This window comes from Streptomyces sp. NPDC017979 (assembly GCF_044328175.1).
Taxonomy (GTDB): domain Bacteria; phylum Actinomycetota; class Actinomycetes; order Streptomycetales; family Streptomycetaceae; genus Streptomyces.
Window position 1 is genome coordinate 113738 of sequence record NZ_JBIRGU010000018.1, and the last position, 44572, is coordinate 158309.

Here is a 44572-nt window from a genome sequence, read left to right on the forward strand (position 1 = left end):
TCGCCGACGAGGGCGCGCACCAGGACTCGCGGCTCAAGGCGCTGTGGGTGCTCGGATACGTGGCGACGCTCCAGGGGGACGCCGCGGCGGGCGCCGGCGCGCTCCACGAGTGCCGCGAGGAGGCCGCCCGCGCCGGCAGCGCGCGGGCCACGGCGTACGCCGTCCACCGCACCGGCTGTCTGGCGCTGCTCTCCGGGGAGCTCAGCCGCGCCGAGGACCTGTTGCGGGGCGCGCTCGCCTCCTACCGGGAGCTGGGCGAGCTCAACAGCCAGGTGCTGATGGGGCAGGTGGAGCTGGCGATGTCGCTGGCCTTCCAGGAGCGGCTCGCGGAGGCGGTGGCCCTGTGCGAGGAGGTCCGGGAGGTCTGCGAGGAGCGCGGGGAGCTGTGGGCCCGGGCGTACGCGCTGTACGTCCTGGCGTACGCGGCCTGGTCGCGCGGCGAGACCGCCGCCGCCCGGGGGCTGCTGGTGACGGCGCTGGGGACGAGCCACCGCTTCCACGACCTGGTGGGGCTGGTGCTGGCGCTGGAGCTGCTGGCGCTCGTCACGGTCGACGAGGGCGACGCGGCGGAGGCCGCCGTGCTCCAGGGCGCGGCGGCGCCGGTGTGGGACGCGGTGGGCCTGCCGCTCTTCGGCTCGCGCCACTTCGGCGCACCGCGGGCGCTGGCGTACGACCGGGCCCTGGCCGCGCTGGGGGCCGACGGCTATCGACGCCGTGCGCGCGAGGGCCGGGCACTGCCGCTGGAAGCAGCGGTGCGACGGGCCCTGGGAACGCGGGAGCCCGCCGACTCCCCCGCCGATGACGGCGGAGGGGAGGCGGCGGGCTGAGGCGCGCGTTCGCACCGGGTGCCCGGCCGGAGCCGGGCGCGGTGGATCAGCGGGCGTAGTACTCGACGACCAGCTGCTCGTCGCAGATCACGGGGATCTCCTTGCGCTGCGGGTCGCGGTCCAGGCGGAACGCCAGGGCCTTCAGGTTGACCTGCAGGTAGCGCGGGGTCTCGCCGTCGGCCGCGAAGCCACCCTCACGGGCGACCTGGAACAGCGACTTCTCGCGGGAGCGCTGGCGGACCATCACGACGTCGTCGGGACGGACGCGGAAGGACGGCTTGTCGACCTTGCCGCCGTTGACCTCGATGTGGCCGTGGACGACCATCTGACGGGCCTGGTAGATGGTGCGGGCGATGCCCGAACGCAGCACCAGGGCGTCGAGGCGGCGCTCCAGCTCGACGACGAGCGCCTCGCCGGTCTTGCCCTCGGCCTTGCGGGCGCGGTCGTAGGCGCGGGCCATCTGGCGCTCGCTGATGTCGTACTGGGCGCGCAGGCGCTGCTTCTCCAGCAGACGGACCTTGTAGTCCGAGTTCTGCTTGCGACCACGGCCGTGCTCGCCCGGCGGGTACGGGCGGGCCTCGAAGTACTTGACGGCCTTCGGCGTCAGGGCGATGCCGAGGGCACGGGACTTCTTGACCTTGGGACGCGACTGGTTAGGCACGTTCTCCAGACCTCCGAAATAGGTTAGGTTAGGCTCACCTTACTCAAGGAGATCGCATGTCTCGCCCTGGGAACACCAAGCGCATCACGGACAGCACAAAAGAAGCCGACGCTGCTCAGAGGAGCGTCGAGGCGACGGAGGTCCGATCAGCTCATGGTCAGCCGCGTCCCAGCGGGCTTGATATCACTCGGATGCCGTCAGCAGCCGAGCGCACACGAACTCTCGTACAGAGTACATGCTCAGCCGTGCTGCTCGTCCCGGGCCTCGACGGCATCCCCCAGGAGCTCCTGGCCCCGCAGGCGCGCGTGGTGGGCTGCGACGGCGAGGTGTTCCTCCTCTTCCCCGCCGACTCCCCCGTGGTGCGCGCCGCCACGCACGCCCAGGACGACGAGCTGTCCGCGGTGCTGGAGGTCACGGACGTGGCTCCGGTCGCCGTGCCGCACCGCATCCGGGGCCGCGCCTGGGCGTCCGGCTGGCTCACCCTGGCCCCCGGGCTCGCCGAGCCGGGCGGGATGATGCTCCGGCTCGAAGTGGGCGAGCTGTCGGTGGACGACCTGTGGGGTGCGTCCGCCGTGGACCCGGAGGAGTTCGCCCGGGCACTGCCCGACCCGCTCGTGGCCCACGAGACCGAGTTGCTCCAGCACCTGCACTCGGCACACGGCCCGCAGGTGCAGGAGCTGTGCGCGCTGCTCGGCGAGCGCGCACAGGGCCCGTCGGGGGCGTCGGCCGAACAGCAGGTGCGGGGGCTGCGTGCCGTACCGCTGGCGCTCGACCGGTTCGGGCTGCGGGTGCGCTTCACCGGGGAGCGGTGCTTCGACGCCCGCTTCGACTTCCCCGAGCCGGTGCGCGACGTGATCGAGCTGCGCCGTGCGATGCACCTGCTCTTCGAGGCCGCCGCACACTGAAGTCGGCCGGCACGCCCGTGCCGCTCCGGCCGGATCAACTGCCGCGCAGCCGCTCCCGCACCTTCTCCACCACGTCCGCGTACCGCGCTTCGGCGCCGTAGCGCGTGGGTTCGTAGTACGTCTTGCCGTGCACGGCGTCGGGGGCGTACTGCTGGGCGGCGATGGCGCCGGGCACGTCGTGCGGATAGACGTAACCCTGGGCGTGGCCGAGGGCCTTCGCACCCTTGTAGTGCCCGTCGCGCAAGTGCTGGGGCACCGGGCCGGCGAGGCCGGCGCGCACGTCGGCGAGGGCCGCCCCGATGGCCGTGGTCGCCGCGTTCGACTTCGGGGCGAGGGCGAGCGCGATGGTGGCGTGGCTCAGGGTCAGCGCCGCCTCCGGGAAGCCGATCATGGCCACGGCCTGGGCGGCGGCGACCGCCGTCGGCAGCGCGGTGGGGTCCGCGAGCCCGATGTCCTCGCTGGCGGAGATCATCAGTCGGCGCGCGATGAACCGGGGGTCCTCCCCCGCCTCGATCATGCGGGCCAGGTAGTGCAGGGCGGCGTCCACGTCCGAGCCGCGGATCGACTTGATCAACGCGCTGGCCACGTCGTAGTGCTGGTCCCCGTCGCGGTCGTACTTCACCGCGGCGCGGTCGACGGTCTCCTCCACGGTCTGCAGGGAGATCTCCCGCTCGCCCTTGTCGATCGCGGCGCCGGCCGCGGCCTCCAGGGCGGTCAGCGCCCGGCGGGCGTCCCCCCCGGCGATCCGCAGCAGGTGCGCCTCGGCGTCCGCGCCGAGTTCGACCGCGCCGGCCAGGCCCCGCTCGGCGGTGAGCGCGCGCTGGAGCAGGCCCTTGAGGTCCTCGTCGGTCAGCGGCTCCAGCGTCAGCAGCAGGGAGCGGGAGAGGAGCGGGGAGATCACGGAGAAGTAGGGGTTCTCGGTGGTCGCGGCGATCAGGGTGACCCAGCGGTTCTCCACGGCGGGGAGCAGGGAGTCCTGCTGGGCCTTGGAGAAGCGGTGGATCTCGTCGAGGAAGAGGACCGTCTCCTTGCCGAAGCCGCCGGCGGCCCGGCGCGCGCCGTCGATGACCGCCCGCACCTCCTTGACGCCCGCGGTGATCGCCGACAGCTCGGTGAACCGCTTGTCGGTGGCCCGGGAGACCACGTACGCCAGGGTCGTCTTGCCGATGCCGGGCGGGCCCCAGAGGATCACGGACGACGCTCCGGCCGGGCCGTTCCCGCTGCCGACCAGCCGGCGCAGCGGGGAGCCGGGCTTGAGCAGGTGCTGCTGGCCGACGACCTCGTCGAGGTCGCGCGGGCGCATCCGGACGGCCAGGGGGCTGCTGGACGGGTCCTTCTCCTGGCGTTCTTCGGCGGCGGCGGTAAAGAGGTCGGGCTCCACGCTGAGAAGCCTATGCCAGCCCACTGACACGGCTGCCGGCGCGACCGCCGCCGGCCCCCGCCCCTGGCCCGGTCAGCTGGTCCAGAAGTCCCACCAGCGGGTCAGGATCAGCATGCCGATGATCCCGATCCACAGCACCGGCGGCATCCAGTGGAATTCCATGAGGCCGCGGCGCAGGCCCTCGGGGACCTTGATGATCCGGTGCCGGACGTTGTGCACCGTGACGTAGCAGAACATCACGATCGTGGCGGCCCAGGCCAGCGAGCACCACAGGCACAGGGAGCTGATGTTGTACAGCGACTGGTACATCAGCCACATGCAGAAGCCGACGCCGAAGAGGCAGCCGGCGTTCAGGCCCAGCCAGTACCAGCGGCGGTAGCGGGCGCCGGCGAGCAGTCCGACGCCGATCGCGATCACCATCGAGTACGCGACGAGGCCCAGCATCGGGTTCGGGAAGCCGAACACCGACGCCTGCTCGCTCTTCATGATGTTGCCGCAGGAGACCACCGGGTTCAGGCTGCACCCCGGGGTGAACGACGGGTCTTCGAGCAGCTTGAACTTGTCGAGGGTGATGACCCAGGCGGCGAGCAGGCCCGCCGCCCCCGTGATCACCAGCAGCCAGGCGAAGGGACGGCTGCCGCCGATCGCGGTCGGGGTGCCGTCCGTCTGCTCGTCCGGGGTCACGTCGCCCACCGTCGCTGTCGCCATATCGCTCTCGCCGTTCGTTCCGTCGCCGTGGCCTGCTCGGGCACGGTCATTGTGCCGCACGTACCTGGGTGTCCATCGTTCGACGGACAGAGCGGTGGACACCCGGTCGTACCGGCCCTCACCCTCCGTGAGCAGGCTGGGGGCCATGGAAGAACTCGCGGTGAGCGTGGCCGGGCTTCGCAAGCGGTACGGCGGTGTGACGGCGGTTGACGGGCTGGACCTGGGCATCCGCCGCGGTGAGGTGTTCGGGCTGCTGGGGCCGAACGGCGCCGGCAAGACGACGACGGTGGAGGTCCTCCAGGGGCACAGGAGCCGGGACGGCGGCGAGGTGACCGTGCTCGGCTGCGATCCCGCGGCCGGAAATCGTCGCTGGCGGTCTCGAATTGGTGTCGTCTGGCAGGATGAATCGGCGCCCGCCGAGTTGACGGTGCGGGAGACGGTGTCGCACTTCGCGCACTACTACCCCGCCCCGCGCGACCCCGCCGAGGTGATCGAGCTGGTGGGGCTGCGGTCGAAGGCGAGCAGCCGCGTCGGAGCGCTCTCGGGCGGACAGCGGCGCCGGCTGGACGTCGCGCTCGGGGTGGTCGGCCGCCCCGAACTGCTGCTCCTCGACGAGCCCACGACCGGCTTCGACCCGGCGGCCCGGCGACAGTTCTGGTCCCTGATCCGGCTGTTGGCCGACGAGGGCACCACCATCGTGCTCACCACCCACTACCTCGACGAGGCGGAGGCGCTGGCCGACCGGATCGCCGTGGTGTCCCGGGGCAGGGTCGTCGCCGAGGGCAGCGCCGCCTTCCTGCGCGAGCAGTACGGGGCGCGGGCGACGGTCGCCTGGACCGACCCCGACGGCACCCCGCGCCAGGAGCACACCGCCACCCCCGCCCGTACCGTCGTCGCCCTCGCGCAGCGCCTCGGCGGCGAGTTGCCCGGGCTCACGGTCACCCGGCCCACCCTGGAGGACGCGTACCTCCGGCTCGCCGAGCAGGACGGCGCCGACCGGTCCACGGGCGCGCCGCAGGGCGGTGCGTCATGAAGCGCCCGCCGTACGCCGTGCCCGCGCCGGCCGCGGCCCGGGGCGACGCTCCCCCGCTGCCCGGCGCCTGGCGGCTGGGACTGCTGCGCGGCGCCCTGGAGGTGCGGACCTTCTTCCGCCAGCGCGAACAGGCCGTCTTCACCTTCGCGTTCCCCATCGTGCTGCTGGTGCTCTTCGCCTCCGTCTTCGGCGACGACGAGAAGCCCGGCGGCGTCACCGCGGCCCAGCTCTACGTCCCGGCGATGATCGCCGCCGGCATCATGTCGACCAGCTTCCAGTCGCTCGGCGTCTCGATCGCCGTCGAGCGGGAGTCCAAGCAACTGCGCCGGCTCCGGGGCACGCCGATGCCGCCGGCCGCGTACTTCCTCGGCAAGATCTGGCTGGTCCTGGTCACCGGAGTGCTGGAGACCGCGGCCCTGCTGGCCGTCGGCAGGCACCTCTACGACGTCGACCTCCCGTCGGGGGCGGGCGACTGGTTCGCCTTCGGCTGGATCTTCGTCCTCGGGCTGACCTCGTGCACCCTGCTGGGGATCGCGATCAGCAGCGTCCCGAAGTCGGCGCAGAGCGCGTCCTCCGTCGTCACGCTGCCGTTCCAGGTCCTCCAGTTCATCTCCGGTGTGTATATCGTGATCACCAGCCTCTCCGACTGGATGCTGAACGTCGCATCGCTCTTCCCGCTGAAGTGGATGGTCCAGGGGCTGCGGGGGGTGTTCCTGCCGGAGTCCGCCCGGGTGCTGGAGCCCGCCGGCTCCACCGAGTTCGGGATGGTCGCCCTGGTCCTGGGCGCGTGGTGCATCGGAGGACTGGTGCTGTGCCTGCTGACGTTCCGCTGGAAGAGCAACGACGGTCGATGACGGCCGGAGCCCGTGACGGCGCCTCCCACGTGTGGGAGCGGACCAGCCGGGCGTGGGACGCCTACTTCGCCGTGGTGTGGGTGACCGCCCTCGTCGTCACCCTCACCACGGCCGACCACGACGACGCCCAGCGGCTGGTCGCGGCGGGGCTGCTGGCGCTGCTGATGCCGTGGTACCTGGTCTTCGGGCGGCCCCAGTTGGCACGGCGGGAGGCCGACGAGCGGCAGACCCGGATCTACGTCGTCGGGGCGGTCGTGCTCTACGTACCGCCCGCGGCGATGGTGGCCGACATCAAGCTCGCCGTGTTCGCCCTGCTGCCGCAGTGCTTCATGCTGCTGCGGATGCGGGCCGCGCTGCTGGTCGCGACGCTGGTGACCGTGGTGCCGGTGGTGACCTGGGTGGTGTGGCGCGGTCCGCCCGTTCGCACCGTGGTCTTCGTCTTCCTGTCGGCGGCCACCGCGCTCGCCTTCTCCGCCGTCTTCGGCCGCTGGATCATGCGGGTCATCGACCAGAGCCGGGAGCGGGCGGAGCTGATCGCCGAGTTGGAGGCCCGGCGCGAGGAACTCGCCCGGCTGTCCGCCGCCCACGGGGCGCTCGCCGAACGGGAGCGGATGTCCCGGGAGATCCACGACACCCTCGCCCAGGGCTTCACCAGTCTGCTGATGCTGGTCCAGGCGGTGGAGGGCGAGTTGGACCGGGACCCGGACGGGGCCCGGCGCCATCTGGGGATGATGGCGCAGACCGCGCGGCAGAACCTGGCCGAGGCCCGGGCGCTGGTCGCCGGCGGTGCACCGGCCGAACTCGACGGCAGCTCGCTGCCCGACGCGCTGCGCCGGCTCGCCGAGCGGCACGCCCCGCCGGCCCGGGTGACGGTGACCGGCGGCGGACGCCCCCTGGCGCCGGCCCTGGAGTTGGTGGCGCTGCGCGCCTGCCAGGAGGCCCTGGCCAACGCCGCCAAGCACGCCGGCGCAGGTGCCGGGGTGAGCGTCGACCTCGACCGTACGGACGACGAGCTGCGGCTCCGCGTCCACGACACCGGGCGCGGCTTCGACACCGCCGCGCCGCCGGCGGGCTTCGGGCTCCGGGGCCTGCGCGCCCGGGCGGCCGAGGTCGGCGGCCGGGCCGAGGTGCACAGCGCCCCGGGCCGGGGCACCACCGTCTCCGTCACCCTGCCGATCCCCCCGCCCCGCCCCGAGGAGGGCCTTCGATGATCCGGATCCTGCTGGCCGACGACCACCCCGTGGTCCGCGAGGGGCTGCGCGGCATGCTCGGCGCCGAGCCCGACCTCGAAGTGGTCGGCGAGGCGTCCAGCGGACCGCAGGCCGAAGCGCTGAGCGCACGGTTGCGCCCCGACATCGTGCTGATGGACCTGCGGATGCCGGGCGGCTCGGGCGTCGATTCGATCACCCGGATGCGGTCGGCCGGGCTGCCCTGCCGGGTCATCGTGCTCACCACGTACGAGACGGACTCCGACATCCTGCGCGCGGTCGCCGCGGGCGCCGCCGGCTATCTGCTGAAGGACCTGGCCAGGGAAGAACTCGCCGGGGCGATCCGGGCCGCCGCGCGCGGCGAGACCGTCCTCGCGCCCTCGGTGGCCACCCGGCTCGTCGACCGGCTGCGGGACCGGCCCGAGCGTCCGCACCTGTCGGAGCGGGAGACCTCGGTGCTGCGGCTGGTGGCGGAGGGGTGCACGAACGCGGAGATCGGCCGCCGGCTGTTCATCGGCGAGTCCACGGTGAAGACCCATCTGCTGCGGGTGTTCGGCAAGTTGGAGGTGGCCGACCGGACGGCGGCGGTGACCCGGGCGATGCGCTGGGACCTGCTGTGACGCGGGGCCCGCGGAGCGAGGCGTCACCTCGTTCCGCGGGCCCCGCGCCCTCACGCCAGCTTGCGCCGGACCGCCTCGGTCACGTCCGACAGCGGCACCGGGTTCTGCTCCCCGGACTCCATGTCCTTCAACTGCACGTGCCCCTCGGCCAGGTCGCGCTCGCCGGCGACGATCGCGTACCGCGCACCGCTGCGGTTGGCCGCCTTCATGGCACCCTTCAGGCCCCGGCCGCCGTACGCGAAGTCCGCGGCGACGCCCGCCTTGCGCAGCCGGGTGACCACGCCGAAGAGCACCCGGCGGGCCTCCTCGCCCAGCGGGACGGCGTACACGCTGGTGGCCGGCGGCACGTCCAGCGCCACGCCCTCCGCCTGGAGCGCCAGCACCGTGCGGTCGACCCCCAGCGCCCAGCCCACGGACGGCAGCGCGGGGCCGCCGATCATCTCCGACAGGCCGTCGTAGCGCCCGCCGCCGCCGACCGCGGACTGCGAGCCCAGGCCGTCGTGGACGAACTCGAAGGTGGTGCGGGTGTAGTAGTCCAGACCGCGCACGAGGCGGTCGTCGTCCTCGAAGGAGACGCCCTCTTCCAAGAGCAGCTCCCGGACCCCCTTGTGGTACGCCCGGCAGTTCTCGCACAGGTGGTCGCGGAGCACCGGCGCGTCGACGAGCTGCTTGCGCACCTCGGGCCGCTTGTCGTCGAGGACCCGCAGCGGATTGATGTCGATCCTGCGCCGGGTCTCCTCGTCGAGGTCGAGTCCGCGCAGGAAGGCCACCAGCGCCTCGCGGTAGCGCGGCCGGCACTCCTGGTCGCCGAGCGAGTTCAACAGGATCCGGAAGTCGCGCAGCCCCAGCGAGCGGTACGCCTGGTCCGCCAGGATGATCAGCTCGGCGTCCAGCACCGGGTCCTCGGCGCCGATGGCCTCCGCGCCGACCTGCGAGAAGTGCCGGTAGCGGCCCGCCTGGGGACGCTCGTAGCGGTAGTACGAACCGGAGTACCAGAGCTTCACCGGCAGCGAGCCCTGCTTGTGCAGATTGGCTTCCAGCGCGGCGCGCAGCACGGACGCGGTGCCCTCGGGGCGCAGCGCGAGCTGGCTGCCGCCCTTGGTGGTGAGGGTGTACATCTCCTTGGTGACGATGTCGGTGGACTCCCCGACACCGCGGGCGAAGAGCTCGACGTCTTCGAAGCCGGGCGTCTCCACGTAGCCGTAGCCGGAGTTGCGCAGCGGCGCGGCGAGCGCCTCCCGGACCGCGAGGAAGGTCGCGGAATCGGGCGGCAGCAGGTCGTACGTGCCCTTGGGGGCCTGGAAAGTGCTCACGGAGGTCTCTTCTTCACATTCCTCGTCGGGGAGCGTCCGTGCTCCCGAGGCCGGTCGCCACTGCCCGCAGATAGGGGTTGGCGGCGCGCTCGCGGCCGATGGTCGTCTGGGGACCGTGTCCCGACAGGACCACGGTCGAGTCGTCGAGCGGCAGGCACACGCGTGCCAGCGATTCGAGCAGCTCGCCCTGGTCGCCCCCGGGCAGGTCGGTGCGTCCGACGGAGCCGGCGAAGATCAGGTCGCCCGAGAAGAGGACCGGTGGTACGTCACCGGCCTCGGGCGTCCCGAACGTCACCGACCCCTTGGTATGGCCGGGGGCGTGGGAGACGGTCAGCTCCAGACCGGCGAGGTCGAGCTTGGCGCCGTCGGTCAGCTCGTGCACGTCGGACGGTTCGCCGACGGTGAGCTCGCCCATCAGCTGGGCCCCGAAGGAGCGGCCGAGCGCCTTCTCCGGGTCGCTCATCATGTACCGGTCGGACGGGTGGATCCAGGCGGGCACGTCGTGGGCGCCGCACACCGGGACGACCGAGGCCACGTGGTCGATGTGGCCGTGCGTGAGGACGACGGCGACCGGCTTCAGCCGGTGCTTGGCCACGGTCTCCGCGACGCCTTCGGCGGCCTGGTGACCTGGGTCGACGATCACGCACTCCTCGCCAGCGGCGGGGGCGACCAGATAGCAGTTGGTCCCCCAGGCCCCTGCGGGGAACCCGGCAATCAGCACGTTCGTCCTCATCGGGTCGGGGATGGGCCGTTGCGCAGACAAGCAACAGGTCAGAGCCTACCGGCCCTGCTGCTCGCACAGCGAACCCGTATACGGTACGGGCACGCGCGACGTTCTGATGCGTACGCACGCCCTTGGGGCTCAAGGACACTCAAGGACACTGAAGAGCACTGAAGAGGAGCGGAACTCGGTGGTCAACAGCGATCAGCGGCGCCGGCAGCTGGCCCGCGAGAAGTTCGAGCGTCAGCAGCAGCGCCGCGCGGCGGCCCGCAGACGCAAGCAGCGCAACTCGGTCATCGCGGCTGCGGTGGTCGTGGTGCTGATCAGCGGTGCGGTGGCCGCCGCGTCCATCGTCGGCAGCGACGACAACGGCGACAAGTCCGACCAGCAGACGGCGGCGGACCAGGCCACCCAGACGCCGCCGAGCCCGAAGCCGGAGGAGCCGAAGGTCCCCGAGCCGAAGATGGCGATCGACGCCAAGGCCCCGTACACGATGACGCTGGAGACCAACCACGGTCCGGTCGCGGTCGCGATGGAGGCCGCGAAGACGCCGCGGACGGTGAACTCCTTCAAGTCGCTCGCCGACAAGGGCTACTTCAACGGCACCAAGTGCCACCGGCTGACCACGCAGGGCATCTTCGTGCTCCAGTGCGGCGACCCGACGGGCGACGGCACGGGCGGCCCCGGCTACAACATCCCCGACGAGAACCTGACCGCGCTCGGCAAGGCGGGCGCGGACGGCAAGGTGACCTTCCCGGCGGGCACCGTGGCGATGGCCAACACCGGGGCGCCGAACTCCGGCGGCAGCCAGTTCTTCCTGGTCTACAAGGAGACCAAGCTGCCGCCGTCGTACACGCCGTTCGGAAAGATGGACGAAGCCGGGCTGAAGGCCGTGCAGAAGGTGGCCGAGGCCGGAGTCGAGGGCGGCGCCGGCGACGGAGCGCCGAAGTCGGCGGTCACCGTCGAGAAGGCGGCCGTGAGCAAGGGGTGACGGTCCGGGCGACCCCGGTTCGCCCCGGGTGGCCGCCCCGGCGCGGGAGGGTTGGAATTCGCGCGCGCTGAGTGCGGACAGCCGGGCGACCGGTCGCCTAGATTGGCGTTGTGCAGGGCGGGCGCAGCTCGCCCCAGGAAACTGTGGACGATGCCCGGGGGACCTCCTCCGTCGGCATCAGGTGGAGGAGGCGCTGTGAGCAGCGACCCGTGGGGCCGTGTCGATGAGACGGGCACCGTGTACGTGCGTACTGCCGACGGGGAGAAGGTCGTCGGTTCGTGGCAGGCCGGGACCCCCGAGGAGGCCCTGGCCTATTTCGAGCGCAAGTACGAGGGCTTGGTGGTCGAGATCGGCCTCCTCGAAAAGAGGGTGAAGACCACCGACCTGTCGGCCAAGGACGCGCAGACGGCAATTGACCACCTGCGCCAGCAGGTGGTGGAGCACCACGCCGTGGGTGACCTCGACGCCCTGGCGAAGCGCCTGGACGCCCTGGTCGAGACGGTCGACAAGCGTCGCGAGGAGCGCAAGGTCCAGCGGGCGAAGCAGCACGACGAGGCGCGCCGCGCCAAGGAGGAGCTGGTCGCCGAGGCGGAGGAGCTGGCGCAGAGCGAGCAGTGGCGGACGGCCGGCGAGCGGCTGCGGTCCCTGGTCGACACCTGGAAGGGGCTGCCCCGGCTCGACCGGAAGTCCGACGACGAGCTGTGGCACCGCTTCTCGCACGCCCGCTCGGCCTTCTCCAAGCGCCGCAAGGCGCACTTCGCGTCGCTGGACGCGCAGCGCGAGGACGCCCGCAAGACGAAGGAGCGGCTGGTCTCCGAGGCCGAGGCGCTCTCCGGGTCCACGGACTGGGGCGCCACCGCCGCCCGCTACCGCGAGCTGATGGCGGACTGGAAGGCGGCCGGTCGGGCCCAGCGGGAGGCCGAGGAGGACCTGTGGAACCGCTTCCGCGGTGCCCAGGACGTCTTCTTCGCCGCGCGCAGCGAGGTCTTCGCCGAGCGGGACGCCGAGCAGGCGGAGAACCTGAAGCTCAAGGAGGAGCTGGCGGCCGAGGCGGAGAAGCTGGTGCCGGTGACGGACCTGAAGGCCGCCCGGTCCGCGTTCCGCGCGATCAACGAGCGCTGGGAGGCCGTCGGCCACGTCCCGCGGGACGCCCGGGCCCGGGTCGAGGGCCGGATGCACGCGGTGGAGCGCGCCCTCCAGGAGTCCGAGGACAACGAGTGGCGCCGGACGAACCCGGAGGCCCGGGCGCGGGCCGCGGGTCTGACGGGCCAGCTCCAGGCTGCGGTCGACAAGCTGCGCAGCCAGATCGACGCGGCGCGCGCCGCCGGCAACAACGCCAAGGCCGACAAGCTCGCCAAGGAGCTGGAGGGCCGCCAGGCCCTGCTGGACCAGGCGCTGAAGGGCCTGGAGGAGTTCGGCGGCTGACGCCGACCCGACCCGTACGACGACGTGGGCCCCGCCTCTGCGAGAGGCGGGGCCCACGTCGTTCCGGTCGTCCCGGGGCTCAGGGGCGGCGGGCCGAGGTGACCCGGTAGACGTCGTACACGCCCTCCACGCCCCGCACCGCCTTCAGCACGTGACCGAGGTGCTTGGGGTCGCCCATCTCGAAGGTGAACCGCGAGGTGGCCACCCGGTCGCGGGAGGTCTGCACGGCGGCCGACAGGATGTTCACGTGCTGGTCGGACAGGACCCGGGTGACGTCCGACAGCAGCCGGGACCGGTCCAGCGCCTCGACCTGGATGGCGACCAGGAAGACCGACGACTGGGTGGGGGCCCACTCGACGTCGAGGATCCGCTCGGGCTGCTGCGACAGGGAGTCGACGTTGACGCAGTCGGCGCGGTGCACGGACACGCCGCTGCCGCGGGTGACGAAGCCGATGATCGGGTCGCCGGGCACCGGGGTGCAGCAGCGCGCCAGCTTCACCCAGACGTCGTCGACGCCCTTGACCACGACCCCGGGGTCGGCGTTCGAGCGGCGCTTGCCGCTGCGGCCCCGGGCCGGCGGCGAGGACTCGGCGATGTCCTCAGTGGCGGCCTCCTCGCCGCCGAGCGCCTGCACCAGCTTCTGTACGACGCCCTGAGCGGCGACGTGGCCCTCGCCGATCGCCGCGTACAGCGACGAGATGTCCGGGTAGCGCATCTCGTGGGCGAGGGTGACGAGGGAGTCGCCGGTGAGGATCCGCTGGATCGGCAGGTTCTGCTTGCGCATGGCCCGGACGATGGCGTCCTTGCCCTGCTCGATCGCCTCGTCGCGCCGCTCCTTGGAGAACCAGGCGCGGATCTTGTTGCGGGCCCGGGGCGACTTGACGAAGCCCAGCCAGTCGCGGGACGGCCCGGCGCCCTCCGCCTTGGAGGTGAAGACCTCCACCAGGTCGCCGTTGTCCAGGGTCGACTCCAGCGGGACGAGCCGGCCGTTGACCCGCGCCCCTATCGTGCGGTGGCCCACTTCCGTGTGGACGGCGTAGGCGAAGTCGACCGGGGTGGCGCCGGCGGGCAGCGCTATCACGTCGCCCTTGGGCGTGAAGACGAAGACCTCGTTGCGGGAGAGGTCGAAGCGCAGCGACTCCAGGAACTCCGAGGGGTCCTCGGTCTCCTTCTGCCAGTCCAGGAGCTGGCGCAGCCACGCCATGTCGTTGAGGTGGTCGTCCTTGCCGGACTTCTTCGGCACGTCGGTGCGCACCTTGGAGGCGCCGGCGACCGCCTCCTGCTTGTACTTCCAGTGCGCGGCGATGCCGTACTCGGCGCGGCGGTGCATGTCGAAGGTGCGGATCTGGAGCTCGACCGGCTTGCCGTTGGGTCCGATGACCGTCGTGTGCAGCGACTGGTACATGTTGAACTTCGGCATCGCGATGTAGTCCTTGAACCGGCCGGGGACCGGGTTCCACCGCGCGTGGACGGTGCCGAGCGCCGCGTAGCAGTCCCGGACGGTGTCGACCAGGACCCGGATGCCGACCAGGTCGTAGATCTCCGCGAAGTCCCGACCGCGGACGATCATCTTCTGGTACACGCTGTAGTAGTGCTTGGGCCGGCCGGTGACGGTGGCCTTGATCCGGGCGGCACGCAGGTCGGACTGGACCTCGTCGGTCACTATGGCCAGGTACTCGTCGCGCTTGGGCGCCCGCTCCGCCACCAGCCGCACGATCTCGTCGTACATCTTGGGGTAGAGGATCGCGAAGGCGAGGTCCTCCAGCTCCCACTTGATGGTGTTCATGCCCAGCCGGTGCGCCAGCGGGGCGTAGATCTCCAGCGTCTCGCGGGCCTTCTTCTCCTGCTTCTCCCGCTTGAGGTAGCGCATGGTGCGCATGTTGTGCAGCCGGTCCGCGAGCTTGATCACCAGGACCCGGGGGTCCTTCGCCATGGCGACGACCATCTTGCGCACAGTCTCCGCCTGCGCCGCCTCGCCGAACTTGACCTTGTCCAGCTTGGTGACGCCGTCGACGAGCAGGGCGACCTGGTCGCCGAAGTCGCGGCGGAGGGTGTCGAGGCCGTACTCGGTGTCCTCGACGGTGTCGTGCAGCAGCCCGGCCATCAGGGTGGCGGGGTCCATGCCCAACTCGGCGAGGATGGTGGTGACCGCGAGGGGGTGGGTGATGTACGGGTCGCCGCTCTTGCGCTTCTGCCCGCGGTGCCAGCGCTCCGCGACCTGGTACGCCTTCTCGATCTGGCGGAGCGTGGCGGTCTCGATCTTGGGGTCGTTGCCGCGGACGATCCGCAGCAGCGGCTCCAGGACGGGGTTGTACGGGGACGAGCGCTGCACGCCGAGCCGGGCGAGGCGGGCGCGGACCCGGTTGGACGAGCCCCCGCTGCGCTGTCCGCCGCCGGTGGACCAGGAGGTGCCGGCGGGGGTGGTGCTGCGCCTGACCGCGGACGGGGTGGGCGCGGAGCGCAGGGCGGACGAGGAGGTCGCGCCCGAGCCCTTCGCACGCTCGGGCGCCGCCTGGCCCGTGCGTTCGACCGGCTTCTTCTCGGGCGTGGCTGGGGCCGCTGCGGCCCTTTCGGCCTTGGGGCCGTGCGGTGCGGTGGCGGGACGGGCCTCGTCTGGCAAGAGCGCTCCTCGTGCGGTTCCGGGTCCCCCCGGGACAGGTCCGGAGAGCCCATCGTATCGACCCGGCCGTTCCTGCGCCCCCGTGGCTGGAACAGACCCCTGGGGCTCCGGAATTCCCGGAGCCCCAGGGGTCTGTTGTTTCCGCCGTGTACGGGGCGTCTCAGAGCGCGAGCAGCGACTCCAGGGGAGCGCCCCCGAGGACCGGCTCCAGCCGGCCGCGACCGCCGAGGAAGCCCAGCTCCATCAGCACGGCGACGCCGGCGACGTCCGCGCCGCCGCGGCGGATCAGCTCCGCTGCGGCGCCCGCGGTGCCTCCGGTGGCCAGCACGTCGTCGATGACCATGACCCGGTCGCCGGGGCGCAGGTCTTCGGCGTGCACCTCGATCTCGGCGCTGCCGTACTCCAGGTCGTACGACTGGGCGAGGGTGGCTCCGGGGAGCTTGCCCGCCTTGCGGACCGGGACGAAGCCGAGGCCGGCGCGGACCGCGACGGGGGCCGCCAGTATGAATCCGCGGGCCTCCAGACCGACGACCTTGGTCGCGCCGTGGCGTACGCACAGCTCGGTGAGGGCGTCGGTCAGGGCGGTGAACGCCTCGGGGTCGGCGAGCAGCGGGGTGATGTCCTTGAACACCACGCCCGGCTGCGGATAGTCGGGGACGTCGCGGATCCGGCTGAGCAGCAGCTCCCGCACGCCCGCGGTCATCGGCGCCGCCCGGAGGACTTGCCCCGACCGCGGCCGCGCTGGCCTACGACGCCGGAGCCGCCCGCGGCGGCCGCCGCGGCGTCACCGGGGAGCGCGTCCTGCGGCTCGTCACCGGCGGTGGCACCGCCCTCGGGCTCCTCCTGCTCACTGCGGGCCCGCTTGGCGAGCACCCGCTTGCGCAGCGCCTTCATCTGCGGGTCGCGCTCCTTGAAGTCCGCGACCAGCGGGGTCGCGATGAAGATCGAGGAGTACGCACCGGCGGCGAGGCCGACGAAGAGCGAGAGCGAGATGTCGTTCAGCATGCCGGCGCCCAGGAACCCGCCGCCGATGAAGAGCAGACCGGCGACGGGGAGCAGCGCGACGACGGTGGTGTTGATGGAGCGCACCAGGGTGCCGTTGAGGCTGCGGTTGGCCAGCTCGCTGTAGGTGAAGCGGGTCTGCTTGGTGATGTCCTTGGCGCCCTCTTTGAGTCCGTCGAAGACGACGACGGTGTCGTAGAGGGAGTAGCCGAGGATGGTGAGCAGACCGATCACCGTGCCCGGGGTGACCTCGAAGCCGACCAGGGCGTAGACGCCGACGGTGATCGTGAGGTCGTGGATCAGGGCGATGAGGGCGGCCAGCGCCATGCGCCATTCGAAGGCGATGGCGAGGTAGATCACCACGAGGACCATGAAGATCGCCAGGCCCTGCCACGCCTTGTTGGCGATCTGCTCGCCCCAGCTGGGGCCGACCAGCTCGGCGTCGATCTTGTCGGCGGCGATGTCCAGGTCCTTGGCCAGCTCGTTCTGGACCTTGGTGGCCGTGGCGGTGTCCAGCTCGCTGACCTGGATGCGCAGGGTGCCGTTGCCCAGCTTCTGGACGATGGCCTGGTGGCCGGACGCCTCTTCCGCGTACTCCTGGGCCTGGCTGACGGAGGCGCTGGTCTTCGGGGTGGTGAAGACGGCGCCGCCCTTGAACTCGATGCCCATGTTCAGGCCGCGCACCGCCAGGCCGACGATGGCCGTGATGGTGATCAGGATCGAGACCGCGTACCAGAACTTGCGCTTGGCGACGAAGTCGTAGCCGATCTCGCCGCGGTAGAGCCGGGCGCCGATGGTGCCGAGACGCGACATGCTCACGCCTCCTTCGGGTCGATGGGGGCGGGAGTGCGACGGGAGCGGCGCAGCGGGGGCGTGACGCCCAGCCGCTTGGGGTCGAGCCCGGACCAGGGGTGGCCGTTGCCGAAGAACTTCGAGCGGGCGGCCAGCGTCATCAGCGGCTTGGTGAAGAAGAACACCACGACGACGTCGAGCAGGGTGGTCAGGCCGAGCGTGAACGCGAAGCCCTGGACCTTGCCGACGGTGACGAGGAAGAGCACGGCGGCGGCGAGGAAGGAGACGAAGTCGGAGACGAGGATCGTGCGCCGGGCACGGGGCCAGGCGCGCTCGACGGCCGGGCGCAGGGTGCGGCCTTCGCGGATCTCGTCCCTGACCCGTTCGAAGTAGACGATGAACGAGTCCGCTGTGATGCCGATGGCGACGATGGCGCCGCAGACCGCGGGGAGGTTCAGCGCGAAGCCGATGGCCGGGCCGAGCAGCGACATCAGCGTGTAGGTGAGGACCGCGGACGCCATCAGGCTGAGGATCGCGATCAGCGCCAGGCCGCGGTAGTAGACCACCAGGTAGATGATGACCAGGGCGAGGCCGATGGCACCGGCGATGAGGCCGGCCCGCAGCTGCTCGCCGCCGAGCGCGGCGCTGACGGTGGTGACGCTCTGCTCTTCGAAGCTCAGCGGCAGCGCACCGTAGGAGAGGATGTTGCCCAGGTCCTGGGCGGAATCCTGGTCGAAGCTGCCGGAGATCTCGGCGTTGGAGCTGAGGGCCTGCTTGACCTCGGGGGCCGAGACGACCTCGCCGTCGAGCGCGATGGCGAACTGGTTCATCGGCGGCTGCTGGGTGGCCAGCTTGCCGGTGATCTTCTCGAACTTCTTCGAGCCGGACTTGGTGAAGTCCATGGTGACGATCCACATGCCGCGCTGCTGGTCCAGCTGGCCCTTGGCGTCGTCCACGTCCTTGCCGTCGACCTCGGCGGGGCCGAGGATGTACTTCTCCCACTGGTCGGCGCCGTTCTTGCCGCAGGCGATGACGGTGTCCTCGGGGCGGTCGGCGTCACCGGCGGCGCTGCGGGCCTTGGGGTCCTCGCAGTTCAGCGCGGCGAAGCGCTTTTCGAGGTCGGCGTTGGCGGGAGGCGTGCCGGGGTCGGTCTTGGGGGGCTGCGAGGCCCCGTCCGACGGCTTGTCCGAGTCCGCGGCGGCGGAGGCGGAGGCCGACGGCGAGGGCGCCTTCAGGCCCTCGGTGACGGCGCGGCCCTGGGTGGTGGCACCGGTGCTGGGCTTGGTGCTCGCCGATCCGGAGGGCGCGGTGGAGGGGTTCCCCTTGGCTTTGTCGCCCTCCTTGCCGTCGGCGGAGGCCGACGGACTGGGCTGCGGGGCGGCTGGGCCCCCGGGGGCGACGGCTAGGACTGGTCGGAAGTACAGCTGCGCGGTGGTGCCGACCTGCTTGCGCGCCTGCTCCGAGTCGGTCCCCTTGGGGATGTTGACGATGATGTTCTCGCGGCCCTGGGTCTGGACCTCGGCCTCCGAGACGCCGAGACCATTGACACGGCGTTCGATGATGCCGACCGCCGTGTTCATGTTGGTCTCGTTGATCGCGCTTTCCTTGCCGGGCTCGGCCTTGGCCTTCAGCGTGATCGTCGTACCGCCCGCGAGGTCGATGCCCAGGCGCGGGGTGGTCTCCCCGGACCAGAACATCCCGCCCGTGAGCGCGGCCATCGCAATCAGGATGAGGACCAGGGTGCGCCCCGGCCTCCCCTGGCCCCCCGCGGGCCTTCGGCCCCTCTTAGGTGCTGCCACCTTCTCGTTTCTCCCTGTCCAACCGCCCCGCGCCGGGTGTGCGCAGGGGCGGCCACGAAGTGTTGTGGGGCCCAGCCCCCGCAGAAGTCAACACGACCAGGGGACCGCGGGGCACCCTCTGTGCCCCGGCGGTCCCCTTGATGGCTACTTCTCGCCGTCGGTCTTGCTGTCCTTGGACACGGTCTCGTCCTCGGCGGCGTCCGCGGCCGTCTCCGCGTCGGCGTCCTTCTTGCCGAGGTCGACGCGGCCCTCGTCGGACCCCTCGGTCAGCGAGGAGGCGTCGTCCGGCACGGCCGGGATCTCCTCACCGGGGACGTCGCCGTGGACGATGCGGTTGTACTCCTCGTCGTCGAGGACCGCGCCGATGGCGTTCTTCGCGTAGACGGCGTGGACGCCAGGGGCGACCTCAAGGAGCACGGTGTCGTCGCTGATCTCCTTGACGGTGGCGTACATGCCTCCGATCGTGCGCACTCCGGTGCCCGGCTGCATGGAGTCGCGCATGTTGGCGGCCTGCTGCTGCTTCTTCTTGGCGGAGCGCGTCATCAGGAACATGGCCCCGATGAGCACGATGAAGGGGAGGAAGGTCAGGAGACTCACGGGAAGAAACTTCCTTCACGACCGCGTCGCTGAGGCGGCCTATCTACGGGGGTGGGCACGCCGACCTGGAAGGGCGGCATCGGCGGAGTCTAAGCGAGTCCGCATCACTGGAACAACGCCCAGCATCCCACTGGAGTTCCGTAGTCGGACAGTACCGCGCCGTCACGCCCCGAACAGCCCTTGTTGTCCCCCGGTGCCGGGCGCCTGCGCCGGCGGCGTGAGCCCGAGGTGCGCCCAGGCGGCGGGGGTGGCGACCCGGCCGCGCGGCGTGCGCGCCAGCAGACCCTCCCGTACGAGGAAGGGCTCCGCCACTTCTTCGACGGTCTCGCGCTCCTCCCCCACCGCCACGGCCAGGGTCGACAGGCCGACCGGGCCGCCGCCGAACAGCTTCAGCAGGGCCTGGAGCACGGCGCGGTCGAGCCGGTCGAGGCCGCGGCCGTCGACCTCGTACACCCCGAGGGCGACGGCCGCCACCTCCTGGGTGATCACGCCGTCCGCCTTGACCTGGGCGTAGTCCCTGACCCGGCGCAGCAGACGGTTGGCGATGCGGGGCGTGCCTCGGGAGCGGCCGGCGATCTCGGCGGCGCCGTCCGCCTCGATCTCCACGTCGAGCAGTTGCGCGGAGCGGTGGATCACCCGCTCCAGCTCGGCGGGGTCGTAGAACTCCATGTGCGCGGTGAAGCCGAAGCGGTCGCGCAGCGGCGGGGGCAGCAGTCCGGCCCGGGTGGTCGCGCCGACCAGGGTGAAGGGGGGCAGCTCCAGGGGGATGGCGGTGGCTCCGGGGCCCTTGCCGACGATCACGTCGACGCGGAAGTCCTCCATGGCCATGTACAGCATCTCCTCGGCGGGCCGGGACATGCGGTGGATCTCGTCGAGGAAGAGGACCTCGCCCTCCTGGAGGGAGGAGAGGATCGCCGCGAGGTCCCCGGCGTGCTGGATGGCCGGGCCGGAGGTGATCCGGATCGGGGCCTGCATCTCGGCGGCGATGATCATCGAGAGGGTGGTCTTGCCGAGGCCGGGGGCGCCGGAGAGCAGGACGTGGTCGGCGGTCGCGCCGCGGGCCCGGGCCGCGGTGAGGACGAGGTCGAGCTGTTCGCGGACGCGCTCCTGGCCGACGAACTCGTGCAGCGACTTGGGGCGCAGGGCGGCCTCGACGGCCTGGTCCTCGTCGCCCGCCGAAGCGCCGACGAGCCGGTCCTCGGCGCCGTCGGACGCGCCGAGGTCGGGGCCGTACGAGCCGGCGGGGCCGGCGGAACCGTCAGGGCCGTCTTCGTGAGGGGCGTCGTCCCAGTTCACTGCGCGTGTGCCTCGTGTGGTCGGGCGGCCGGGGCCGCGGTTGCTTCGGCGGAGGGGGTACGGGCGGGCGGGGTGCGACCGGGCCGCCGGGCCGGGTCGCGGCGCCGGGTCATCTCGTCCGGTTCAGCGTCTGGAGCGCGGTCTTCAGGAGCTGGCCGACCTGGGGCTCGCCGCCCGCGGCTGCCGCCTGCGGAGCGACCGCGGCCACCGCTTCGTCGGCCTCGCGGGTGGCGTATCCGAGGCCGATGAGGGCGGCGTGCAGTTGGTCGCGCCAGGACGCGCTGATCGCGGTGCCGACGCCCTGGCGTCCGGCGAGCGCGCCCACCGGCTCGCCGAGCCGGTCCTTCAGCTCCAGCAACAGCTTCTGCGCGCCCTTCTTGCCGATGCCGGGGACGGCGGTGAGCGCCTTCTCGTCGCCGGTGGAGACGGCGATGCGCAGGGCGTCCGGGGAGTGGACGGCGAGCATGGCCTGGGCCAGGCGGGGGCCGACGCCGCTGGCGGTCTGGAGCAGTTCGAAGACCTGCCGCTCGTCCTCGTCGGCGAAGCCGTAGAGCGTGAGGGAGTCCTCCCGCACGACGAGGGAGGTGGCGAGCTTGGCCGCTTCGCCGATGCGCAGTTTGGAGAGGGTGTCGGGGGTGCACTGCAGGGCCATGCCGACCCCGCCGACCTCGATCACCGCGGTCGTCGGGGCGAGGGCTGCGACCTGGCCGCTCACAAAGGCGATCATGACGTACGGCCTTTCGGGGGGTGCGCGGAGGGGCGGCGGTGGAGGGCTACGGCGCGCTGGAGCCGGTTCTGTGCCGGGGCGCGCCAGATGTGACAGATCGCGAGGGCGAGGGCGTCCGCCGCGTCCGCCGGCTTGGGCGGTGCGTCGAGCCGTAGGAGACGGGTCACCATCGCGCCGACCTGCGCCTTGTCGGCCCGGCCGCTGCCGGTGACGGCGCCCTTGACCTCGCTCGGGGTGTGCAGGACGACGGGGATGCCGCGGCGGGAGGCGCAGAGCATGGCGACGGCGCTGGCCTGCGCGGTGCCCATCACCGTCCGTACGTTGTGCTGGCTGAAGACGCGCTCGACGGCGACCCGGTCGGGGTTGTGGGCGTCGAGCCACTTCTCGATGCCCGCCTCGATGGCGACGAGCCGATGGCCCAACTCCGCGTCGGGCGGGGTGCGCACCACGCCGACGTCGACCATCGTCAGCGGGCGGCCCGCCTCCCCCTCGACCACCCCGACGCCACAGCGGGTCAGCCCCGGGTCGACCCCCAGCACGCGCACGCGCCACCCCTCCTTCGTTCATCTGTTTGTGCAGGCTATCGGCTGGTACTGACATCGCACGCGCAGCACGCGAACAAGGGCGGGCCGGAGGGGGTTTCTCCCTCCGGCCCGCCCTCGTCAGGTCGGCCGCCGGCCGTCAGACGTCGACCTTCTCCATGATCTCGTCGGAGACGTCGAAGTTGGCGAAGACGTTCTGCACGTCGTCGCTGTCCTCCAGCGCGTCGATCAGCTTGAAGATCTTGCGCGCGCCCTCTTCGTCCAGCTCGACCTGCATGGTCGGGACGAAGTTCGCCTCGGCGGAGTCGTAGTCGATGCCCTGCTCCTGGAGCGCGGTGCGGACCGCGACGAGGTCGGTGGCCTCGCTCAGCACCTCGAAGGACTCGCCGAGGTCGTTGACCTCTTCGGCGCCCGCGTCCAGGACGGCGCCGAGGACGTCGTCCTCCGACAGGTCGCCCTTGGGGACGATCACCACGCCCTTGCGGTTGAAGAGGTACGAGACCGAGCCCGGGTCGGCCATGGAGCCGCCGTTGCGGGTCATGGCGACGCGGACGTCGGACGCGGCACGGTTGCGGTTGTCGGTGAGGCACTCGATGAGCACCGCGACGCCGTTCGGACCGTAGCCCTCGTACATGATCGTCTCGTAGTCGGCGCCGCCGGCCTCCAGGCCGGCGCCGCGCTTGAGGGCCGAGTCGATGTTCTTGTTCGGCACCGACTGCTTCTTGGCCTTCTGGATGGCGTCGAAGAGGGTCGGGTTGCCGTCGATGTCGGCGCCGCCCATCCGGGCCGCGACCTCGATGTTCTTGATCAGCTTCGCGAAGAGCTTGCCGCGCTTGGCATCGATCACGGCCTTCTTGTGCTTCGTCGTAGCCCATTTAGAGTGGCCGGACATCTGCCTGTCTCCTTCGCGTAACCGATTGCTGCTGCACTGCCGTCGTGAGTCGCACTGCTGCGGTGCTCGGCAGCGATCCTACCGGGATCGGGTCACCCGACCGCGCGCACCATGTCCACGAACAGGCCGTGCACCCGGTGGTCCCCGGTCAGTTCGGGGTGGAACGAGGTGGCGAGGGCGTTTCCCTGGCGCACGGCGACGATGTGGCCGTCGTGCTCGGCGAGCACCTCCACGTCCGCGCCGACCGACTCCACCCACGGCGCCCGGATGAAGACCCCTTCCACGGGCCCGTCGACCCCCGTGACGTCGACGGACGCCTCGAAGGACTCGTTCTGCCGGCCGAAGGCGTTGCGGCGGACGATCATGTCGATGCCGCCGAAGGTCTCCTGCTCGGAGCGCGGGTCGAGGATCTTGTCGGCGAGCATGATCAGTCCGGCGCAGGTGCCGTAGACCGGCGTGCCGACGCGGATCCGCTCGCGCAGCGGCTCCAGCACGCCGAAGACGTTCGCCAGCTTGGACATCGTGGTGGACTCGCCGCCGGGGATCACCAGGGCGTCGACCTCGGCGATCTCCTCGGGCCGGCGCACCGGCCTGGCCACGGCGTCCACCGCGGCCAGGGCGATCAGGTGCTCCCTGACGTCGCCTTGGAGGGCGAGCACGCCGATCAGGGGGGTGCTCACTACCAACCCCGGTTCGCGTAGCGCTCGGACTCGGGCAGGGTGTCGCAGTTGATGCCGACCATGGCCTCGCCCAGGTTGCGGGAGGCATCCGCGATGATCTTGGGGTCGTCGTAGAAGGTGGTGGCCTTCACGATGGCGGCGGCGCGCTTGGCGGGGTCGCCCGACTTGAAGATGCCGGAGCCGACGAAGACGCCCTCGGCGCCGAGTTGACGCATCAGCGCGGCGTCGGCGGGGGTGGCCACGCCGCCGGCGGAGAACAGCACGACCGGCAGCTTGCCCAGCTCGGCGACCTCCTTCACCAGCTCGTACGGGGCGCGCAGCTCCTTCGCGGCGGCGAACAGCTCGTTGTGGTCGTAGCCGCGCAGCCGGGCGATCTCGTTCTTGATCTGACGCAGGTGGCGCACCGCCTCGACGACGTTGCCGGTGCCGGCCTCGCCCTTGGAGCGGATCATGGCCGCGCCCTCGGCGATCCGGCGCAGGGCCTCGCCCAGGTTGGTGGCGCCGCAGACGAAGGGGGTGGTGAAGGCCCACTTGTCGGAGTGGTTGACCTCGTCGGCCGGGGTGAGCACCTCCGACTCGTCGATGTAGTCCACGCCGAGGGACTGGAGCACCTGGGCCTCGACGAAGTGGCCGATGCGGGACTTGGCCATCACGGGGATGGAGACCGCCTCGATGATCTCCTCGATCATGTTGGGGTCGGACATCCGGGCCACGCCGCCGTCCTTGCGGATGTCGGCGGGGACCCGCTCCAGGGCCATGACGGCCACGGCGCCCGCGTCCTCGGCGATCTTCGCCTGCTCGGCGTTGACCACGTCCATGATGACGCCGCCCTTGAGCTGCTCGGCCATGCCGCGCTTGACGCGCGCGGTGCCGGTAGCGGGGGCGTCCGACTGCGGGGTGGTGGAGAGCGTGCTGGACACGGGGGCAACCTCACTCGATGACGGCGGTACGGCCGGGGCACGGGGGGCCTCCGACCGGTGGACGTGTCATCGATGGAACAACCACGGATCAGTCCACTACAAGGGCCAATGGTCAGGCGGTGGATCGTTTTCGCTGGTCAGGACGTCAGGAGGCGCCCGGCCGGTCCGCGAGGGCGGCGGGGGGCTCGTCGTCCATCTCGAACGCAAGGGGGAAGGGCGCGTGTCCGGCGAGCCGGAACCAGCGGACCTTGCGGTGGCGGCGCAGGGCGCGGGCCGCGCGCACGGCGTCGTTGTGGAACCGCCGCGCCATGGGGACCCGGCGCACCGCCTGCGCCAACTCCGCGGATGCCTCCTCGCCGCCGGGCACCTCGCGCACCGCCTCCATCTGCGCCGGCTCGGCGAACACCGCCCGCAGCGCGGCGCTCAACTCGCTCTCGGCGACCTCGCGCTGCTCCTCGTCGGCCTGGCGGGCGGCGTGCGCGGCCTCGTACAACACGATCGATGCGGCGGGGTCGAGCACGCCGGACGTCGCGAACTCCTGGGTGACGGAGGCGCGTCGCAGCAGTTGCGCGTCGAGGGCGGCGCGGGCGGCGTCGATCCGGGTGTGCAGCCGGTCGAGCCGCCCGGCGGTCCAACTGAGGTACAGCCCGACGGCGAGCAGCCCGACGAGAACCCAAATGAGCGTTGCGATCACGATCGCCAAGGCTACGCGTCCCCTGCGGTCTGCTTGCGCTTGCGGGTTCCTTGCGGGTCCGGCTCCCGCCGCACGTGGAGCACAGGTCTTGGGGGGGGGCGGCTCCCGCCGGGGTCACGGGTCGCTTGGGGCGCTGGGGTCCCCCTTCACGCGCGCGCCCCGGGGCACGGGGTTCTCAAGCGCTTTCCTCGGCTACAGCCTGGGTGGGGGTTGGTCGCGCAGTTCCTCCCCCTGTGCCCTGCGGGCACGGGGGCACCCCCACCTACGCCCGAAGGGCGTGGGGGGACCCCCAGCGCCCCTAAAAACCCTCGCCCAGCAGGCACGGCAGGGGACCTCCACCGCCCCGGAAGGACCGTGGTCCATCGCCCTGGAGAGGGTCAGTGCTTCGCGAGGCCCAGGCGGCCGCGGAGGCCGCCCCGGTCGTCCGCGGCCACGGACGCCGCGCCCGCCGTCACCGTCTCGTACACCGCCAGCACGTCCGCCCCGACCGTCGACCAGTCGAAGCGCCGTACGTGGGCCGACCCCCGCTCCCGCAGGCGCTCGCGCCGCTCCGGGTCGTCCAGGAGGCGGACCGCGGCCGCGGCGAGCGCGTCGGGGTCCTCGTTGGCGAACAGGTCGCCCGCCGCCCCCTGGTCGAGGACCTGGGCGAACGCGTCGAGGTCGCTGGCGAGGACGGGTGCGCCCGCGGACATCGCCTCGACCAGGATGATGCCGAAGCTCTCGCCCCCCGTGTTGGGCGCGACGTACACGTCGACGCTGCGCAGCAGCCGCGCCTTGTCCTCGTCGCTGACCATGCCGAGGAACTCGACCCGCGAGCGCGCCTCGGGCGGCAGCAGGGCCAGCGCCTCGTCCTCGTCGCCGCGCCCGGCGACGAGGAGCCGGGCGTCCGGGCGGGCCGCCAGGATCGTCGGCAGGGCCTTCATCAGCACGGGCAGCCCCTTGCGGGGCTCGTCGATGCGGCCGATGAAGCCGATCGTGCCCCCCTGCCATTCCGCCTTCGGCTCGGCCCGCTCGAAGAAGGAGACGTCCACGCCGTTCGGGATGACGACCGCGTCGCCGCCGAGGTGTTCGACCAGGGTGCGCCGCGCGTACTCGCTGACCGCGATGCGCGCGCTGATCTTCTCCAGCGCCGGCTGGAGGATCGGATACGCGGCGATCATGGCGCGCGAGCGCGGGTTCGAGGTGTGGAAGGTGGCGACGATCGGCCCCTGCGCGGCCCAGCAGGCGAGCAGCCCCAGCGAGGGCGAGGTGGGCTCGTGGATGTGGATCACGTCGAAGGTGCCGTCGTGGAGCCAGCGCCGCACCCGGGCCGCGGACAGGAAGCCGAAGTTCAGCCGGGCGACCGAGCCGTTGTACGGGACGGGCACGGCGCGGCCCGCGGAGACGACGTACGGCGGCAGGGGCGTGTCGTCGTCGGCGGGGGCGAGCACGGACACCTCGTGACCGCGCCGGATCAGGTGCTCGGCGAGGTCCCGGATGTGGAACTGGACGCCCCCGGGGACGTCCCAGGAGTACGGACAGACGATGCCGATCTTCACGCGCCCGCCTCGTTCCCGGCCCCGTTCCCCGCCCGGTCGCCGGCGCGCGGCTCCAGGTCGGCGAGCCACAGTCGCTGGAGCATGTGCCAGTCCTCCGGGTGGTCGGCGATCCCCGTGGCGTACGCGTCCGCCAGGGCCTGCGTCATCGAGGACGTCTTGTCGGCCCGGCTGCCCGATTCGGGCACCTCGACGGGCGGATGGACCCGGCCGTGCATCACCGGCGCCTCCTCGTACCAGAGGGTCACCGGCAGCAGCAGCGCACCGGTCTGCTGGGCCAGCAGCGCGGGCCCGGCCGGCATGCGCGTCGTCTCGCCGAAGTACTTCACCTCGACGCCGGACGAGGACAGGTCGCGGTCGGCGACCAGGCACACCAGGCCGCCGTCGCGCAGCCGGCGCGCCAGGGTGCCGAAGGCGGAACCCCCGGCGTGCGGCAGCACCTCCATGCCGAGGCTCTCCCGGTACGCCACGAAGCGGTCGTACAGCGACTCGGGCTTCAGCCGCTCGGCGACGGTGGTGAAGGGGGTCTGCAGGACCCGGGTCACCCAGACGCCGGCGAGGTCCCAGTTGGCCAGGTGCGGCAGCGCGAGGATCACCCCGCGGTCGGCCGCGATGCCGTCGGTGAGGTGGTGCACGTCGTGGATGTGGACGTTCGCGCGGACCTGCTCGGTGGACCAGGTCGGCAGCCGGAAGGACTCCATCCAGTAGCGCATGTACGAGCGCATCCCGGCCTTCGACAGCTCCGCCAGGCGCTGCGGCGAGGCGTCCGGCACCACCCGGGCCAAGTTGGCCTCCAGCCGCAGCACTCCCTTGCCGCGGCGCTTCCAGGCGGTGTCCGCGATGGTGCGGCCCAGGCGGGCCGCCGCCGGCTCCGGCAGCTTCTTGACCGCGCCCCAGCCCAGTCCGTACATCCCGTCGACCAGCCGCTCGCGGGCGGTGGCGGGGGGCCGGCCGGTCACGACGCCTCGGCCCCGCTGCGCTCCTCGCGGCTGGCGGCGTCCGCCTCGGCGGCCTCCCGGCGCACCGTGACGACCCGCTGCCCCAGCGTGATGGCGCTGCCGACGGCGACGATCCACAGCGCGATCGGCAACAGCACGTCGATGCCGGGGACGCCGAAGGCGTGCAGCCCGGCCAGACCGGCCGCGACCAGCGAGATCACCAGTCGCTCGGCCCGCTCCACCAGGCCGTTCACCGCGACCGGGAGGCCGATGGCCTCGCCGCGGGCCTTGGTGTACGACACCACCTGGCCGCTGGCGAGGCAGAAGATCGCGACCGCGCAGAGGATGTTGTCGTCGCCCTTGCCGGCGTACCAGAGCGCGAAGCCGCCGAAGATCGCGCCGTCGGCGACCCGGTCGAGCGTGGAGTCCAAGAAGGCACCCCAGCGGCTGGAGATCCCGGCCTGGCGGGCCATGTTGCCGTCGACCAGGTCCGAGAAGACGAAGAGCGTGATGACGATCGTGCCCCAGAAGAACTCTCCCCGGGGGAAGAAGACCAAAGCACCCGCCATCACTCCCGCCGTGCCGATCAGAGTGACCGCGTCTGGGCTCACCCCGCGGCGGAGCAGAAACGCGGCGAACGGTGTGAGGACACGCGTGAAGAATGCACGCGCGTACTTGTTCAGCATGGCCTTCCCGGGGTTCTCTACCGCCGTGCGGCCCCATTGGCCACCGGCTGGCCCATCGTAGCCAGGACCGGGGCCCCGTACCGCCGGGCACCCGCGACCGGGCCCCTCCCGCCCCGGCCCCGAGGCCGGCCGACCGGCGCGCGGGGGCGCGGCGGGGAGCGTGCAGGCGCACGGGGAACGCGCGGCGGCGCCCGGGCAGCGGGGCGCGGTGTCCGACGTATGGACGCACCCTGACGGGAGTGGAAAGCTCGAAGGACGACCGCGGGCTCCCGCGGAGCGGCCCCCGTACGCTCCGGTCCCCGGCGTCCCCGCCCGCGGCCCTCATGTCCCCGTAGCGCCATCGAAGCCATCGATCCGATCGATCGGGAGGCAAGAACCATGGGCGACAAGGCGAACGCACACCCCGGAGCCGCCGGCAGGGCTACAACGGCCGACCGGCCCTCATCCATTCGGAACGTGGTGCTGGTCGGCCACAGCGGATCGGGAAAGACCACCCTGGTGGAGGCGCTGGCCCTGACCGCGGGAGCGGTGAACCGCGCGGGCCGCGTCGAGGACGGCGGCACGATCTCCGACTACGACGAGATCGAACACCGTCAACAGCGCTCCGTACAACTCTCGCTCGTCCCCGTCGAATGGGACGGCTACAAGATCAACCTGCTGGACACCCCCGGCTACGCCGATTTCGTCGGGGAGCTCAGGGCCGGTCTGCGCGCCGCGGACGCGGCCCTCTTCGTCGTCTCGGCGGCCCAGGAACCCGGCGCCGTCGCCGGGGCCACCCGGGCGGTGTGGGAGGAGTGCGCCGCGGTCGGCATGCCCCGCGCGATCGTGGTGACGCACCTGGAGACCGCCCGCACCGGGTACGAGGAGCTGACCGGGGTGCTCGCCGAGGTCTTCGGCGGGGACGACCCGGACGCCGTGCTCCCGCTGTACCTGCCGCAGTACGGCGCGCCGGGGCCCGACGGCCACTCCCCCACCACCGGGCTGGTGGGCCTGCTGACCCGGAAGGTGTACGACTACGCATCGGGCCGGCGCGACGAGCTGCCGCCCGATCCCGACCAGGAGCCGCTGATCGAGGAGGCCCGCAACCGGCTCATCGAGGGCATCATCGCGGAGAGCGAGGACGAGTCCCTGATGGACCGCTACCTCGGTGGCGAGGACATCGACGTCAAGACGCTCGTCGACGACCTGGAGACGGCCGTCGCGAGCGGCACCTTCCACCCGGTGCTCGCCGCGGCGCCGGCCGTCGACGGCGGGCGGGAGGGCCTCGGCACGGTGGAGCTGCTGGAGCTGATCACCCGCGGCTTCCCGACGCCGTTGGAGGCCCGGTGCCCCCAGCTGACCACCCCGCAGGGCGCGGCCCGCCCCGCGGTGGGGTGCGACCCGGACGGGCCCCTGGTCGCCGAGGTCGTCAAGACGTCGTCCGACCCGTACGTGGGCCGCATCTCCCTGGTCCGGGTCTTCTCCGGCACCCTGCGCCCCGACGAGACGGTCCACGTCTCGGGCCACGGGCTCGACGGCCACGCCGACCGCGACGGCGCGGAGGCGGCCCTGCACGAGGCCGACGAGCGGGTCGGCGCGCTCTCGGCGCCCTTCGGCAAGCAGCAGCGCACCCTGGGGCGGGTGATCGCCGGCGATCTGGCGTGCGTCGCGAAGCTGTCCCGCGCGGAGACCGGCGACACGCTCTCCGCCAAGGAATCGCCCCTGCTGATGGAGGCGTGGTCGATGCCCGACCCGCTGCTGCCGCTGGCCATCCAGGCGCACAGCAAGGCCGACGAGGACAAGCTTTCGCAGGGCCTGACCCGGTTGGTCGCGGAGGACCCGACGATGCACCTGGAACAGAACCAGGCCACCCACCAACTGGTGCTGTGGTGTCTGGGCGAGGCCCACGCGGACGTGGCCCTGGAGCGGCTGCGCACCCGCTACGGAGTCCAGGTCGACGTCGTCCCGCACAAGGTTTCCCTGCGGGAGACCTTCGGGGGCAGGTCGGCGGGGCGCGGGCGGCACGTGAAGCAGTCCGGCGGCCACGGCCAGTACGCGATCTGCGAGATCGACGTGGAGCCGCTGCCCGCGGGCTCGGGCATCGAGTTCGTCGACAAGGTCGTCGGCGGCGCGGTGCCGCGCCAGTTCATCCCCTCGGTCGAGAAGGGCGTGCGCGCCCAGGCGGCGCGCGGGGTGGCCGCCGGCCATCCCCTGGTGGACGTGCGGATCACCCTGCACGACGGCAAGGCGCACTCGGTGGACTCGTCGGACGCCGCGTTCCAGACCGCGGGCGCGCTCGCCCTGCGGGAGGCCGCGAGCGGCACCACGATCCATCTGCTGGAGCCGGTGGCCGAAGTTCGGGTACTGGTTTCGGACGAATACGTCGGGCCGGTGATGAGCGATCTGTCGGGGCGGCGCGGCCGGGTCGTGGGGACCGAACAGGCGGCCGGGTCCCGCACCCTGGTCCGGGCCGAGGTGCCGGAGATCGAGATCGGCCGGTACGCCGTCGACCTGCGCTCCATTTCCCACGGCACGGGCCGGTTCAGCCGCTCGTACGCCCGTCACGAGCCGATGCCCCAGCAGGTCGCCGACCGGCTCGGGGCCCTGCTCGAAGGCGGCGCGTAGGCGCTGTGCGCCCCCGCGGTCCGGGCCGTCCGCCCCGTTCGAGCGGGCGGCCACCGCAGCCGATTCCGCGCTCCCGTGACGAAGCGCCTACGCCCCGGATACGCTGAGGTGCGCAGCTCAACAGGTGTGCGGGGCACGGCAGTCGGGAAGAGGCCGCAGAGCGGAAGCGGCGTGCGGCGATGGGGGCCTTAAGTGGCGGACGGATTCGATTTCTCTCCCGGGGCGCAGATCCCGATCCAGGGAGCGGCGGGACAGACGGCGGCGACGCATGCGCTCGCCTCGGCGGCGTACCGCGACAGCCCGGTCGCGACGATCTTGGACGCCAACAACGACTGGCACAAGTCGGACGTGAAGAAGGGGAAGTTCTCCCTCTTCGAGCCGAACTTGGGCGAGGCGTTCTGTCGGGCGGTGCAGGTGCGGACGCTCGGCGGGGCCCGCGGGGCGCTGATCCAGTCCTTCGGCATGGAGCCCCAGACGGTGGTGGAGCACTGTCTGGCGGCCAGCGGGCTCCGCAAGGCGCGGGACACCAAACTGACCGCCGTCATGGGCGTCTTCGGGCTGCTGTTCCTGCCGGGGCTGCTGTTGTGGATGGGCGTCTTCCAACTCCGGCGCACCCTCGCCGGCGCGCAGGACAAGCGCGCGGGGGCGCTGGGCACCGCCCTGATGGTGGGCATCGCGGCGCTCGCCGTGATCTTCATGATCAAGGCGCCGCTCACCGGCTTCCTCGGCTACTACGTCCGCGGGATGATCGTCGCGCCGGTGATCGGCTGGTACCTGGCCAAGCGGATCTGTGAGAAGTCCGCCGTCGACATGCGCGCACGCTGGGACGGGATGCTGTCGGGCGGCGGGGTGGCGGCCAAGGTCCCCGAGGCCGTCCCCGGCCATCCGAACGAGACCGCGCGCGAGGAGCTGCGCCAGGGCCTGGAGAAGCTGACCGCCGAGCAGAACGCGAACTCGGTCTTCTACGCCGGCCCCAAGGGGATACTGGGCATGGGCACCCGGTGGGGCAGTTGGCAGATGGCCGAGGAGTTGGTGCCGAAGGAAGCCGGCAAGGAGATCAACCAGTTCCGGAGCTGGGACGTGATACGCGCGATCCACGACCGGCTCAAGCTGCTGGAGCGCGGCCCGTTGAACTCCGGCGGCTTCCCCACCCCGTCGGTGAAGCACTGGATCGTCACCCCGGTGGCCGAGGGCGCGGGCGGCGTGAGCCGCCCGGAGGGCGCCGACGTGGAGGCGTTCCAGGTCAAGCCGCACGAAATACAGCGCATCTGCAACCACCAGCAGTTCAGCGGCGGCAACCGACACTACCTGGGCGTGCAGTTCGTGCTCTGGGACGGCCAGTTGGTGATCACGATGATGATCACGGTGACGGTGCTCCACGAGACCCTGCGGGTCGAGGTCACCGGCCATGCGCTCGGCCCGGTGCACGGTCTGTTCACCACGAAGTCCTCCCCCAAGACCAAGACCGTCAGCAAGACGATCCGCTTCTGGGAGACCCGGGACATCGTGCTGCCGCTGGTGGAGACCAAGGAAGTGGTGCGGCTCGCGGTGCGCGCGCCCTTCACCTGGTACCCGCCGCTGCTCGACTTCCTCGGCGGGAAGCTGGTGCTGCCGGAGCCCTTCGGGCTGCGTCACGCCTGGGCCGAGCAGCCCTGGCGGCACCGCTTCATGGCCGACGACGCGATGCGCGCCGCCGCGCCCGTGCTGCGCGTGGCGCACGCGGCGGCGCTGAAGGTGCTGGAGGAGAACGGCGTCGACACCGACCGCTTCAGCAGCCGCTCGATGGCCGTCAGCGGCGCGGTCCAGGACGCGGCCCCGCGCAAGGCCGACCTGTACGACGCGTAGCCGCACCACTCGGAAGCGAAGGGCTGCCGCTCCGCCGCGAGCGGAGGGGCAGCCCTTCTTGCCGTACGAAGGAGTGCGGGACGTGCGGGAGGCGCAGGATCGTTACGCGTCGGGCCAGGCGTCGGCGAGCATCGCCCGGGTGTCCGCCAGCAGTTGCGGCAGCACCTTGGTGTGGCCGACGACCGGCATGAAGTTGGTGTCCCCGCCCCAGCGCGGCACCACGTGCTGGTGCAGATGGGCGGCGATCCCGGCGCCCGCGACCGAGCCCTGGTTCATTCCGATGTTGAAGCCGTGCGCCCCGGAGGCGGCCCGCAGCGCGGTCATCGCGCGCTGGGTGAAGAGCGCGAGTTCCGCGGTCTCCGCCGCGTCGAGTTCGGTGTAGTCCGCGACGTGCCGGAACGGCACGACCATCAGGTGTCCGCCGTTGTACGGGTAGAGGTTCAGCACCGCGTAGACGCTCGCACCCCGGGCGATCACCAACCCGTCCTCGTCCGACTTCGACGGGATGGCGCAGAAGGGGCAGCCGTCGCCCGCTTCGGGTCCGGTGGGCTTGTTCTCGCCCTGGATGTACGCCATCCGGTGCGGCGTCCACAAGCGCTGGAACGCATCCGGCGTTCCCACCCCGATCTGCTGCTCCGGCTCACTCGTCATGCTGTGCAGCATATGGCGTCACCCCTGCGCAGCGTGTCGCCGGGGGCGGGCCGGAACGGGCCCCGCGATGCTGGAGCGATGAACGCCCCGAGCCCCGAGAGCACCCGCGCCGAGAGCCGGATGTGGCGCTGGCGCCAGCGCACCGAGATTCCCCTCTTCGTCGCCTCGGGGGTCTTCCTGGGCTGCTACGCGGTACGGATCCTCGACGACGACCTGCCGCAGGGGTGGAATGACGTGCTGCTGCTGGTCACCTATGCGACCTGGGCGCTCTTCGTGGTGGACTACGCGGTCCGGTGGCGGATCAGCGGCGAAGGGCTGTCCTTCGTGCGCGGCCATCTGATGGACGCGGTGGTGGTGCTGCTGCCGCTGTTGCGCCCGCTGCGCTTCGTCAAGCTCTACGAGTCCGTCCAGCACCGCCGTCAGCACGCCCGGCTGTCCCTCTACGCCCGGGTGATCTCCTACGCGGGGATGTCGGCGGTGCTGCTCGGCTTCGCCGGTGCGCTCACCGTGTACGCGGAGGAGCGCGGGGCGCCGGGGGCGACGATCAAGACCTTCGGGGACTCGGTCTGGTGGACCTGCTCCACCCTGACCACCGTGGGGTACGGGGACGTGACCCCGGTGACCTTCAAGGGCCGGGCGGTCGCGGTCTTCATGATGGCCGGCGGCCTGGCGCTGCTCGGCGCCGTGACGGGCTCGTTCTCGTCCTGGCTGATCCAGACCTTCACGCTGGACGAGGACAAGCGGCCCCCGGGGAGCACCCCCGGGGGCCGTTCGTGAACCGTCTGCGGCGGACGGCCGCGCGGTCTCAGACCTGGACGCGGTCGGCGACGACCTTGGCCAGCTTGTCGAGGGCCTGGTCGCGCGGGACGCCGTTCTCCTGGGAGCCGTCGCGGTAGCGGAAGGAGACCGTACCCGCGTTCATGTCGTCGTCACCGACGATGATCATGAAGGGGACCTTCAGCTTCTGGTGGTTCCTGATCTTCTTCTGCATCCGGTCGGACGAGGCGTCCACCTCGACGCGCAACCCCCGCTTCTTGGCGTCGGCGGCGAAGGCGTGCAGATAGTCGACGTGGGCGTCGCCGATCGGGATGCCGACGGCCTGCACCGGGGCCAGCCACGGCGGCATGGCGCCCGCGTAGTGCTCCAGGAGGACGGCGAAGAAGCGCTCGATGGAGCCGAACAGGGCGCGGTGGATCATCACCGGCCGCTGGCGGGAGCCGTCGGGCGCGGTGTACTCCAGGTTGAACCGCTCGGGCAGGTTGAAGTCGAGCTGGATGGTCGACATCTGCCAGGTGCGGCCGATGGCGTCGCGCGCCTGGACGGAGATCTTCGGGCCGTAGAAGGCGGCGCCGCCGGGGTCGGGGGTGAGCGGGAGGCCCTGCTTCTCGGCCACCTGCCGCAGCACCTCGGTGGCCTCCTCCCACGTGTCGTCCGAGCCGACGTACTTCTCCGGGTCCTTGGTGGACAGCTCCAGGTAGAAGTCGGTCAGGCCGTAGTCCCGGAGGAGGTTGAGGACGAAGGTGAGGGTGCGGTCCAGCTCCTCGGCCATCTGCTCACGGGTGCAGTAGATGTGCGCGTCGTCCTGGGTGAAGCCGCGGGCCCGGGTCAGGCCGTGCACCACGCCGGACTTCTCGTACCGGTACACCGTGCCGAACTCGAAGAACCGCAGGGGCAGTTCCCGGTAGGACCGGCCCCGGGCGTCGAAGATCAGGTTGTGCATGGGGCAGTTCATGGGCTTGAGGTAGTAGTCCGTACCACCGTCGAGCTGCATGGGGGGGTACATGCCCTCGGCGTACCAGTCCAGGTGGCCGCTCTTCTCGAAGAGGGCGCCCTTGGTGGCGTGCGGGGTGTAGACGAACTCGTACCCCTCCTCTTCGTGGCGCTTGCGGGAGTAGTCCTCCATGACGCGGCGCACGATGCCGCCGCGGGGGTGGAAGACGGCGAGGCCGGAGCCGATCTCGTCCGGCACGGAGAACAGGTCCAGCTCCGAGCCCAGGCGGCGGTGGTCGCGCTTCTCGGCCTCGGCGAGGAAGTCCAGGTGCGCCTTCAGCTCGTCCTTGGAGGGCCAGGCGGTGCCGTAGATGCGCTGGAGCATCGGGTTCTTCTCGCTGCCGCGCCAGTACGCCGCGGCGTTCCGCATCAGCTTGAAGGCGGGGATGGCGCGGGTGGTCGGCAGGTGCGGACCGCGGCACAGGTCCTTCCAGCACAGCTCGCCGGACTTGGCGTCCAGGTTGTCGTAGATGGTGAGCTCGCCGGCGCCCACCTCCACGTCCGCGCCGTCGTCGCTGGAGGCGGCGCCCTTGAGGCCGATCAGCTCCAGCTTGTACGGCTCGTCGGCCAGCTCCGCGCGGGCGTCCTCGTCCGTCACCACGCGACGGGCGAAGCGCTGCCCGCGCTTCTGGATCTCCTGCATCTTCTTCTCGACGGCCTTCAGGTCCTCGGGAGTGAAGGGCTTGTCGACGTCGAAGTCGTAGTAGAAGCCGTCCTTGACCGGGGGGCCGATGCCCAGCTTGGCCTCGGGGAACAGCTCCTGCACGGCCTGGGCCATCACGTGCGCCGTGGAGTGGCGCAGGATGTCCAGGCCGTCCGGGGAGGAGATCTCGACGGGCTCGACGACCTCGCCGTCCGCGACCACGTACGTCAGGTCCTTCAGCTCGCCGGCGACGCGCGCGGCGATCACGGTGCGCTCCCCGGGGAAGAGGTCGGCGGCCGTCGTGCCCGTGGTCACCACGCGCTCTTCCCGCTCGGAATCGCGTTGGACGGTCACACGGACGTCGGACACCGTTCTCTCCTGACTGATGAAGACTGCTGAGCTGACGAGGACTGCTGAAGGGGTCGCACCAGCGAGCCACCGGTGGGCCACCGGCGGGCACTGAGTGCAACTGAATCGTACCGACCCTCGGGGTCCGCCCGCTAAACGGCGACCGCGCCTGTGGATAACTCCCCGCCGCCGGTCCGCAGCGCCGCTCCCCCGGCAGGTCGCACCGCAGGTCACCCGGCTCGTACGGCGCCGCGGCGCCGGCCGCCACCCGCAGCCGGACGCCCCCGGCGCCCGCGCCGCCCGCGCCGCCCCGACGCGACGGTCGACGGCCGCGCCGGGCGGGGAGGACGACGGGGGCGACGCGCCCGGCGTACGGGGCAAACGGCCCGGGTATCACCATCTCGGGCAGGGCAGGCGCCACCTGCCGTGCATGGGCGAGGAGTTCGGGGATGACGTGCTGGTTCGACGGCCCGTTGGCCGCGTTCGACACGGGGACGACCGGGGTGGACGTCGAGACGGACCGCATCGTCTCGGCGGCCCTGGTGGTGCAGGACGCCGCGGGCGCCGCGGTCCGGGTGACGCGCTGGCTGGTCAGCCCCGGGGTGCCGGTCCCGGCGGCGGCCACCGGGGTGCACGGCCTGACGGACGAGCACGTCCAGCGGCACGGCCGCTGGCCCGCCCCGGTGATGGAGGAGGTGGGGCGCTCGCTGGCCGAGCAGTGCGCGGCGGCCCGCCCGCTGGTGGTGATGAACGCGCCGTTCGACCTGACGCTGCTCGACCGCGAGTTGCGGCGCCACCGGGCGGCCTCGCTGGCGCGCTATCTGGAGCACGTCCCGCTGTGCGTACTGGATCCGCGGGTGCTGGACCGGCACCTGGACCGCTACCGCAAGGGACCCAGGAGCCTGGCGGACTTGTGCGCGCAGTACGAAGTGCCCCTGGAGGACGGGCACGACGCGGCGACGGACGCGATGGCGGCGCTGGAGGTGGTACGGGCGGTCGGCCGTCGGTTCGCGGCACGGCTGGAGCGCCTGTCCGCACCGGAGTTGCACACGCTCCAGGCGGTGTGGCACGCGGCGCAGGCCCGGGGCCTCCAGGCGTGGTTCACGTTGAACGGCTCCCCGGAGGCGGTGGACCCGGCGTGGCCGCTGCGCCCCGAACTGCCGGCCGCCGCCTGAAGGTCCGCGCTCCGGGCATGAAAGAACCGGCCCGCCTTCGGCGGACCGGTCTCTCCCGGTGGGCGATACTGGGTTCGAACCAGTGACCTCTTCGGTGTGAACGAAGCGCTCTCCCACTGAGCTAATCGCCCGGGAACGGACTGAACCATACAGGCCCCGACGCCCTGCCTTCAAATCTGTTGCGGCGCCTTCCGTTCCGTCGCGGCTCCTCCGGTTCCGTGGCTGCTCCTTCAGTCCTGTCGACGCCCTTCCAGTCGCGCAACCAGTCCGCGGCGGCCGGCGCGCATCATGAGGGCGTGGTTGGCGCGGAACAACGGCCGGCCCGGCACCGCCAGCCTCCGCATCAGGGGCTTGCGGACCTCCACCTCCTGGTCGTAGGAGAGTCGGGTGCCGGCGCTGCCCACGGCGACGGTCCAGCGGGCCCACCCCACCAGGTCGCCCCGCATCGCGACCTCCAGCACGCCCGCCGCCGGGTCCTGGCGCACGGCCCGCACGGTGACGGTCAGCTCGTACGGCAGGGCCGAGCGCAGCCGTACGACGCCGGTGTCCGCGCCGAGCGGGGTGACGGCCCGCACCTGGGGCCACCAGCGGGGGTACTCCTCGGCGCGGGCCAGTACCTCGTACACCGCGCCGGGTGCGGCGGCGACCTCCCAGCGCGCACGGAAGCGGTAGCGGTTCCAGTCCATGGGCCCAGTCTGCGCATCCGGGGTGCACGAGGGGGCGTACTCACCCGCCATCTGAGTACCCGCGCCGATGCCCGTGCGGTGTGGCCGGCGCCACACTCCGCAGCATGAACCCATCCGAGCCGCCACGGTCGTCGCCACCGCCGCCCGCCGTGGAGTTGGCGATGCTCAACAACGAACTCGCGCAACTGGACGCCCGAAGGTCGCAGTTGCTGGTGCGCCGGGCCTGGCTGCTGTCCGCGATGCAGCACCCCGTCGCGCCGCGGGCGCACGCCGTCACAGCGCCCCGGGCCGCCGCGGTGGCGCCGGAGACCTCGCGCCGCGGTGCGCAGAACGCGCTGCTGGTGCTGGGCGGGGTGCTGCTGGCGATCGCGGCGATCGCGTTCACGCTGGTGAGCTGGGGGTCCATGGGCATCGGCGGGCGGGGCGCCGTCCTCGCGACGATCACCGCCGCCGCGCTGCTCGCGCCGGTGGCCCTGCTGCGCCGGGGCCTGGCGTCGACGGCGGAGTCCGTTGCCTCTCTGGCGCTGGTGCTCACGGTGTTGGACGCCTACGCACTTCGCCAGGTCGCGCTCTCCGACGCATCGGGCACGGGGTACGCGGCGGGGGCGGCGGCGGTGTTGGCCGCGCTGTGGGCGGGGTACGGAAGGTGGCTGACCGCGCTGCGGCTGCCGCTCCCGCTCGCCGTGGCCTGCGCCCAACTGCCGCTGGGCCTGTGGGCGGTGACGGTGTCGCCGGGGGTGCTGCCGCTCGGCTGGGCCCTGGTGGCGACGGCCGCGTTCGACGTGGCGGTGGCCGTCGCCGTGGCGCGCCGGGCGGTGCGCGTGAGCGCCACGGTCGGCGCGGTGGTGGCCGGCGGTTGGGCCGGCGCCATCGGCGTACTGGAGTCGGCCGCGGCCGGCAGCGCGACGGGCGCCCTGCTCAGCGGGGTGCTGCTGGCCGCCGTCGCCGCGGTGGCGCTCGGGTGGGCGTGGCGTACGTCCGAGGGCGCACTGCCCATGGCAACGGCGGCGGGCTTCGCCCTGACCGCGGCCGCGGGCGGACTCCTGCGGCAGGTCTTCCCCGCCGGCTGGGCGGTCCCCGCGTATCTGCTCGCCGCGATCGCCGTACTCGCCGTACTCGCCGCGTTGGCGGCGACGGGCTCCGGTCTGCCGCGGCCGATGGCGCGCGGGCTCGCGCTGGCCTCGGCGGCGGTCCACACGGGCGCGGTCCTCGTGACGCTCCCCCTGCTCGCGATCGTCCTGGGCGGTCCGGCCGAGACGGTCGCGGACGGCATCTGGCAGGGCGAGCCCTCCGACGTCCACTCGGCCATCGGCTCCGTTCTGCTCCCGGTCGACTTCGCGCCGGCGCCGGTCGTCCTGCTGCTGGCGGCGACAGCGCCGCTGGCGTGGCTGGCCCGGCTGCGCACCGCGCCCCGGCCCACCGTGGCGGACGCCCGGCGGGCGGACCTCGCCCGCGGCCTGTCCGTGGCCCTGGTGTGGGCGGCCCTGCTGACGGTGCCGGTGGCCCTGACGTGGGCGTACCCGGTGGCCGTGGCATACGGGCTGGCGCTCACGCTCGCCGTGCTCGCCCTGAGCACCCGCCGGTCCGCGGCGCTCGCCCCGGTGGCGCTGGGCTGCGCCCTGGTGGGCGCCGGAAGCCTGGGCGCGCTGGCGCTGGCGACCCGGCCCGCGACGTTCACCGTGCTCGGCGTGCTGGTCGCGGCGCTGGCGGGGGCAGCCGTCGTGACGCGCGCCGGGGACGCCGTACGGGCCGCGCAGGCGGTCGCCGCGACGTTCTTCGGCTGCTGGCTGGTGCTCGCCCTCGCGCGGGCGGCGGAGCTGTCGTGGCACGGGGCGGGGCTGGCGCTGCTCGTCGTCCCGGCCGTCGCCTGTCTGATCGCCGCCCGTACGGCCGGCCGGCCGGCGAGCGGGGCGTCGTCGCCCGCGGACGGGTCCAGCGCCGCCGTAGGCCCGCTCAGCCACCCGCTGACGCTCGCCCTGGAGGTGGCGGCGGCGGTCGCGGCCGCGGGCGCGGTGCTGCTCACCGCCGGCCGGCTGCCGATGCTGTCCCTGGCGCTCGCGCTCACCGGGGTGATCGCCGCGGGCACCGCGATCCGGCCGCAGCGCCGCGCGGCCGCCGGCACCTTGGCCGTGGTGCTCTTCGTCGGCGCTTCCTGGGCGCGGCTGGCGGCGTCCGAGGTGACGCTCCCCGAGGCGTACACCCTCCCGGTCACCGTGCCCGCGCTGGTCGTCGGCGCGCTGCGCCGACGGCGCGACCCGCAGGCCCCGTCCTGGACGGCGTACGGTCCGGGACTGGCCGTGACGCTGCTGCCGAGCCTGTCCGCGGCCTGGGGCGACGCGCACTGGGTACGGCCCCTGCTGCTGGGCCTCGCGGCGCTGGTGGTGACCCTCGTGGGCGCCCGGCTGCGGCTCCAGGCCCCGCTGGTGCTGGGCGGCGCGGTCCTGGCGCTGGTGGCACTGCACGAGTTGGCGCCGTACGTGGCGCAGGTGGTGGGCGCGCTGCCGCGCTGGCTGCCGCCGGCCGCGGCAGGGCTGTTGTTGCTCACCGTGGGCGCCACCTACGAACAGCGCCTGCGGGACGCCCGCCGACTGCGCGAGAGCCTGGGCCGGCTGGGCTGAGAGCGGTGTCCCCGGCGCTGGCCGGGGACACCGAAAGCGCCGGGCACGCAAAAACGACGGTGGGGTCGGTCCGTGATCTTGCGGACCGACCCCACCGTCGACTGTGTGGGCGATACTGGGATCGAACCAGTGACCTCTTCGGTGTGAACGAAGCGCTCTCCCGCTGAGCTAATCGCCCGGGAACGCATCGCAAACATTACCCCATGTCAGCGGTGGTCCTGACCCCCCTGAGGTCTACTCGTTGATCTTCCACGGCATGACGAGGCCGAACTTCCACAGGTAGATCGCGCCGAGGACGGCGCAGATCACCACGCCGATGGTGGTGAGGATGATGTTCCGGCGCCGCACCCGGGGGTCGAGCGCCCGCTGCGCCGCCTCGCTGACCTTGCGCTTGGTCCAGCGCAGCACCAGCTGGGCCCAGACGAACTCGGTCGCCCAGATGGCCATGCCCGCGAAGATCACGAGCCAGCCCGGCCCCGGCAGCACCAGCATGGCGGCGCCCGCGCCGACCACCGCCAGTCCGACCAGGAAGACCCCCACCTGCCAGCTCACGTGCAGCACCCTGGAGCGCTGGATGAACTGTGGCGCGCGCGAGCCCAGCGGTTGGTCGGCCGCCTTCCCGTCCTTCGCGCCCTCGGCGGGCTTCCCCTCGACGGCCCCCGCCGCCACTTCCCCCGGTGCGGAAGACGAGGCCGTGGTCATCAGGGCCTCCCCCCGCTCGCTCTCCGCATTCATGCCCTCAAAGCTACCGGATTCGGTTCGATCACCGGAATGGCCGTATAACACAAAGTAATGCACCGCCGTACGAGCGATATGAAGAGTCACAAAACGGTCAGACGGGTTTACAACGACACCGTAGGTGGCATGTCGATTTCGCCGACGTGCGAATCCCCGAGCGCACACTGAGCGAAAGGCCCTGGCGCTTATGAACACCACGGTCAGCTGCGAGCTGCACCTGCGCCTCGTTGTATCGAGCGAGTCTTCACTGCCTGTACCCGCGGGCCTGCGGTATGACACGGCCGATCCCTATGCCGTGCACGCCACCTTCCACACCGGAGCCGAAGAGACGGTCGAATGGGTCTTCGCCCGCGACCTGCTCGCCGAGGGCCTGCACCGGCCCACCGGCACGGGTGACGTCAGAGTCTGGCCGTCCCGCAGCCACGGCCAGGGCGTCGTCTGCATCGCGCTCAGCTCCCCGGAGGGCGAAGCCCTGCTCGAAGCCCCGGCGCGGGCCCTGGAGTCGTTCCTGAAGAGGACCGACGCGGCCGTGCCACCGGGCACCGAGCATCGTCACTTCGACCTCGACACCGAACTCTCGCACATCCTGGCCGAGAGCTGAGCCAGGCCGAGAGCTGCTCGGCGCCGTCCTACTCGGGGAGACGGCGCCGCGCAGACAACCACATACGAAAGGAACCGGAGCCGTCACCGCGCACCTGCGCGGTGACGGCTCCGGTGCGTCTTGGAGCGAGCCGCTAGAGTCAGCGCAATTCTGCGGGTACCGGCTCGCAGCAGGCCATGGAGTGAATCGTGCTGATCCCCCACGACACCAGATTTGCCCTCGACATGGTGGTCGACCTGGTGAACACGGCGCCGGAGGGCGATCAGGCCGACGGTCTGGCGGATCTCGCCGCCCTCCAGGCATTCGTCCGCGCCCATTCCATCAGCGACGTGGGCGAACTCGGGGCGCGCGACCTGAAAGCCGTCCAGGGCGTGCGCGCCCGGTTCGCGGAGATCTTCGCGGCCCCCGGGCGACGGCTCGCCGCGGAACTCCTCAACGAACTCGTCGCGGCGGCCGGCACCACGCCCCAATTGACCGACCACGACGGCTACGACTGGCACGTGCACTACTTCGCGCCGGGCGCCTCCGTCGCCGACCACCTCGCGGCCGACGGCGGCATGGCCCTGGCGTTCATCGTCGTCGCCGACGAGCAGGAACGGCTGCGCCGGTGCGAGGCGCCGGACTGCGGCCGGGCCTTCGTCGACCTGTCGCGCAACCGCTCGCGCCGCTACTGCGACAGCCGCACGTGCGGCAACCGCCTGCACGTGGCGGCCTACCGGGCCCGCCGCAGGGAAGCGGCGGGCTGACGCGGCCCGCGCTGCGCGGCCTCACAGCAGGAAGAGGTCGTGCAGGGCGGCCATGAGCAACAGCACGCCGACCACCGTCAGGAAGATCATCAACGGTGGCTGGGACAGGGCGAAGAGGCAGCCTCTCGGCTCGTCGGTCTTCTGCGTCGGTGCGGGGGACTGGCCCCGGGAGGTATCGAGCATCTCGGGGCCGATGATGACGCAGAGCGCGCCGTGGTGATCGGCCAACACACATACTGGACAGGGGCGTTCATCACATCCCGCCGCCCCGTCTCACCTGCTGAGAAGCGGCTGATGTCAAGGCGGTGTCACCCCTCGGGACAGACCCCGGCGCCCCCCTCGGGCAGACCCAGTCCCTCCCTTCCGGACCTTGCTGGGCACGCGTGCCCTGGCACCGCTCCCCCTGGGCCTTCCGGAGGGCCTAGATGCCGTGCTTCTTCAAGATCGCTTCGATGTCGCTGAAGTCGTCCGCCGCGCCCGCCTTCGGCGCGGACGCCGGCTTCGCGGCGGAGCGGCCGGCGGGGCGCGCTGCCGTGCCGAGCGAGGGCGCGGACGCGGCCGGCGCCACGGCTTCGCGGCCGGCCGCCTTGGCCGCCCTGCGCTCCTTGCGTCCCACGATGCCCTTGCGCCGCTCCACGGCCCGGGTGCCGAGGAACATCAGCCACGCGCCGCCCAGGAGTCCGAAGCCCAGCCAGGCCGTGGGGCTGAAGGCGGTGTCGACCGCCCAGCCGACGGCGCCCGTGAGGACCAGGCCGATGGGGACGAGGGAGTACGCGGCGATCCTGGCGGCGCTCAAGAAGCGCTTGCGGTAGGCGGTGACGGCGGCGATGCCCAGGCCCGCCGCGGACACCGCGGAACAAATGGTCTCGGCAATCATCCGGTCCTCCTGCTGGGCGGGGCATGCGCGGTTGCGTCCCTTCCATCCTGCACCGCCCCGGGCGGAACCGGCCACGGTGGGCGCCGGTCTCAGGGAGATCTCCGGGACGCGCTCATCCCCAGGTCCCGGTCCGGCGCCCCTGCGAAGTGCGTCGCCGAGGCCCCGCGGCCCGGTGCCGCGCAGCCGTCCCCGGGCTGGGAAACTGGTCCCATGAACGACCTGACCCCCTCCCCCGCCGGCCCCGCCGACTCCCGAGTCCCCGTGGTCCTCGACGTCTGGTGCGAGCTCCAGTGCCCCGACTGCCTGAGCGCCCTCGACGACCTGCGGGCGCTGCGGGAGCGCTACGGCGCCCAGTTGGACGTACGCCTGCGGCACTTCCCGCTGGAGAAGCACCGGCACGCCTTCGCCGCCGCCCAGGCCGCCGAGGAGGCCGCGGTGCAGGGCGCGGGTCAGGCGTACGCGGAGGCGGTACTGGCCCGGGTCGAGGAACTGGACCGCAGGGGCGAGCCCGTCCTCCTGGAGGTCGCCCGGGAACTGGGCCTGGACGCCGACGAGTTCGAGACCGCGCTCATCGACGGCCGGCACATCCTCGTCGTCGACGCCGACCACGCGGAGGGCAAGGCGATCGGGGTCACCGGCACCCCCACGTACGTCATCGACGGGGAGCGCCTCGACGGCGGCAAGAGCCAGGACGGCCTGCGCGCCCGCATCGAGGAGATCGCCGACCGGCTGCTCGCCGGCGCCTAGATGAATGAGTCCGAATGTTGTCAGTGGTCGTAGGCGGTGAGGGAGCGTTTGGTTGTGGCGTCGGTGGTCCAGTTGTGCCAGATGGCTGTGGCGAGGGCGAGGAGTCGTTGGGCGGTGCGGGCGAAGACTCCTGCTGGGGTTCTGCCGCCGTGGTGT

Annotated in this window: 42 protein-coding genes, 2 tRNA genes and 1 pseudogene (1 of these 45 only partly in view); 16 read left to right on the plus strand and 29 right to left on the minus strand. The window is 72.1% G+C overall.

Annotated features, from left to right (window positions below; genetic code table 11):
* Nucleotides 1–827 carry the 3' end of an ATP-binding protein gene (locus ACH4E8_RS32485; protein ID WP_398455079.1) on the plus strand. The gene continues 1366 nt to the left of window position 1, outside the view, so the window shows 827 of its 2193 coding nt (coding positions 1367–2193); the start codon falls outside the window, past its left edge; the stop codon is at nt 825–827.
* Nucleotides 828–873: 46 nt separating this feature from the next.
* On the opposite strand, the gene rpsD is transcribed toward ACH4E8_RS32485, so the two are convergent.
* The gene (gene rpsD / locus ACH4E8_RS32490; protein ID WP_361540823.1) at nt 874–1488 is read right to left on the minus strand and encodes a 30S ribosomal protein S4; all 615 of its coding nucleotides are present in this window, start codon (nt 1486–1488) and stop codon (nt 874–876) included.
* A gap of 191 nt (nt 1489–1679) precedes the next feature.
* On the opposite strand from rpsD, the gene ACH4E8_RS32495 reads away from it, so the two are divergent.
* Complete coding sequence (locus ACH4E8_RS32495; RefSeq protein ID WP_398455081.1) at nt 1680–2393, plus strand: DUF2470 domain-containing protein; 714 nt, start codon at nt 1680–1682, stop codon at nt 2391–2393.
* Between the two features lie 34 nt (nt 2394–2427).
* Here ACH4E8_RS32495 and ACH4E8_RS32500 read toward each other — a convergent pair whose 3' ends face one another.
* Both ACH4E8_RS32500 and ACH4E8_RS32505 read right to left on the minus strand, forming a co-directional pair.
* Nucleotides 2428–3774, minus strand: a complete 1347-nt coding sequence (locus ACH4E8_RS32500) for a replication-associated recombination protein A (RefSeq protein ID WP_398455083.1) — start codon at nt 3772–3774, stop codon at nt 2428–2430.
* A gap of 72 nt (nt 3775–3846) precedes the next feature.
* The gene (locus ACH4E8_RS32505) at nt 3847–4482 is read right to left on the minus strand and encodes a vitamin K epoxide reductase family protein (RefSeq protein WP_398455084.1); all 636 of its coding nucleotides are present in this window, start codon (nt 4480–4482) and stop codon (nt 3847–3849) included.
* Nucleotides 4483–4627: 145 nt separating this feature from the next.
* Here ACH4E8_RS32505 and ACH4E8_RS32510 point away from each other — a divergent pair, with 145 nt between their 5' ends.
* From ACH4E8_RS32510 to ACH4E8_RS32525, 4 genes are read left to right on the plus strand one after another with little or no spacing between them, the layout of a single operon-like run.
* Complete coding sequence (locus ACH4E8_RS32510; protein ID WP_398455086.1) at nt 4628–5515, plus strand: ABC transporter ATP-binding protein; 888 nt, start codon at nt 4628–4630, stop codon at nt 5513–5515.
* On the plus strand, nt 5512–6369 hold the full coding sequence (locus ACH4E8_RS32515) for an ABC transporter permease (RefSeq protein ID WP_398455088.1): 858 nt from the start codon (nt 5512–5514) through the stop codon (nt 6367–6369). The genes ACH4E8_RS32510 and ACH4E8_RS32515 overlap by 4 nt, the downstream gene beginning before the upstream one ends.
* Nucleotides 6327–7580 carry a sensor histidine kinase gene (locus ACH4E8_RS32520; protein WP_398455090.1) on the plus strand — a complete coding sequence of 418 codons (1254 nt, stop codon included), beginning with the start codon at nt 6327–6329 and terminating at the stop codon, nt 7578–7580. Before ACH4E8_RS32515 ends, ACH4E8_RS32520 begins: the two co-directional genes overlap by 43 nt.
* Nucleotides 7577–8197, plus strand: coding sequence for a response regulator (locus ACH4E8_RS32525; RefSeq protein WP_398455091.1), 621 nt, complete (start codon nt 7577–7579; stop codon nt 8195–8197). The genes ACH4E8_RS32520 and ACH4E8_RS32525 overlap by 4 nt, the downstream gene beginning before the upstream one ends.
* Before the next feature lie 50 nt (nt 8198–8247).
* On the opposite strand, the gene hisS is transcribed toward ACH4E8_RS32525, so the two are convergent.
* Together hisS and ACH4E8_RS32535 are read right to left on the minus strand one after the other, a co-directional pair.
* Nucleotides 8248–9510, minus strand: coding sequence for a histidine--tRNA ligase (gene hisS / locus ACH4E8_RS32530; RefSeq protein ID WP_398455093.1), 1263 nt, complete (start codon nt 9508–9510; stop codon nt 8248–8250).
* A gap of 13 nt (nt 9511–9523) precedes the next feature.
* The gene (locus ACH4E8_RS32535) at nt 9524–10231 is read right to left on the minus strand and encodes an MBL fold metallo-hydrolase (RefSeq protein ID WP_398455095.1); all 708 of its coding nucleotides are present in this window, start codon (nt 10229–10231) and stop codon (nt 9524–9526) included.
* A 190-nt stretch (nt 10232–10421) separates the two neighbouring features.
* Between ACH4E8_RS32535 and ACH4E8_RS32540 the strand changes: the two genes are divergently transcribed.
* Nucleotides 10422–11222, plus strand: coding sequence for a peptidylprolyl isomerase (locus ACH4E8_RS32540; protein WP_398455097.1), 801 nt, complete (start codon nt 10422–10424; stop codon nt 11220–11222).
* Nucleotides 11223–11417: 195 nt separating this feature from the next.
* On the plus strand, nt 11418–12647 hold the full coding sequence (locus ACH4E8_RS32545; RefSeq protein WP_398455098.1) for a DUF349 domain-containing protein: 1230 nt from the start codon (nt 11418–11420) through the stop codon (nt 12645–12647).
* Between the two features lie 79 nt (nt 12648–12726).
* On the opposite strand, the gene ACH4E8_RS32550 is transcribed toward ACH4E8_RS32545, so the two are convergent.
* The 15 genes from ACH4E8_RS32550 to pgsA all read right to left on the minus strand — a co-directional run bounded on the left by ACH4E8_RS32550 (nt 12727) and on the right by pgsA (nt 28367).
* Complete coding sequence (locus ACH4E8_RS32550; protein WP_398455099.1) at nt 12727–15267, minus strand: RelA/SpoT family protein; 2541 nt, start codon at nt 15265–15267, stop codon at nt 12727–12729.
* Between the two features lie 160 nt (nt 15268–15427).
* Nucleotides 15428–15970, minus strand: coding sequence for an adenine phosphoribosyltransferase (locus tag ACH4E8_RS32555; protein WP_398455101.1), 543 nt, complete (start codon nt 15968–15970; stop codon nt 15428–15430).
* Nucleotides 15967–17082 (minus strand): protein translocase subunit SecF, encoded by a 1116-nt coding sequence (secF, locus tag ACH4E8_RS32560; protein ID WP_398455144.1) that lies wholly within the window; start codon nt 17080–17082, stop codon nt 15967–15969. Before secF ends, ACH4E8_RS32555 begins: the two co-directional genes overlap by 4 nt.
* Before the next feature lie 2 nt (nt 17083–17084).
* Nucleotides 17085–18860 (minus strand): protein translocase subunit SecD, encoded by a 1776-nt coding sequence (gene secD, locus ACH4E8_RS32565; protein ID WP_398455102.1) that lies wholly within the window; start codon nt 18858–18860, stop codon nt 17085–17087.
* A gap of 144 nt (nt 18861–19004) precedes the next feature.
* A complete protein-coding gene (gene yajC / locus ACH4E8_RS32570; protein WP_398455104.1) occupies nt 19005–19457 on the minus strand; it encodes a preprotein translocase subunit YajC in 453 nt (150 codons plus the stop codon).
* Nucleotides 19458–19619: 162 nt separating this feature from the next.
* Nucleotides 19620–20753: a Holliday junction branch migration DNA helicase RuvB gene (ruvB, locus tag ACH4E8_RS32575; protein WP_398455106.1), complete on the minus strand. Its 1134-nt coding sequence runs from the start codon at nt 20751–20753 to the stop codon at nt 19620–19622.
* Between the two features lie 109 nt (nt 20754–20862).
* A complete protein-coding gene (gene ruvA, locus ACH4E8_RS32580) occupies nt 20863–21480 on the minus strand; it encodes a Holliday junction branch migration protein RuvA (protein ID WP_398455108.1) in 618 nt (205 codons plus the stop codon).
* Nucleotides 21477–22025 carry a crossover junction endodeoxyribonuclease RuvC gene (ruvC, locus tag ACH4E8_RS32585; RefSeq protein ID WP_398455110.1) on the minus strand — a complete coding sequence of 183 codons (549 nt, stop codon included), beginning with the start codon at nt 22023–22025 and terminating at the stop codon, nt 21477–21479. Before ruvC ends, ruvA begins: the two co-directional genes overlap by 4 nt.
* A gap of 136 nt (nt 22026–22161) precedes the next feature.
* Complete coding sequence (locus ACH4E8_RS32590) at nt 22162–22914, minus strand: YebC/PmpR family DNA-binding transcriptional regulator (protein WP_361967473.1); 753 nt, start codon at nt 22912–22914, stop codon at nt 22162–22164.
* Nucleotides 22915–23006: 92 nt separating this feature from the next.
* Nucleotides 23007–23594 (minus strand): pyridoxal 5'-phosphate synthase glutaminase subunit PdxT, encoded by a 588-nt coding sequence (gene pdxT / locus ACH4E8_RS32595; RefSeq protein WP_398455112.1) that lies wholly within the window; start codon nt 23592–23594, stop codon nt 23007–23009.
* Nucleotides 23594–24514 carry a pyridoxal 5'-phosphate synthase lyase subunit PdxS gene (gene pdxS, locus ACH4E8_RS32600; RefSeq protein WP_398455113.1) on the minus strand — a complete coding sequence of 307 codons (921 nt, stop codon included), beginning with the start codon at nt 24512–24514 and terminating at the stop codon, nt 23594–23596. The genes pdxT and pdxS overlap by 1 nt, the downstream gene beginning before the upstream one ends.
* 145 nt (nt 24515–24659) lie before the next feature.
* Nucleotides 24660–25208, minus strand: a complete 549-nt coding sequence (locus ACH4E8_RS32605) for a hypothetical protein (protein ID WP_398455115.1) — start codon at nt 25206–25208, stop codon at nt 24660–24662.
* A gap of 377 nt (nt 25209–25585) precedes the next feature.
* A complete protein-coding gene (locus tag ACH4E8_RS32610) occupies nt 25586–26746 on the minus strand; it encodes a glycosyltransferase family 4 protein (RefSeq protein WP_398455117.1) in 1161 nt (386 codons plus the stop codon).
* Entirely contained in the window at nt 26743–27654 is a 912-nt protein-coding gene (locus ACH4E8_RS32615) for a phosphatidylinositol mannoside acyltransferase (protein ID WP_398455146.1), read from the minus strand. The genes ACH4E8_RS32610 and ACH4E8_RS32615 overlap by 4 nt, the downstream gene beginning before the upstream one ends.
* A gap of 44 nt (nt 27655–27698) precedes the next feature.
* On the minus strand, nt 27699–28367 hold the full coding sequence (pgsA, locus tag ACH4E8_RS32620) for a phosphatidylinositol phosphate synthase (protein WP_398455119.1): 669 nt from the start codon (nt 28365–28367) through the stop codon (nt 27699–27701).
* A 378-nt stretch (nt 28368–28745) separates the two neighbouring features.
* On the opposite strand from pgsA, the gene ACH4E8_RS32625 reads away from it, so the two are divergent.
* Nucleotides 28746–30971: an elongation factor G-like protein EF-G2 gene (locus ACH4E8_RS32625; protein ID WP_398455121.1), complete on the plus strand. Its 2226-nt coding sequence runs from the start codon at nt 28746–28748 to the stop codon at nt 30969–30971.
* A 192-nt stretch (nt 30972–31163) separates the two neighbouring features.
* Nucleotides 31164–32816 carry a hypothetical protein gene (locus ACH4E8_RS32630; protein WP_398455123.1) on the plus strand — a complete coding sequence of 551 codons (1653 nt, stop codon included), beginning with the start codon at nt 31164–31166 and terminating at the stop codon, nt 32814–32816.
* Nucleotides 32817–32918: 102 nt separating this feature from the next.
* Here the strand turns inward: ACH4E8_RS32630 and ACH4E8_RS32635 are convergent, their stop codons facing one another.
* Nucleotides 32919–33479 (minus strand): HIT family protein, encoded by a 561-nt coding sequence (locus ACH4E8_RS32635; RefSeq protein ID WP_398455125.1) that lies wholly within the window; start codon nt 33477–33479, stop codon nt 32919–32921.
* A gap of 66 nt (nt 33480–33545) precedes the next feature.
* Here ACH4E8_RS32635 and ACH4E8_RS32640 point away from each other — a divergent pair, with 66 nt between their 5' ends.
* Entirely contained in the window at nt 33546–34244 is a 699-nt protein-coding gene (locus ACH4E8_RS32640; RefSeq protein ID WP_398455127.1) for a potassium channel family protein, read from the plus strand.
* A 28-nt stretch (nt 34245–34272) separates the two neighbouring features.
* Here the strand turns inward: ACH4E8_RS32640 and thrS are convergent, their stop codons facing one another.
* Nucleotides 34273–36249: a threonine--tRNA ligase gene (thrS, locus tag ACH4E8_RS32645; protein ID WP_398455129.1), complete on the minus strand. Its 1977-nt coding sequence runs from the start codon at nt 36247–36249 to the stop codon at nt 34273–34275.
* Nucleotides 36250–36677: 428 nt separating this feature from the next.
* Here thrS and ACH4E8_RS32650 point away from each other — a divergent pair, with 428 nt between their 5' ends.
* On the plus strand, nt 36678–37403 hold the full coding sequence (locus ACH4E8_RS32650) for a 3'-5' exonuclease (protein WP_398455130.1): 726 nt from the start codon (nt 36678–36680) through the stop codon (nt 37401–37403).
* 59 nt (nt 37404–37462) lie between these two features.
* On the opposite strand, the gene ACH4E8_RS32655 is transcribed toward ACH4E8_RS32650, so the two are convergent.
* Together ACH4E8_RS32655 and ACH4E8_RS32660 are read right to left on the minus strand one after the other, a co-directional pair.
* A tRNA-Val gene (locus ACH4E8_RS32655) sits at nt 37463–37534 on the minus strand.
* 99 nt (nt 37535–37633) lie between these two features.
* Nucleotides 37634–38089: an SRPBCC family protein gene (locus ACH4E8_RS32660; RefSeq protein ID WP_398455131.1), complete on the minus strand. Its 456-nt coding sequence runs from the start codon at nt 38087–38089 to the stop codon at nt 37634–37636.
* Between the two features lie 104 nt (nt 38090–38193).
* Between ACH4E8_RS32660 and ACH4E8_RS32665 the strand changes: the two genes are divergently transcribed.
* A complete protein-coding gene (locus ACH4E8_RS32665) occupies nt 38194–40707 on the plus strand; it encodes an SCO7613 C-terminal domain-containing membrane protein (RefSeq protein WP_398455133.1) in 2514 nt (837 codons plus the stop codon).
* 106 nt (nt 40708–40813) lie between these two features.
* Here the strand turns inward: ACH4E8_RS32665 and ACH4E8_RS32670 are convergent.
* Together ACH4E8_RS32670 and ACH4E8_RS32675 are read right to left on the minus strand one after the other, a co-directional pair.
* Nucleotides 40814–40885: transfer RNA gene (locus ACH4E8_RS32670), tRNA-Val, on the minus strand.
* A gap of 56 nt (nt 40886–40941) precedes the next feature.
* Nucleotides 40942–41442 (minus strand): TIGR02611 family protein, encoded by a 501-nt coding sequence (locus ACH4E8_RS32675; RefSeq protein WP_398455134.1) that lies wholly within the window; start codon nt 41440–41442, stop codon nt 40942–40944.
* A 190-nt stretch (nt 41443–41632) separates the two neighbouring features.
* On the opposite strand from ACH4E8_RS32675, the gene ACH4E8_RS32680 reads away from it, so the two are divergent.
* Together ACH4E8_RS32680 and ACH4E8_RS32685 are read left to right on the plus strand one after the other, a co-directional pair.
* Nucleotides 41633–42046, plus strand: coding sequence for an SsgA family sporulation/cell division regulator (locus ACH4E8_RS32680; RefSeq protein ID WP_003959770.1), 414 nt, complete (start codon nt 41633–41635; stop codon nt 42044–42046).
* A 188-nt stretch (nt 42047–42234) separates the two neighbouring features.
* Complete coding sequence (locus tag ACH4E8_RS32685) at nt 42235–42792, plus strand: CGNR zinc finger domain-containing protein (protein ID WP_398455135.1); 558 nt, start codon at nt 42235–42237, stop codon at nt 42790–42792.
* A gap of 21 nt (nt 42793–42813) precedes the next feature.
* Here the strand turns inward: ACH4E8_RS32685 and ACH4E8_RS32690 are convergent, their stop codons facing one another.
* Together ACH4E8_RS32690 and ACH4E8_RS32695 are read right to left on the minus strand one after the other, a co-directional pair.
* Nucleotides 42814–43020 carry a hypothetical protein gene (locus ACH4E8_RS32690; protein WP_398455148.1) on the minus strand — a complete coding sequence of 69 codons (207 nt, stop codon included), beginning with the start codon at nt 43018–43020 and terminating at the stop codon, nt 42814–42816.
* Between the two features lie 193 nt (nt 43021–43213).
* Nucleotides 43214–43669 carry a hypothetical protein gene (locus ACH4E8_RS32695; RefSeq protein ID WP_398455136.1) on the minus strand — a complete coding sequence of 152 codons (456 nt, stop codon included), beginning with the start codon at nt 43667–43669 and terminating at the stop codon, nt 43214–43216.
* A gap of 210 nt (nt 43670–43879) precedes the next feature.
* Here ACH4E8_RS32695 and ACH4E8_RS32700 point away from each other — a divergent pair, with 210 nt between their 5' ends.
* Nucleotides 43880–44416: a DsbA family protein gene (locus ACH4E8_RS32700; protein WP_398455137.1), complete on the plus strand. Its 537-nt coding sequence runs from the start codon at nt 43880–43882 to the stop codon at nt 44414–44416.
* Nucleotides 44417–44436: 20 nt separating this feature from the next.
* Here the strand turns inward: ACH4E8_RS32700 and ACH4E8_RS32705 are convergent.
* A pseudogene (locus ACH4E8_RS32705) lies at nt 44437–44572 on the minus strand (IS982 family transposase); the annotation flags it as partial.

Excerpts from the sequence above, each read along its gene's own strand:
- ACH4E8_RS32640 (WP_398455127.1), top strand. The coding sequence starts at position 33,546 with ATGAACGCCCCGAGCCCCGAGAGCACCCGCGCCGAGAGCCGGATGTGG.
- ACH4E8_RS32650 (WP_398455130.1), top strand. The coding sequence starts at position 36,678 with ATGACGTGCTGGTTCGACGGCCCGTTGGCCGCGTTCGACACGGGGACG.
- secF (WP_398455144.1), bottom strand. The coding sequence starts at position 17,082 with ATGTCGCGTCTCGGCACCATCGGCGCCCGGCTCTACCGCGGCGAGATC.
- ACH4E8_RS32590 (WP_361967473.1), bottom strand. The coding sequence starts at position 22,914 with ATGTCCGGCCACTCTAAATGGGCTACGACGAAGCACAAGAAGGCCGTG.
- ACH4E8_RS32555 (WP_398455101.1), bottom strand. The coding sequence starts at position 15,970 with ATGACCGCGGGCGTGCGGGAGCTGCTGCTCAGCCGGATCCGCGACGTC.
- ACH4E8_RS32495 (WP_398455081.1), top strand. The coding sequence starts at position 1,680 with ATGCCGTCAGCAGCCGAGCGCACACGAACTCTCGTACAGAGTACATGC.
- pgsA (WP_398455119.1), bottom strand. The coding sequence starts at position 28,367 with ATGCTGAACAAGTACGCGCGTGCATTCTTCACGCGTGTCCTCACACCG.
- ACH4E8_RS32510 (WP_398455086.1), top strand. The coding sequence starts at position 4,628 with ATGGAAGAACTCGCGGTGAGCGTGGCCGGGCTTCGCAAGCGGTACGGC.
- ACH4E8_RS32635 (WP_398455125.1), bottom strand. The coding sequence starts at position 33,479 with ATGCTGCACAGCATGACGAGTGAGCCGGAGCAGCAGATCGGGGTGGGA.
- ACH4E8_RS32680 (WP_003959770.1), top strand. The coding sequence starts at position 41,633 with ATGAACACCACGGTCAGCTGCGAGCTGCACCTGCGCCTCGTTGTATCG.
- ACH4E8_RS32615 (WP_398455146.1), bottom strand. The coding sequence starts at position 27,654 with ATGTACGGACTGGGCTGGGGCGCGGTCAAGAAGCTGCCGGAGCCGGCG.
- ACH4E8_RS32515 (WP_398455088.1), top strand. The coding sequence starts at position 5,512 with ATGAAGCGCCCGCCGTACGCCGTGCCCGCGCCGGCCGCGGCCCGGGGC.
- ACH4E8_RS32625 (WP_398455121.1), top strand. The coding sequence starts at position 28,746 with ATGGGCGACAAGGCGAACGCACACCCCGGAGCCGCCGGCAGGGCTACA.
- ACH4E8_RS32700 (WP_398455137.1), top strand. The coding sequence starts at position 43,880 with ATGAACGACCTGACCCCCTCCCCCGCCGGCCCCGCCGACTCCCGAGTC.
- ACH4E8_RS32525 (WP_398455091.1), top strand. The coding sequence starts at position 7,577 with ATGATCCGGATCCTGCTGGCCGACGACCACCCCGTGGTCCGCGAGGGG.
- ACH4E8_RS32665 (WP_398455133.1), top strand. The coding sequence starts at position 38,194 with ATGAACCCATCCGAGCCGCCACGGTCGTCGCCACCGCCGCCCGCCGTG.
- ACH4E8_RS32675 (WP_398455134.1), bottom strand. The coding sequence starts at position 41,442 with ATGAATGCGGAGAGCGAGCGGGGGGAGGCCCTGATGACCACGGCCTCG.
- ACH4E8_RS32660 (WP_398455131.1), bottom strand. The coding sequence starts at position 38,089 with ATGGACTGGAACCGCTACCGCTTCCGTGCGCGCTGGGAGGTCGCCGCC.
- ACH4E8_RS32695 (WP_398455136.1), bottom strand. The coding sequence starts at position 43,669 with ATGATTGCCGAGACCATTTGTTCCGCGGTGTCCGCGGCGGGCCTGGGC.
- ACH4E8_RS32505 (WP_398455084.1), bottom strand. The coding sequence starts at position 4,482 with ATGGCGACAGCGACGGTGGGCGACGTGACCCCGGACGAGCAGACGGAC.
- ruvA (WP_398455108.1), bottom strand. The coding sequence starts at position 21,480 with ATGATCGCCTTTGTGAGCGGCCAGGTCGCAGCCCTCGCCCCGACGACC.